This is a genomic window from Paenibacillus sp. 01T442 (genome assembly GCF_056398345.1).
Genome location: NZ_JBFTPF010000005.1, coordinates 173,015 through 230,685, shown reverse-complemented (window position 1 = coordinate 230,685; position 57,671 = coordinate 173,015). Strand labels below are relative to the sequence as shown.

The window sequence follows — 57,671 nt, the reverse complement described above, 5'->3', positions numbered from 1 at the left end:
TTTAAGTTTCAGCTTGACTTCAATGAATTGGGATACGGATGCCTTGACTCGTTCGCCCTCTCTTTTAGTTTTCACGTAGATGTTGCAGTCGTCCGCATAACGTACGAAGCGGTGTCCACGCTTCTCTAGCTCTTGGTCTAATTCGTCAAGTACAATGTTGGATAACAATGGACTTAACGGACCGCCTTGTGGCGTTCCTTCCGCAGACGGTTTAACCAAACCATCCTCCATTACACCTGCTTGTAGATACTTCCGTATGAGTAGAAGAACTTTCTTGTCCTTTACTCTTGAGGCAAGTTTCATCATGAGCCTGTCGTGATGAACACGATCGAAGAACTTTTCTAGATCAAGATCGACGACGAATCGGTATCCCTCTGTCATATACACTTTAGCCTTCTCCACTGCATCGTGTCCTCGCCTTTTCGGGCGAAACCCGTAACTATGTTCGGAAAACTGTGGATCGAACAACGGTGTTAGTACCTGAGCAATTGCTTGTTGGATCAGTCGGTCTGTCACGGTAGGTATGCCTAACATCCGCGTCCCGCCATTCGGTTTCGGGATTTCGACCCGACGAACAGGACTCGGTAGGTAGGTTTCTATTTCTTGCCGTATTGTCTGCCAGTTTTGTTTGATGTGTTCACGTAAGGATTTTACGGACATTCCATCTACGCCATGGCTTCCCTTATTGCTTTCAACACGCTTTAACGCTTGTAGAAGATTTTCCCGCGACAGTAATTGCTCCAACATTTTTTTTACCTCTCTTTACGTGATTTGCACTTTCCTCTTGTGCCAGAGATGAATTCTGCCCTTCCGAAGCCCCCCACGGATTCACCGTTTCCTTCTTCAGACAAGTCCCTTCGGATTTTCTGCTTTCATTACTCACTCTGAACGCCTTGATGTACAAATACCTACTTCATGTTCAGCCCTTCCGCGAGGCGTTGCAACACCTTACGTACTATGGCTTCTGCTGACTTCTGTACGTTCAGCCTGTATTCACATACAAGTTTACAAAGTTAGCTTTGCGTTCCGTACAGATCTCCCCAGGTAAGAACGCTATCTTCCTCTCCATCTATCTGCTCCATCTACTCTCGTACGCCTTCGGCAGTAAGGGCTTTAACTTGTTCTGCAGTCTCACCCAACATACGCTAGCCTTATATGGAGTTCGTGTTCCTCAGACCGGAGATTTGCCGCCGGCTTCCTTCAGATTCCACCTCACGATGGACACCCTTGCCTTAAGCTATGGCTACTACTGCCTTCACCATTCGGGACTTGAACCCTAGAGATAGCGCCCATGCTGGGCGCACAGAAAAAGCCTCCCCGATACCCTATCGGAGAAGGCTTGTTTTGCCCATGCGGACCTTTAGTGTACCTCTTCAAGCTCCCTAGCTGGGACGAGCCGAGCATCTGCGGGATTGCCTTCCGCATGTACTTTGACTAGGCCTTTCCCCGAGTCTACACTGTCAATCCAGACAGCCAGACCGTTCAGATCCACTTCAATTTTCTCATCTGCAGCTAAAATTTCCTGAGCACGGTGAACATTCATGGTTCATCCAGTACGGATTCCGGATAATCCATCGTATCCGTGGTTGAGTGTTCAATTAAGCCACCCTGCATGGTGACGTTACCGCCTCCAAGCCCCTCATTAATCATTCGATCAATGTCCATATAACAATCGTCCCTATCTTCATTGTTCGTGTCTTGCGACAGATTTGATTCTGATGCCATCCGTAATCCCTCCTTAGGTTCGCTATTTGGGTTATCATGTTGCATTTATAAACTCTCCAAACTCCCCTCTAACCATTCTCTTAACTACCTGCCGTATAAAGGTAACGTATCAAGAGAATACTAGTACAATTATGTATGTTGGGGAGGAATTACATCGATGCATACCGTGTGGAAAGGCGCGATCAGCTTCGGGCTTGTTCATGTTCCTGTTAAAATGTTCTCAGCCACAGAGGATAAAGATATCTCTATGCGCTATATTCACAAAACGTGTATTACCCCGCTATCCTATGTCCGAAAGTGCCAGACTTGCGAGAAGGAAGTAGAGTGGGAGGAAATTTCGAAAGGGTACGAGTTTGAACCCGGGCGTTTTATTCTTTTTGAAAAAGATGAGCTGGAGGAAATCTCCGGCGAGGCGAACAAGGAAATTAAGATTTTGGACTTCGTAAATTTAACGGATATTGACCCTGTGTATTTTCAAAAGACTTACTACCTCGGCCCCGGTGATACAGGCGCTGGTGCCTATATGCTGCTGCTTGATTCCATGCGCCAGACGGGGAAAATCGGTATCGCCAAGGTGTCCATCCGCTCCAAAAGCTCGCTAGCCGCCATCCGCGTCATTGAAAATTGCCTTGCCATGGAAACCATCTTCTATCCGGATGAAATTCGTCCGATTTCGCAAGTGCCTAACCTTCCCGAGAAGGTTACCGTGAATGAGCGGGAGATGGAGATGGCGAAAATGCTGATCAATCAGCTCTCCACCCCTTTCGAACCCGAGAAGTATAAGGATGAGTACCGCGCCCGCCTACTCGACGCGATTGAGCACAAAGTGGCGGGTGAAGAAATCCAAACCGCACCGCAGATGCAGAAAACAAGCGTCATCGATCTTATGTCTGCACTTCAAGCCAGCTTGAACGCGACGAAACCGTCCGATGGCAAAATAACGCTTGGCGCGGATGCCTCCGTAACCGAGTTCTGAGGGGGTTGAGAGTTGAGTTGAGTTGAGTTGAGTTGAGTTGAGTTGAGTTGAGTTGAGTTGACTGTAAAAACTACAGCTAATTTCGAACAAATCCGCCCGATTTTTCAATTAGCTGGATTTCCTGATGTTAATTCTTGCTGGTTGGATCAATTCCTTACATTTCTCCGAAATTAGCTGTAGGAAACCCAGTTATGTTGATAAATTCATCATTTTCGATCAAATTAACATCAGAAAATCCAGTTAAATTCTTAACTACCCCTCATTCCCTACTCCAATCAATTCCCATCTACACTTCTCCGCTCACCAAACAACTCATCCCCGAGAAGCCATTTTCAGCCTCCTACTCCTCATCAGCGCCAGCATAAGCAGAACCACAGGCAATATGACCATAAAAATAGGAAAAATGAAATGAGCAGCTATTTCCTTAGGGAATATAATCGTTATCTCCTCATAATTCAAAGGTATGAAGGTTAATAGCATCACAACGATAGCGGTAATCCAGGTGACGATCTTCCAATTCCTGATGCCGAGCAGTTGTGACGTTCCATAACTCGCTACAAATAAATACAGCGCCAATTTGGTGAATATACTCATGATCCAGATCGTAACGACAATCGCATCCAGATTTTCAATAATACCGCCAATGGATATGGAACGGACGATCATAAGCATAGGATAGGGATAACCAGCAGCGACATGAGGACCGAACATCAGGATGCTGACGATTATCGATAGCACCGTAAGTACACCTGTGAGCATAACCCCGCTTATCGCATATCTAACGGTATTCTTCCGCTTATCCACAAAAGCGATCAACATCATAATCATAATGCAATCTCCTAAGAACGCAGCTGTCGGAAGCGCTCCTTTCATCAGGATCATCATGTCATTATCTAAGTAAATCGGAAGCAGCCGATCCCACTTCAATTGATTAATACTTAGAAACATTGGGCCCAACACGCAAAGTAAGATAATCGGCCCTGTAACTTCACAAATACGTGCCAACACACCAACACCATGCAAGGTAGGGTACAAGACGACAAGAAGCATCGATATTTGGATGACATAGAGAGGAGTCTTCGGCATAATGGTCCCTGTAATGAATAAGCTGAATTGTCTCAAAATCACGGTAAGTATGACAAGCCACACTAGGATGAAGAGGGCTGAAATTAAGCCCCCCAACCATTTACCAAGCAGAATGCGATTATACTCGACTATGGTCAACCCAGGGAACATCGTACTAAGTTTGCCACATATATAAGCAATGAGCGTCCCTGCTACTGTCGCGAGTAGAATGGAAATCCACGCATCCTGTTTAGCAATTTGTGCTGCAGGAGCAATCGTGAGTAGGATCGTCATAATAATTTGCATGCTAACCATCATCCAGAATATTTGCCGATTTGATAATGCCATATCACTCATTGATGACCCCACCTATCTATCTCTGCTGACCGGTCATGGAAGGAAAATTCGATATACCTGGTCTCTGTATGGTACTTTTCACTTCCAGCTGAACGTCCATCGTTGGAAAGATGGTGCTCCAATTCGCCTTGGCTTGCTTCCATTCCCGTGGATATTTTTTATGAAAAGCCCTTGCAAAGCCGAGTACGTCCGCCTTTTGATCATGTTGTAACTGTTGCAACGTATCTCTCAAAATTCCCTTGATCTTCTTATCGAATGGCTCTTCTAACTTTCTCATATTGTCAGAGCCGTTAGCGAGGAGCAGCGCGGTCGAGTTTTGAACGACATCCGCTTCTAATTTCAATTGTACGGTCATTTTCCAAATACCGTTCTCAATCGAAGGATGCAAATGAAGATCCGTGTTAATGATCTTGATCACGACTTTCCCACCCGCTTCATGTTCAGTGAGCGTTATATTACGACCAAGATCTTCATGAATCAACAATCGAATCCCCATTTGTTCATCTCGGGTTAGGAAACAAGCTAGTTTCCCCTCTTTAATCACCGACATTCCTTCTACGGTCAGGATCGTTTTTTTAACTTGATTCGTGATCATTTTACTCTTATTCGCAACCGGCAGTAGGAAGGCACCGGATTCCCCACTCAACAAGTCCTCGATATCATGCATGGTAGCAGACTGAATCAATGGCTTCTGCGAAAGTTTAATTAAGGTTTCATAGGTATTCGGATCATTCTGCGCATCTAACATTTCCTTAGCTGTTCCTCTGCTTACAAAGAAATTAGCCTGTTCCCGTGGTTGAATATCCCTGAATAAGAAATCGAAATCATCAAACATCCYGCTCCGTGCCAATTCTTCTCCAAAGAAGTAAGCTTTGGCATGACTCCAAGAGAAATAACGTGGAAATTTCTTTTGCAATTCCGATAACGCATCAGGCATGGAGCTTCCTTTGGACGAAATCGTGTACACATTGCCTTGCCCGGTCCCTCCTTCTCCCGAAGAAGCAGCCGGATTGGGTATGAACACTTGAACGGTCACTTCAATTTCATCCTCCGTGAGCTTGTCGATTCCAGCGGCTATGATAAAAGCCATATCGTTCACCTCAACACGATCCCAACAACCAGATAAGAGAAGGACGCACAGTGAAATGACTGGAACAGATACAAATAACCTCATAGCTAGCCACTCCTAACCGCTTAATTCTCATTCCGTTCATCCGGATGCTCACGCTGCCTTTTCAGATTATTTTTGTCAGCATAAAAGGCAGGACGTGTATTCATTTTGCTAGTGGGAGCTCGAAACAAAACATCTTTGATTCCTTTGGGATAAATCGGGGCAAATGGAGCCAAATAAGGTACACCGAAAGAACGGAGAATACACAGATGACTAATGATTAGAAGCAACCCCAGAATAAGACCAAACAAGCCTAAGATGCCGGATAAAATCATAATTGGAAAACGAAGAATGCGTAAGGAGATACCTGCGGAGTATTGCGGCATCATAAACGAGGAAATGCCCGTAATCGCTACCACCATAACCATAGGTGCAGATACTAATCCTGCTTGGATAGCCGCTTGTCCAATGACGAGTGCACCAACAATACTGACAGCAGAACCAACTTGCCTAGGCAGACGAACTCCCGCTTCACGCAAAGCTTCGAAGGTAACTTCCATAATCAACGCTTCGACCAATGCAGGGAAAGGGATTTCCTCCCGAGATTTAGCAACACGAAGCAGCAGCGTTGTAGGCACCATTTCATGATGAAACGTTAATACAGCCACATAGATCGCCGGAGCCAACATGGCAATCAGGAAAAATGTATAACGTAGCCAACGAATGAGGCTTCCAATCAGGAAACGCTGATAATAATCTTCAGGGGACTGCATAAGGGACCAGAATGTAGTTGGAGCAATGAGAGCAATTGGCGTATTATCTGTAATAATGACAACGCGGCCTTCTAACAGGCCTGATACGGCCACATCTGGACGTTCCGTTGTTTGTAATTGGGGAAAAGGTGAATAGATATTGTTCTCGATCATTTCTTCGATGTAGCCGCTCTCAAGTACCCCATCCAGCTGAATTTGAGAGATTCGCTCCGAAACTTTACTAATGATCTCTGGTTTGGCAATCCCCTGAATGTAGGCCATTGTGACATTTGTCTTCGAATAATTGCCAAGCGTATAGGAAACGAATTTTAACGCGGGTGTCTTTAACCTTTTTCGAATTAATGACGTATTTACGATTAAAGATTCTACAAAGCCTTCGCGTGGACCACGGACGACAGACTCTGCTAATGGCTCTTCTACCGCCCTGCCCTCAAATTGCGAAACCTCAATGGATAATGCCCCTTGGACCGTGTCTAACAGTAAAACTGCCTTACCTCCAAGCACGTCATTGATAACTTCACCAATGATACGCAGTTCTTTATACTGGGATATCGATATACAGTTCATCACGTTGTCCATCGATGTCACGGTTTCTGAGCTTGCTTTCTTAAGTGGTTCAAGGACATGACCATCAAGCAGTTCTACATTCACCATTCCGCGCAAGTATAGGACAGATGCTTGTAGGCCACACGCCATATGCATGGACGCGAAAACAACATCATCACAATCTGTAAATAAGGTTTGCAAATGAAGGATATTCGAGGAGAGTTCCGTCGACACCAAGGTATGGAATACTTCCTTGTCTATACTCGGGTCCTCAGGAAAAGGTTGATTCATTCAAAACTCCCCTTTCATTCTCACAGTCATTTAGGTATTGTTATGCTCTCAAAATCACACGGCTATTCAGTGACTGCCAATGCAGGGGCATTTTAACAGACCGCCCATGTCATCTTGCTTGAAAGAACCTAAATTGGTGAAGAATGGTAGGATAACGACAATGTAAAGGGGTTATGACCGATGGATTTTAAACCAATCCTCCCATTTGAGCCAGTTAGCACGAATGATTGGCCAGTTGGCACTCATTTTACGAGTCAAATCAAGTGGGATGGGTAAGAATGCTGCTGTACTTCGACGGCTGTGCGACAAAGCAAATAATCTCGGCTTAATACGTCTGTTATCTAACGACTTGAAAAGACTTTTATCCGTAGCACGAAGAAGAGGTTTTTACACTGGAAGTTGGACCACAGCAACTGTCTACTTCCGTTTGACTGACCTCAATAACATTTTGTTTTCCAAAGTAACTGGTGCTGCATACGCCGGTCTCAGGCAACTCCAATTCCACCTTCTCCGCAGCCTCCCAGTCCCCTGTAAGAGCTGCGACAATGGACCTGACCTGCTCATAGCCCGTAGTCATCAGAAATGTCGGTGCGCGACCATAGCTCTTGGAGCCCGCAATGTAAAAATTGGGTTCGGGCTGGCGCAGTTCTTTTTCTCCATGAGGTTTTACCGTACCACAGCTGTGAATGTTCGGATCAATAAGTGGAGCCAGCGCACTCACACTTTCAATGGCGCTATCGATATCGGTTCTGACCTCGCGGAGAAAACTCAGATCAGGACGAGACCCTGTATTGCTAATAACCTCATCGATCGAATGAATTTGAACCGACTCTCCATTACAACTGCCGTTAACAACGATTTTCTCACCGGATATTTCAAAGTTTTCAACCAAGAAGGATGAGTATACTTCTACATCGCCTGATGTAACTAGGTTTTTCAATCGAGTACCGAGTGTTCCACGTTCGGGAAGACCGTCATTTTCCTGTCCACCATACACCTCATTAACAATGGATTTCCGAATAACCCAATATAGGTTCGTCTGCGGTTCTTGGTCCTTAAGCTTTCCCAGATCCAACAAGGCATTAATGGCAGAATGACCGCTGCCAACCACCAATACGTTCTTGCCCGCGTAACGATCTCGATCCTTGCCGATTACTTCCGGAATCCCGTACGCAATTTTATTTTGGATCTTCAGCTCGCTCTCCGTCCAGATTCCTTCCGATACCGAAGGGTTAGGCGAGGACCAGGTGCCTGAAGCATCGATGACTGCTTTTGCTTCATAAACTTTCTGTTCGCCATTCTCAAGAACGTGCAGCACGAATGGGACCTTTTCACGATTCGCTGTTTTGATTTTGCTGAGCCCTTTGCGGCTGACTGCGATAACTTTCGTTTGAAGATGGATGAATGGTTTCATCTCGGGCAATTCGGCTAACGGTGCAAGATACTGTTCGATTATTTGCCCACCGGTCGGAAGCCCACCCTTATCTGGTGCTGTCCATCCGCTTGCTTCAAGTAGCTGCTTGGCTGCTTTATCGATATTATATTGCCAAGGGGAAAAGACACGCACATGACTCCAAGTAGAGATATTACCAGCAATATGTTCAGCTGATTCAAAGAGAATAAATGACTCCCCTTTGGTGACCAAATGAGAAGCTGCGGCTAAACCCACAGGTCCTCCTCCGATGATGGCAACGGGTAATTTCCTTTGATCACTAAAAGGAGCTTTTGTCGGCTTAGCTGAAAATTCTACCGGGATTGAAGTTGCACAACATTCACTCATCTAACCTACCTCCAACATTTAATCAATTTATTTTGATTAATCCTTTAAAAATAAAAGCGATTATCAACAACCGCTTGATTTAACCTCATCTGTACGAAAAATGCAGCAGAGCTCAGGCGAAAGAAGATTGTTCACTTCCGCCGAATTCAATTCGTAATAGCTCCAAGTGCCTCTCGTCTCTCGTCGGATCAGCCCGGCGTCCATCAATATCTTTAAATGATACGACAATTTGGACTGTTGCATTTCAACAATGTCGGTAAGGTCACATACGCAGGTGTTTCCTCGTTGTGTAAGCTCATACATGATCTGAAGCCTTTTCTGATCAGCTAATGCTTTGAATTTAGCTTCATATTTTGAGAAATCAACAGTCGCTGACCGTTGATCAACGTCTGGAAGCTCTTTAATCATTTTCTCCCCTCCTTAAATCAATTTTATTTGATTAATCGATCTTAACACATAATATTCGGGGAATTCAAGGATTAAATCAATTTATTTTGATTTAATTAATTCAATTGTGATTTACAAAACCTTAACTTTTATATATAACTGAATAATTATATAATAATTTACAAATGATAATGGAGCTGAGATAATCATGAAGAAACCAGTTCGTATTTACTTTTTATGTATTCAAAATCGCTGCCGAAGTCAAATAGCAGAAGCATTTGCTAAATATTACGGTGGGGAACACATTATTGTCGAGAGTGCAGGGCTAGAGCCGCATGATATTCATCCTTTAACTCTAGAAGTCATGAGGGAAGTCGGGATTGAGTTATCAGGAAATACTTCTAAGAAAATTGATATGAAATATTTCATCGCATCGAATGTGATTGTAAAGCTCTGCCAGCAAGTTGCAGAACGTTGTCCCATTGTACCCTTTGGTATCACGAGTGTCGATTGGGATATTGAGGATCCATTACTTTCAAATGACATCCAGTCAGTTCGACGTACACGTGACACAATACAAAAGAAAGTGATTGAACTCTTAAAAGGATTGAATGTGCCAATTTAAAGGAGCGTGTAATTTTGCCCGATATTGAACAATTATCTGACGTGTGTAAGCTGCTTGGGGACAAAATGAGATTGACGATTCTCTCTCTGCTCAAAGAACGTGAGCTATGTGTATATGAGCTTGTTGAACTCTTACAAACAAGTCAGCCCAATGTGAGTCAGCATATGCGAAAACTGAAAGCCGGCGGTTTAGTAAAAGAAGCGAAAAAGGGCCAATGGGTTTTTTATTCTTTACATATTGAGGATAAACCCTTTCTGAGCGAGTTTTTTCAGCACCTGCCATCCCAAAAAGAAAAAGTGGATGCCACATCTTGTGAAGATCTAAATTGTTGTGATTAGGAGGAACCATGACTTACATTGCGGTGCTTATTTTTCTTATTACGTTAACTTTTGTTATTTGGCAGCCTAAGGGCCTCAACATCGGATGGTCATCTTCTGCTGGCGCTATCCTAGCTCTTATCTTCCAAGTCGTGTCTCTCCACGATGTACTGACGGTTACATCCATCGTTTGGAATGCGACGCTAGCTTTTGTCGCAATTATTCTCATTTCCTTAATCTTAGACAATATTGGATTTTTTGAATGGGCTGCCTTGCATATGGCGAGGATTGCAAAAGGAAACGGACGGCTCATGTTTGTGTACGTCATTTTATTAGGCGCGGCAGTTGCTGCATTTTTTGCAAATGATGGCGCAGCGTTAATTCTAACGCCAATTGTATTAGCGATGGTCCGAGCGTTGAAGCTGCCAGATAAAATGATTTTGCCTTTCATCATGGCAAGTGGGTTTATTGCGGATACAACTTCATTGCCTCTTGTCGTCAGCAACTTAGTGAACATCGTATCAGCGGACTTCTTCGGTATCGATTTTGTCACCTATGCGAGCCGCATGATAGTCCCAAGCTTATTTTCTTTAGCGGCAAGTTTGGTTGTCTTGTTCGTTTTCTTCAGAAAGGACATACCAACGAATTACGATATAAAGCAATTAAAACCGCCTTCAGATGCCATTAAAGATCATAAGCTTTTCCGAATGTCATGGGTTATCCTTGGAATCCTTCTCGTCGCATATGTAAGCAGCGGATTTATTAAAATTCCTGTTTCCATCATCGCAGGAGTCGTAGCACTGATCTTCATTTTAATGGCTAGATCCAGTAAAGTGATCGAAACAAAACGAGTGATTAAAGATGCTCCGTGGGCTGTAGTCATATTCTCTATCGGCATGTATGTAGTCGTTTATGGCCTTAAAAACGTCGGTCTCACGGATGCCCTAGGAACGGTAGTTGAGAACTTAGCAGGACAAGGATTATTTGTCGCAACAGTAGGAATGGGCTTCTTGTCGGCTATTTTGTCCTCCATCATGAATAACATGCCGACGGTTATGATTGATGCACTTGCTATCAAAGGTACAAATACAGACGGTATTATACGAGAAGCACTGATTTACGCCAATGTTGTTGGAAGCGATCTTGGACCTAAGATAACACCGATCGGGTCACTCGCAACCCTTTTATGGCTTCATGTTCTATCTACGAAAGGTGTAAAAATCACATGGGGCAATTATTTTAAGACAGGCATCATCCTTACTGTCCCAACGCTCTTAATTACCCTTACTGGACTTTATTTATGGCTTCACGTTATTAATACAACAAGCGTGAATATTTGGTTGTTAATTGTTGCGATTGCAGTAATTCTGGTAGTCGCCGCGCTGATCATAAAAACTTTTTTTGGTGCAAAACAAATTAAGGAGGGCAAAAAGGCGCTTAAGCCTAGATGATCCCATACAAAAAGGAGAAATGAAACCATGGAAAACAAAAAACCATTCGTATATTTTCTTTGTACAGGAAACTCTTGCCGCAGCCAAATCGCCGATGGCTATTTGAAAGCTTTGGGTGGGGACAAATATGAAGTGAAAAGTGCCGGCTTGGAAGCCCACGGATTAAACCCACGTGCAGTGGCAACGATGAAAGAAGCTGGAATCGACATCTCAAACAATACCTCTGATGTTATTGATACCGAGATTCTATCCAGCGCTGATTACATTATTACATTGTGTGGTCACGCTGACGAACACTGTCCTGTAGTGCGTAATGACAAGGCGCAAAGATGGCACTGGGGGTTTGAAGACCCTGCCAAAGCAACTGGGACGGAAGAAGAAATTACAGCTAAATTCCGTGAAGTTCGTGATTCTATTAAAAGCCGGATCGAACAATTCGTGAAAGAAGGCAAGTAATATGATCAAAAGAATGCACGTTGCGGTTAACTGTTCTGAGCTTCAGAAGTCGCTTGATTTTTACCGTGCTTTCTTTGGTACAGAGCCTACCAAAGTAAAAGACAACTACGCTAAGTTTGAATTGGATGATCCTGCCCTTCACTTTTCCCTTAATGTTCGCCCTTTTGAGAAAAAAGGAGTCCTTAATCATTTGGGATTTCAAGTGGATAACACGGAAGACGTTCTGGCTATGGGCGAACGTTTAAGACAAAGCGGACTTCTTCTCATTGATGAAATGAACACAACATGCTGTTATGCAGTTCAGGATAAAGTCTGGGTTTATGATCCGGACGGTAATGCTTGGGAAATTTTTTACACCAAAGAGGATTCGGAGTTTGAATCTGCAGGGGATTTGCAAGATATGTCTCTATGTTGTGCTCCTCCTTCTGCACCGTCCACGCCTGTAACAATTGAATTCACACCCTTTAAGAAAAAGTAAGGAGATCATTATGGAGAAAAATTATCAAGCACTTGTTGATGACAAAATATTTTTTGGCGGAGCAGCAGACGTCGAGGCTATGGTTAAAAACGAGAACGTTGAGGTTGTAGTCGATTTGCGTGGTGAAGCTACAGAGTGTGCCTATCCTACAGATGGCGTAGAATGGMTTCAGGTGCCGCTTGGTGACAATGCAGAAGATCCACAAGACGAACTATTCCAACAAGCTATAAATTACGTTGTAGAGGCGTATAAGAGCGGTAAAAAGGTTGGATTCCATTGCGGTGGTGGGAAAGGACGTACTGGTGCAGTAGCAATTGGCACCATGATTACTTTAGGTAAAAGCGACAACATCAAAGATGCAGAAAAATTAGTGAAAAGCATTCGCACGGTAATTAATATTAAACAACCTCAGCGTGAGGCACTTGAGAAATTATTTAACAAATAATTTGATGGGTCCCCTGGCATTTTCTTTGCTAACGAGGCCTGCAAGTAATCCATCAGCTAAGGAGGAATAACATATCGCGTGCAAAAAAATGAAGTCGCAATACAACATGAACCCATAAGCAAATGGAAGGCCCTACTGGAAGTATTAGTTGTATCGACAAAACTCGGGCTTACTTCCTTCGGAGGACCGATCGCTCATCTTGGTTATTTTCATCAAGAATATATAAGCCGCCGTAAGTGGTTGGACGAACGAAGCTATGCGGATTTGGTCGCACTATGCCAGTTTTTGCCCGGTCCTGCCAGCAGTCAGGTCGGCATTGGAATCGGCGTTATCCGTGCTGGATTGCTCGGGGGATTGATCGCTTGGCTTGGATTTACGCTGCCATCAATCATTGCGCTGGTTTCGTTCGCCTTCCTATTTCAGGGATTTGATATCGGTAACGCTGGATGGATTCACGGTCTTAAGATAGTCGCTGTAGCCATTGTTGCTCAGGCCATACTTGGCATGGGACAAAAACTTGCTCCTGACCGCAACAGGGTAACAATCGCAATCATTGCTTCGTCCGCTACCCTCTTATGGCAGACTGCTTTTAGCCAAGTCTTGCTTATTGTTATTGCGGGCTTTGTTGGTATGATGTTATATAGAAAAACGGTTATTCCTGAATCAACAAACCTAACTGTTCCCATAAGCCGCAGCTTTGCAGTCCTATGCTTAGCAGTCTTCTTTGGACTTCTGATACTGCTGCCGTTGCTTCGCCAATTTGTTGTCGCGGACTGGCTGTCCTTATTCGATAGCTTCTATCGGTCGGGGTCTCTTGTTTTTGGCGGTGGGCATGTCGTTCTTCCGTTGCTTGAAAGGGAAGTTGTGCCGACAGGGTGGATCAGCAAGGCGGACTTTTTAGCGGGATATGGCGCGGCCCAAGCCGTACCCGGACCGTTATTTACCTTTGCCGGTTACTTGGGAGCGATGATTAGTGGAGTTACAGGTGCTTTTATCGCAACAGTGGCTATTTTTCTTCCAGCCTTTCTTCTGATCGTAGGGGCGCTGCCCTTCTGGAATTCCTTGCGGAGAAGCTCTAAAGTTCAAGGAGCATTATTCGGGATTAACGCAGCAGTTGTCGGCATCTTGTTGGCGGCACTTTATAATCCGCTTTGGACGACGGCGATTCTGGCTCCTGTTGATTTTGCCTTGGCTTCGATATTGTTTTTGATGCTCGTCTTTTGGAAATTGCCGCCTTGGGTTGTTGTTATCTCAGGAGCGATTGGCGGGACGTTGATCTCACTTGTTTGGTGAAAGCGGAAAAATCATAAAATTACATTTCCAGAAAATAACAAGCCTGTTTAAATAAATTTTAATGAAAGGAATTTATGAAAAACACGCTTACGAAAAGGTCGTTGCTTCTATTCTTTTTCATTATTATTTTGTCTCCAATTTCTGGGCATCACGTCGAAGCTGCTGAAATTTGAAAATGGTCGATTGGAGCAGATAAAAAGAAAAGGTCAATAAATGGTGAGAAGAACCATTTATTGACCTTTTCTTATTTAGGCTTATCTTAATCGACAGGTTTCCTTTTTATTTTTCCCAAAATCCACAAAGTCGCAATGCCTATGGAAAAAAGTAATATACCTAAGAATAGTATCATCCCAACAAGAGGAATGTTCATGAGTGAAACCAATAAGATCAAACCAGTTAATGAAATAATCCAGTTTGAACGACCAAACGTACCTTGAATCTTTTCACCCACTACAATGCTTAAAGCAGCCATACCGATTATGAAAGCTAACAATACTAAAACGAATAATACAATTGCAAAAGGGATTCCTATGATTGTAACAAGTAAAAGTACGGTTAGTGCTATCAAAATGAGACTACTGAAAAAACCTATATACAATAGGTGACCAGGTGACTGCCGCGCATGAGTCATAAATGGTTGTATCCGCTGTTTGAGTATCAGTATTGTTAATAAGGGCAGTAATATCAAAATGATACTGACTGTTAATTGCAACAACCATGTCCCAATGACTAGCCCTCCACCTATCAACAGACTATTTTGGGTAGCTTTATCAAAAGATAAATTGATGATCTCATCTGATATGAATGCTCCTTGCTCTTGATGTATTTTTCCACCTACAACTAAAACAAAACCATTTACCTTTGCTGATGCTTTTAAATTTAGGTCTCCGTTAAAAACAATAACTGAATCGTTCACAGTTCCCCAAATGGTCGTATCTGCACCGACAACCACGACATCATCAACCACCTGATTCGCAGGCACAACCGTATCTTGATGTTCAAAAATCCCTTTTGCCATAGCATTCGTCGGTATTGTAAATAAAAGGGCACAGAATATCAGTGCAATGAACATCAACCTTTTCTTTTTCACCAATTAGCCCCCTTAAACCCACTTGCTTTTAACAAGTGTTTTATTGAAATACTCGATGCCACTATGAGAATAATAGAAAGCCCGATTAGCCCAGCAATGATATAAGTGTGCGAGCCTAAGATGTCTCCGAATACATGAAGTAAATTATAAGCAACTTTAAGCATGATCGAACCAAATTTAAATAGGTATGATCCCATAACTACCAAAACGATCGTAATGAAACACAAAACACTAATTAGCAGTAACAATAGCCAATTGCTCCCTGTAGAAACATTTTCGTGTGTAACATTCAAACCAATTGCGTTTATTACCTTGTCTTCGAATCCTTCTGGTGCCTCAATCGAATGGTAGGCAGTAAATACTTGCGTTTTTATTCCCGCTAAATCGCTGAGCAATTCACTACATTCCGGGCATGTATCCAAATGTTCTTCGACTTGTCGTCGTTCAGCCTCAGACAATTCGTTATCCATGTAGGCAGATAGCTGATCCTCTATATGGTTTGACATCTTAATCCTCCAATTCACGAATCATTTCTTTACGTAACAATAGTCGCGCTGCACTAATACGTGATTTTACAGTACCGAGAGGAATGTTTAGCATCCCCGAAATCTCATCATAAGAATAACCTTCAATTTCCCTAAGGACAATGGCTTCTCTGTGTTCAGGACTCAATTTTCCCATCGCTTCTTCAATCGTCATTTGGAGATCTCTTCGTTCCATATCGTTATTTGAAATCTGTGTTTCGATCAATTCGCCCCATACTGAATTTGTTTTCTTTTGCTTTTGAATTCGGTCATAGCATAAATTGGATACAATTCGTTTTAACCACGATGCAAAAGCATATATATTATCTAATTTAGAAAGTGAATAAAAGGCTTTAACAAATGCTTCTTGAGCAACATCCTCCGCGTCCATACGATCTGCGAGCATCCCATAGGAATAACGAAAAACGATATCTTTATAACGTTTGACGAGTAAGGCGAATGCTTCTTTGTCACCGCTTTTCGCCTTAGCAATTAAGTCATATAATTCTTGATCCACGCATATTCTTCCCCCCGCAGTACCATCCATTGATTCGATAAATTTCCAACATTAACATATTCAGACTCAGCCAAACCCCACACCTTAAGATTGATCGATTTTGGCCTTAGGATTCTTTTTTACCAACCACTMATAAAACGTAGGAATGACAAGGAAACTATTTAAAGTTGAAGTAATCATCCCACCGATCACGACGATACCAAGTGTTTGCGAAATAACGGTATCTGAACTATGGGTCAATGCCAGTGGCAACAGCGTTAAGATGGTTGTGCCTGCAGTCATGAAGATCGGTCTTACCCGCGAGAGACTGCCTTGCATAATCGCATCTTTAATAGCCAACCCTTCTTTACGGTTTCTCTCAATTTTATCAATCAATACAATGCCATTCGTGACGACGATACCGGTTAACATCAAGACACCGATAAGCGCAGCTAAGTTCAATTCCCCTCCAAAGAGCATAAGGGCCAGCACAACACCACTTAGAGCTAGTGGAATGCTTAACAGTACGGCTAGAGGGGCTCTCCACCCCTTAAAGACTCCACTAGTAATCAGCAATACGAGTAAGATGGAAAAAGCAACGGCAATGGACATATCCACAATCATTTGTTTAACTTGCTCAGTGATACCACCTGTTGAGTACGTTACTCCACTTGGTAGTGCGATGCTTTTCAGTTTCTGGTCAATAGCGTTTGAAACTTTACTGATATCTGTTGAAGTGATTTGTAAGGTCACTGTTGAGAAGGATTGCCCATCTCGTTCTTGAATGGATGAGGGAGCTTGATTAGGCGCGATTGTGGCCAATTGATCGATTCTGATTTTTTGCCCATTTGCACCACTTACTGTTTCAGCGGCAAGCGCTGCAAGCACATCAGTTGACGTAGCATTTGCTTTGGGTACACGAGTGATGTACATATCCACCGGAATCAACTTATGGTCTACCTGGATATCAAAGTCTTTACCGCCAATCATGTACTGCCCAATTACTTTTGTAACGTCCTGAACGTTCACTCCAGCTTGCTGGATTTTCGCTCGATCGAGTGTAATTGCATATTTAGGTGTTCCGTTTGTTAGATCAGTTGCCCCTTGTACGCTAAGACCTTGTACTTCAACTAACTTGCTTCTAACGAGTTGTGCTGCGTCATCAAGTAGTTTCTGGTCTGCTCCGGAAAGCATAATTTTCATCTGCTTATCATCACCAGCAATACTTTGATTCGATACGGTATAAACTACTTTTTGATTTAATTGGGGTAACGTTTTTTGTAAATCGGAAATGACAGCATCTACATTATTTTTATCCTTTAATGCAACAGTCATATTGGCTATGTTCGGCAGTTGAATAAATCCGCCCCCAGCATCAAATACATCATCGGCTTGTGGCATCATCGTTGATCCGAAATTGGCTGAATACGAAGCGACATTCGGATTTACCTTCAGCACGTCTTCAACTTTTTGGACTTCTATATCCACTTCAGGAAGTGCGCTTCCTTTCGGGAGTTCAATTTGAATCGCTACATCGCCCGAATTTGCCGTAGGCAGCAGGCTCACTGGAAGTGTAGTTGCAAATATCGCAGCAACGATGAAAATTATTAATGAAATCGAAGTAATCCATTTTTTATGACTAAATGCAAAACGCAGAACTGGTTTCATCATGGGCTCAAGTGTTACGGATTTCGAAGTGTCATTTCTCCAGCCCATAAATGCAAAAGTTGGAACGACTAACATCGCAACAAAGAAAGATACAATAAGTGCAATGACGACAGACCATGCAAAGCCAGAGTAAGATGCGCTAATGACACCGCCAACCATGGCAATAGGTACATAGACAGCGATCGTTGTTGCGGTAGAAGCAAAAATAGCTGGCAGCATTTCTTTTACAGCAGATGAAAGCACATGTAAAGTGGATTGGTCCTTATTCTCCTGATATTTGCGATACATATTATCAAGAACAACAATGGAATCATCAACAATTCTCCCCATTGCAACAATCAAACCGGACACGGTCAAAATGTTAAGCGTAATTCCCATCGATTTCAAAACTGCCGTCGTGGCAAGCAGTGAAATTGGCAGCGATACAGCAATGAGCAGTGTTGAACGTACATTCCGGAAGAAGAAGAAAACGCACAACATAGAGAACAGGCAACCCAAAAGTCCTTCGCGCACAAGTCCTAATAGGGAAGCATTTAATTCATGTTCACGATCGAGCATCACAGTTAACGAAACATCGTTATTTTTAATCGGCGCTATTTGTGCAACGCGTTCTTTGACTAGTTTTGCTACGTCCGTAATATTCGATGACGGTGTTTTCAGAACATCTAAAAGGATGCTTGCTTTTCCGTTAGTGCGGGATACAGTTTTAATGTCAGTCAGAGAGTGAGATAGATCAGCCACGCTAGATAGTGGGACGTTAGTGCCTTGCTTGTTTTTTATCGGAATATTGCTTAACTCTTGGTCTGTTAAGTTCCAACATTTCACGGTTAATGGAAACGAGTCTTTATTGTTAGACACTTTACCAGTGGACCAATTCGGCAGCGCGGCGGCTAGTGACTGATTCAAATCATCCATGGTTAAACCACTCTTTGTTAAATCCTGCATCCTAACATTTAAAACATAACCATTGTTTGCTGCTCCAGTGACACGCACATCTGCGACGCCCGGAACGGATTTCAGTTGTTTAGCTATATCAGCCTCGACCGAAGAACGAAGTGTAGTTTCGTCAATGTTTGTACTGTTTGAAGTTAAGCTATAGCTCAAAATTGGAAATGTACTAGTCGTTACACGAGTGATAACCGGAGCCCCTACGTCAGTTGGCAGAACTGCGCTTGATATCGCTTGTTTGATGTCACTCTCTGCTTGTTTCATATCAAAATCCATTGGATAGTACAGATTCATTAAAAGTCCGCCGTCATAGGAATTCGTTTCTACATCCATTAAGCCATCAGATGATCGAATGGCATCTTCTAGTTTTGGTGTTACATTTAGTTTGACTTGATCTGCCTGGTAAGATGATGCACGTACGGAAACAAGCAGTGTTGTATTATTAATGCCTGGTAGATAATCACGCTGCATTTGAAAGGCAGAGACACCTMCCCATGCCAGAATAAGCAGCATACTGACTACAACTAGAATCGCCCTTTGCATCGAACCTTCAATTATTCTTTTCATTGCTCAAACCCCATTTCGTTTTTTCTTTTATCGAGTAAAGCATGGAAATACCGCTGAAACATTTTAGTAACGTATTTACAGAGAACACTCCTTAGTAGAGACATGTTTATTTATATGGCCTTCTTTCTTGTTTTCTCTTGTTACAACATGAAAGGACTGGGCTCATCCTGCTAAAGTTCAGAATGGATCAAAATAATTAATTGGTAAATTTTCCATATATTCTTTCGACAAAAAAGAGGATCTGACGAGTAGCAGATCCTGATCAATCGTTTTTCCTAACGCACTAGAAAAGTATTTTTTATTTTAGTACTAAAGGGAGTTACTTTTGAACAATAAGGGATATTCGCACATAAAATGAATCTCATCACGGGGTCATTGGAGAATTAAAATGTATTGGATATATCCAAATGAATATCGTTCCACATTTCAACCAATTTGGAATATAAATTTACAACAAGCTTTAGAATTAGTGAAATCATCCGTACAGGGTGAACAAAACGATGAGTTGTTCTACGATGAACTTATTAAGATTGCACCAACATCCGAACAGTCTGCCATTATAGCTTCCATACGAGATGATGAACGAGGTCATAATCAGATGTTTCGCGGTATCTACAGAGATTTTACTGGGCACGAGATACATGGTGTTAGTAATGAACTCTACCCAAAAGTACATTCTAATACAGATGGATTACAACAAGCTATTCAAGGTGAATGGTCTGCAGTTGAGAAATATCGGCTTATATGGTTTGGTCTCCCCCCTGGTATTTATCGCGATACATTGTATGGCATTATATTAGATGAGCAAAAACATGCAAGTAAATACAACTATTTGCTTACATTGAATCGGAAATGATTATCTTATGCATATAAAAAGCCAATTCGAATGCCTACGGCTGACGATATTGGCTTTTTTATATTAAGATTATACAGGCCTTTGTACCATTGGTGTTTCTTTTGGATTCGACCATAAGAAAACCGCCTTTTTAAAAAGGCGGTTTTTTCAGTAATACTATTTTCTCCTAGATCTAACCAAGTGGTAGGCATTACTAATGAGCAGCCCGATAAATAAGTACATTAAGCCGCCAAAAAAACCATAAATAACAACACCTACTATTGCGCTCAGCAAACCAAAAATCACTTGATCTTTATTGGAGACTGGTGAGGTTGGTGGGTCAGTCAACATAAATAGAGCAAAGAACAGTGAAGCATTAATAAAAGGAGGTCGAAATGCATCGGCAGCTTCTCCGACATGTATGAACCCCATTAGGAGTAATAACAAAAAATACGCAAAAAGAAATGCAAACACTTGTGGGAATTTGTTCACACGATTGGTAACCAAGTAACCCCCTAGTAAAAGGAATCCAATTGTCCAAGCTGGAAGATCTCCAAATGCGCCCCACCAGCTCTGTCCAGTTTGAAAAAAAAGAATAGATAAGAGTAAGCCGAAGGCTGCTGGATTAAATACTGGTTTCTTTTTATATACAAGAAGATGCTTAGATAAAATAGCCATGGTTACAGTAATAGCCGCAATATACCAAGAGGTTGCTGTGCTTAAAATTAAGGCGATAATAAGCCCTGTGATCACTGCACCATCCGGAAGCCATTTTTTTCTTTTACCCAAACGAAAACAAATCAAATCAATCCCTACTGCTGTAACTATAGYGATAATTGAATTATAAATTCCTTTTATATCTAATGAAAATATAGCGGCAATAATTAGAAGGCCAACCAAGGAAATGATGACATAGCTCTTCGGTTTTTTATGCCATGGATGGGTTGACACCTTATATCACTCCTACTCTTTCCACATGTAACTTCGACGTAATCAAGATCCCCTTAAATTGCAAGTCGTTTATCAAACTTTTGCCTTGATCCAAGCCATATAAACATACGACAGTTGAGAAGGCATCCGCCATCATCGCATATGGGGCCACAATACTGCAACTAATCAACTCATGGGGAGACTGTTTACTTTTCGGGTAAATAATATGATGGATGTCTTCACTTATTTTACTTTTGCGCTCGTAGCTGCCAGAAGTACATACTGCTTCATTCGATACTTCAATGACGTCAATAATATGATCCTTGTAGACCGGATGCTGAATTCCGATGCGCCAAGCATGACCTGTTTCATCTAGCCCTCCAGCATAAAGGTCTCCACCAGCATTAATAACAAAACCTTGAAATTTAGATAATATCTGGGATGAAAGGTCAATAGCAAACCCTTTCGCAACCGCACCTAAATCAATTACCAGTGGCTTATGCAAGTACATCGTTCGGTCATATTCGTTTAAGACAATATCTCGATAGGATGCATTATCTGCAGCAAGGTTTGAATAGGTTTCTCCTGTTAGATAATGTCGATTGAAGCCATACGCTTCCATTGTTTTTCCTATTGTGGGGTCAAATATCCCTTGTGTCCATTCCGCCACTTCCAAAGCAAACTTCAATGGCTGAAATAACCAGGAGCTGATCTGAACAGGGGTCCTTATCTGAAGACAAGCTCTCATTAATTCACTATCCGGAGTGAAACGGCTGCAAGCTTGTTCTATGTTCCGAAATGCATCAAAAGCCTGCTCTATTACAGGTTCAACCTCAGACATTGCAAGGGAAGTAACGACCTTAATCTCTATAACAGTATCGATCATTAACTTGGACTTTTTCACAATATGGATCATTATACATTCCGCGCTTGCATAAGTGCGTCTTCAATTGCATCTTGGAAGGCTTGTGTACTATACGTTGCTCCTGAAACATTCTGCACTTGAGCACTTTGCTTTTGTATCACTTCTTGAGGTAATCCAACAACATCGTTTTTGGAATAATGCATAGCAAAATGACTAATTTCCACATCGGTTATTTTATCATTGGTAATGCTCACTTTAACTCCAATGGACCCGCGTCGATTACTTCCACTTCCATCGAAGGTGCCATTCTTATATTGACTTTTGATCTGCTTGCTTACTGGCTGATTATTGGCTTGTATTTGCTGCTGAGGCTTCTGTAACGTAGCTTGTGTTTCTGTTGTCAAATACCCAGCGCTATACATGACGCCTATGGCTGTAGTACAAAGTACTATCCACTTTTTATCCATTTTGGCCATTTTGCATTCCTCCAACTTACAGTACTTATATGTAATTCACCTATCATCTACTTGATTAATGATACATCAAGTAAATGAAATTAAACTGAAATCAGCTATGCATTGAATTCAATTTCGAATATACTCCCCTTCCCTTCTTCACTCGTAACATGAATGTAAGCACGATGATTGCTTAAGATATCTGCGGCAATAGAAAGCCCTAATCCGGCCCCACCTAATTCACGTGAACGCGCCTTATCCACTCTGTAGAAACGCTCAAATATGCGTTCGAGCTCATCCTTTGGTATGCCAATACCTGTATCAGCAATTTGCAACATGGTTCTACCGTTCTGTTTAACGCCATATGTGATCGTCACTTGTCCGCCAGGCGGCGTATACTTAATCGCATTATCAAGTAAAATATAAATGAGTTGTTTTAATTGATCTACGTTTCCTTGGATTAAGACAAATTCCTTTTCCAGCAGTGGTGAATCTAAATTTAAAATAATCCCCTTCGCAAGGGCCAGCGGTTGTATAGCTTGAAACATTTGATAGGAAACTTGCCCTAAATTAATCTTTTCCAGCTTGATATTCAACGTTTTCGAATCACTGCGGGCTAACGTTAGTAATGACTCTACAAGCCGGATCATCCTTTTCACTTCATCTTGCAAACTATCCAGGATATGCTGTTCAAATTCAGGTAATGTATCCTTACTCTCCTCTAATAGTTCTACGGAAGAATGAATAACACTCAGCGGTGTCCTTAGCTCATGGGATGCATTCGTTGTGAACTCAACCTGACGATAATAGGATTTTTTGATAGGAACCATGGCTTTGCCTGCAAAAAAGTAGGCTAACCAGATGGCAATCGACAATAAAACAAGGGTAGAAAGCAAGAGGATTAGCCTAATTGTATGCAAGAGTGATACATTTGAAGATATATCAATGGCCATCCAACATCCCCCGCCAGCATCTTTCAAAATTTGAGAACTAACCAGAAAAGTCTGTTTTTCTCCCCCTTCTTCCACATAGAAGCGTTCACCACGCTCACTTTTCATTTCGTTTCGTTGGGACAAGTTAAAGAGCCGATTGGACATTTCTGTGTAACGGCTTGGAGAGACCTGAGTTTTCCCATCTGGACTCACCCAAACAATCAATTCATCTGAAAGCAGGAAGATCCATTCAACATTCTTGATTTCATGCTCCATGGTTCGCTTTCCCTTTATTTGCTCCTCTATGCGATGCTCCCATTGTTGTGACATTTTATTCTTTAGATCATCTAATTTTTGAATTTCATTGTGCTGAAGCGTTTCCTGTAAAACCAGATAAAAAAAAGCCGTTATGAGAATGATAACAATACCAAGGATACTGCCGAAAAATATCGTTAGCTGTTTTCTTGTTCGTTCGAACATCATTCTCCCCCTTCTACTACTAAGCGATAGCCAAGTCCACGTACATTTTGTATGATCTTATCGGAAAATGGATCGTCGAGTTTCTTGCGTAGCAATTTAATGGTGGCATCGACTGTATTGAGTGTAATTTCAGCATCTATGCCCCATACACGGTCAATTAGTTGCTCTCGACTTAATATTTGTTTGGGATGTTGTGACATGAACGATAGCAACTGAAATTCGCGGCGTGAAAGAGGAATAGATACTCCGTTTCGACTCACTTCATATGTACTATGGTCAATGACAAGCGTATCGCCAAATATTTTGGTATCCGCTTCCCAGTTTGTTTCTTTTCTACGATATAAGGCATGGAGACGAGCTATCAATTCCTCGAAAGCAAATGGCTTCACCAAATAATCATCTGCTCCTGCATTCAAACCCTGAACACGGTCAGTAATGGAGTCTCTTGCAGTTAGCATAAGGATCGGCGTCCGATTCTTCTTCATTCGGATTTCTTTGCATAACTCAATTCCAGTTTTATGAGGAATCATCCAGTCTAATATATAAATATCAAAGGTAGTTCTTTCAATGAATGCCAGCGCACTCTCTGCATCTAATGCCCATTCCACTTGGTACAGTTGTTTTCTAAGCTTATATTGAATCAACTCGCCAAGCTTCACATCATCCTCAACCAGTAAGATATGCATCCCCCATCACCTCCTCCTCAGATTTACTGCTATAGAAATGCGTGAATCAAAAATAATACAGCAAATGCTAGTCCACATCTTAAATGCCACTTCTTATCAAGCCTTCTGTATCGAAATAAACCCGAAATCGGCACTGGTAACAGGACTATTAATGCAAGAAGCCCGCTAATATTGTTGAAATCCCATTTAAAACCATACATAAAAACGGCAACCGCATGGAGTGTAATAAGTGCGATAGCGAGAATGGCAATTGAGGTGTGATATTTTTTCACAATACGAAGTAGCATAACCAAACCTTTTTTTAGAATAGCTAATTTCCCCCAAATGCGCTGTTTAATAATAAATGCTAAAACATAATTGGCTAACACTACGAATAAAGCAATTCGGGCATTGGAGCCATAATCTTTGAACGTATGCTCAAAACGACGATTGTGCAATGTTGTTGATGGTAAATGAAAAAGACTCCAAAGCTGCCAAATCACATAGATTGTGGCTACTGCCATCGCACCAAATACCCAAATGCGTTCTTTCTTAGGAATCCATGGTTGTTTTTCTTCTAGATTTCGCTGTGAACTCATCTTAACTCCTCCAACTCATAATCTTAGTTGTAATATACCCCAACTTTCTGAAAATGAAATGAAAAGCACAAAAACAGAAGTCACGTATTAGATTGTTATTTAAATTTGCTTGAGTTAGCTACTGTACTTTATCAAAAAATCAACACTCGTCTATAATGTTTTGTTTTTTTTGATAATGGAGAGAATAAGGGAATAAAAATACTGGAGAATTTAATGAACCTTAATCCAATAGTACCCTTCGAGCCAATAAGTACAGAAACTATACCAACATCAAGTGACTGGATTACACAAATAAAATGGGATGGAGTAAGGATATTAACGTATTTTGACGGTCATGAGGTTCGCCTAATGAATCGTAAACAAAATGATCGTACGAGCCAATATCCTGAGTTATTAGATATAAAAAGATATTGCTCCGCCACTTCCTGCATATTAGATGGGGAAATAATTGCGTTCGACCAAAAGAGGCCTGCGTTTCAAGAGGTAATGAAGAGGGAGTCGTTACGAAATAGACAAAGTATTGAACTTGCAGTTAGTCGTACACCAATTACCTATATGATTTTTGATATCTTAATGTACAATGACATATGGCTTGTAGATCGACCACTGTTAGATAGACAAAAGGTACTAGAAGAGGTCATTATTCCTAATTCTAATCTGCAAATAGTGCAGAATTTTAATGACGGGAATAAGCTTTTTGATGTTATGAAGGAGCACAATATGGAAGGCGTTATAAGTAAGGACCTCCGAGGTACTTATGCTATTGGGGGGAAAGATAAACGGTGGCAGAAAAAAAAGATCTTCCACGATTTATATGCAGTTATTGGTGGAGTAACGATGAGGAATGGAATTGTTAATTCATTACTACTGGGTTTGTTTGAAAACGGGAATTTGTACTACATTGGTCATGCTGGCACTGGTAAGTTAAGTAACAATGATTGGCGAAATATTACTCAATTAGTTCAATCAAAAATTATTTTGAATAGACCATTTTTAAATGAACCAGCAAGGAATAAAGAAGCAATTTGGATTATGCCAGTTCACACAGTAAAAGTGCAATTTTTAGAATGGACTACAAACCGAACTATGAGGCACCCTAGTATTCAAGCGTTGGTCGATATGCAGGTTACAGCATGCTCCTTTCAGCAGAACGAATAACATAAGCTTGACACGCTTTAAAAACCAGTATAAATTTAAGGCACTACGGTCTACAGTTGTGCACTTAGTCATATTTATAAACTAATCTTATATTGGTTGCGTTATGGAGGAGCCTGTCACCAAGGGCTCCTTATGTTCTTTTTCGACATAAGGAGTCCTTGGTAGGGCTCTTTTTTCATGCCCAAAAACAAACACACATTCGATATTCAGGAGGCTCTAAACTATGGAACAGCAAGCAATCTTGGCAATTGGCATTTTTTTACTTACGTATGGCATGATCATCACCGAAAAAATACATCGCACCATCGTGGCTATGATTGGTGGTGTCCTTATGGTCGTTCTTGGTGTTGTTGATCAAGGTTCCGCTTTGCATCATATTGATTTCAATACACTCGGACTCTTAATTGGCATGATGATTATGGTAAGTATTACGGCAGAAACAGGATTATTTACGTATATCGCATTAGTAGCAGCAAAGAAAGCAAAGGGTGATCCTGTCAGAATTCTGGTATCACTCGTACTTATTACAGCTATTGGCTCTGCATTTCTTGATAATGTGACAACCGTATTGCTCATGGTACCGGTCACCTTCAGTATCACACGCCAGCTGCGTGTTAATCCCGTGCCGTACCTCATTACGCAAATTCTGGCATCTAATATCGGCGGTACGGCAACGTTAATCGGGGACCCACCCAACATCATGATTGGAAGTGCTGTTAAAGAGTTAACTTTCATGGCCTTTATAAATAATCTTGCACCTGTTGTTGTCATCATCATGGCGGTCACAATTCCGATCTTCGTTATCATTTTCCGCAAGCACATACAAACTACTCCTGAGCTAAAGATGAGTATCATGCAAATTGACGAAAAAGAAGTAATTACAGACCGTAAACTGCTAACCAAAAGTCTTTCCATTCTAGGAATTACGATCATCGGTTTTTTTCTTCACCAGCTGCTGCACCTTGAATCCGCAACAGTAGCCTTAGCAGGGGCATTTCTGTTACTGCTACTGACTGGGGAACATTCGATGGAAGAAGCTTTCAACAAAGTTGAATGGTCAACGATTTTTTTCTTTGTTGGACTTTTCGTCTTGGTATCTGGTTTGGTAGAAACAGGCGTAATTTCTAAATTAGCTGCTGGGGCCGTAGAATTGACGGGAGGTAATCCTATTGCAACGTCTATGTTAATCTTATGGCTCAGTGCAATCGCCTCAGCATTTCTAGACAACATCCCTTTTGTGGCAACTATGATTCCTATGATTCAGGAAATGGGTACGATGGGCGTGGAAAATTTAGAACCGCTTTGGTGGAGTTTGGCATTAGGCGCTTGTCTTGGAGGTAATGGAACACTTATCGGAGCAAGTGCTAACTTGATCGTCGCTGGCTTGGCTGCAAAAGAAGGACACCCCATCAAATTTATTGCTTTTATGAAATATGGTTTCCCACTTATGCTAGTCTCAGTTGGGTTAGCCAATATTTATATGTATGTTAGATATTTTATGTAAGGAAGAAGAACCCCCTCAATAGGGAGTTCCTCGGTTCCTCGACTTCATTCTATTGGATAATTCGCCCAGTCATGGAGTGAATCATGATGGTAATTAGCTGGCCATCCTTCTCATAGGTAAGCTTATGAACAAGAGGAATTCCATTCCTAGATGGCAGATAGCAGGAAACTTCACTAATAGGTTTAAAAGGCATAAGCGATGTATCGTAAGCGACAGCGGTCCTTTTCGCATCCTCGACAGATACCGCCGGGTACATGGGTCTGCCAAGGCGTTTCTCTTCTAACCCAGGATGAACAGTGCCGCTGATACGTTGCACAACTCCTGTTTGATCTAGTTCGACGACCAATTGATCTCCGCATACGGTATGCTTAAATAGCTTTCTCTGCAAGGTAACCTTTGTAGAAGCAGTACCCTGATCTATTGCCACTATGTTCAAATCTCGTTCAACATGCTTGAGGCCATAAAGGGATTTAATTCTTTCCAAATACCTAAAGGTAATCCAACTAGGTGAATGTGCGGAAGGCTTGGTTAAATGACCCACAAGTAACAATGGTGTTTGAGTGACTGTATTCCACTTCATTTGCAGTGTATTGTCACTCTCGGTTCGAATGCTTTCCAGGATTCTCGCAGACCGTTTGGATATCTCCATGTTTTCTGTATTTGGTACTGAAGTAGACACTGAAAGCGACACGAATAATAGTAGTTTCCAAGTAAACAAGCAATCACCCCTTATTTACATTTTTGATCCATTTAAGAGATTTTATTCAATATCTAATTTTCATCTATACAGACATCCAGAAATTTGAGATATTAACATCGTCGTTTATTTAACAGTCGATCTGGAGGCTCTCATGATTTATTTAGCTATTATCATCTTTTTACTTACAATTACCTTCGTCATTTGGCAGCCGAAAGGCTTAAGCATTGGTTGGTCGGCATCAGCAGGAGCTTTGCTTGCCCTCGCTTTCCAAGTCGTTTCATTGCAAGATGTCGCCACAGTTACAGGCATCGTGTGGAACGCGACACTCGCTTTTGTCGGCATTATTGTGATCTCCATTATCTTAGATGGGATCGGCTTCTTTGAATGGTCCGCGCTCCACATGGCGCGCTTAGCCAATGGGAATGGAAAGCGCATGTTCGTCTACGTGATCCTGCTCGGGGCGGCAGTTTCCGCCTTTTTTGCAAACGATGGTGCGGCCCTGATCCTTACGCCCATCGTATTGGCTATGGTTAGAGCTATGAAATTGCCGGATGCCGCTATTCTCCCTTATATTATGGCAAGCGGCTTTATCGCGGACACCACGTCACTTCCGTTTGTCATTAGCAATTTAGTAAATATTCTTTCTGCGGATTTTTTCGGGATCGATTTTGTCACTTATGCCAGTCGAATGTTCGTAACGAGTCTGTTCTCGTTAGGCGCAAGCTTGCTGGTTCTCTATCTGTTTTATCGCAAACAAATCCCTGAAAGTTATGATATCACGGAGCTGAGACGCCCCTCGGAAGCGATTAAGGATATGAATCTGTTCCGATTATCTTGGTGGATTCTTGGCATCCTATTAGTAACTTATATCTGTAGTGGATTTATCCAAGTGCCTGTTTCCATACTCGTTGGGACTGCCGCTCTTGCCTTCCTCCTCATTGCCAGAACGAGCGAAGCGGTGAATACGAGAAAGATTTTGAGAGAAGCTCCATGGGCAGTTGTCATCTTCTCCATCGGGATGTATGTGGTCGTCTATGGACTTAAAAATGTCGGACTTACGGATGCGCTCGGGGAGCTGATCGACATCATTTCTGGTGAGGGTCTGTTCGCAGCCACGATAGGCATGGGATTCCTTGCAGCGATCCTTTCTTCGATCATGAACAATTTGCCGACTGTGCTGATCGATGCTTTAGCCATTCAAGGTACACAAACTGAGGGCATCCTCCGAGAAGCCCTGATTTATGCCAATGTCATCGGGACCGATCTGGGGCCCAAAATGACACCTATCGGCTCCCTAGCCACTCTGATCTGGCTCCATGTGCTTGCCAAAAAAGGAGTGAAAATTACGTGGGGCGGTTATATGAAAGCTGGCGTAATCCTGACGATCCCCACCTTACTCATCACGTTAATCGGTTTGTACCTGTGGTTGCAGGTTATATCCTAATTTGCTGTCCGGCTTTTGTGTGACTCCGTTTGAGAACCACCCTCCTAGGAAATAATTGTGAATAAAAGCTCAGAAGGGGCGGTTTCAAGCCTATGGCGTTAAAAGCAGAGAAAGCTAAGCTTCTCGTGGAGGGCAACGAGTTGACAATTACGAATCCGAATAAGCCGCTATGGCCTGATTTAGGCATCACGAAGGCGGATTACCTGACGACATTAAGTGAACTCTCGCCCTACCTCCTACGTTACTGCCGTAATCGCCATCTAACGACGATTCGATTTCCACATGGGTATGATGATAAGTCCTTTTATCAGAAAAATGCCCCCGATCCAGTGCCTAGCTTCGTTAAGCTAGCACCGCTAGATGGCATCAACTATGTGAATTTGGACTCGTTATCTACGCTCATTTGGCTCGGGAATCTGACTTGCTTGGAATTTCATCCTTCCTTCCATTACATCGGGAAGACGAATCCTGCAGAATGGCTCATTGATATCGACCCAACCTTGGAGGAAGAACCTCGCATCATGGAGGCTGCTCTTATCATCGGCGAAGTGCTTGATTCGCTGCGAATTCAGTCGGTTCCCAAGACCTCTGGAGCAACAGGCGTACAAATTTACATTCCAATTCAACCTGGCTATACGTTCGAAGAGCTCCGAAGAGTTGGACATTTCATCGCAACCTACACGGTTAACATGTACCCGAAGCTGTTTACCATTGAGCGCTTCAAGAAAAATCGCGGTGATAAGATCTATATCGATTACCTCCAGCATTGGTATGGAAAAACACTATCTGCTCCTTATACGCCGCGGGCCAGAAAGGATGCAACAATTTCAACTCCTTTGCTTTGGAAAGAAGTAGAACTTCGTCCAAGCATTAGCGAGTTCAATCAACTAACCATCATGAATCGACTACGAACCTACGGGGACCTGATTGACCGTGTTCCACCTCAAAATTTGAACGCTATACTAGCTAAATTAAAAGAGTAGTTCTAATTAGAACTACTCTTTTTCATCAAAATAAAGGGGATAACAATCGCGCAATTCTCTCTTTTCTTTTTTCACCAGGCGACCTCATCTCAAATTCAGATCGTATAACTTCCGTAGATGACTCCAAATCCATCACGAAATCTCTCTCCAAACGGGAAATTACCTTCACATCAAACATCACGGCATTCAATTCGAAGTTACTGAAAAAGCTGCGCATATCCACGTTCGCCGTACCTACCGTTGCCATGATGTCGTCCACGATAATCACTTTGGCATGAATAAACCCTTTCCGATACAAATAGAATCGAACGCCTACCTGTAATAATTCCTGTAAATAGGACTTTGACGCATATTGGACAATTGCGGAATCCGCCTCAAATGGAAGAATGATACATACATCAACACCACTGATTGCGGCAGATTTAAGGGCCATTATGATGCTCGGATCGGGAATGAAATAAGGCGTTGTAATCCAAATTCGGTTCTTCGCTGCAATCAATCCCGCAAAATACATTTCTTGAATGGCATCCCATCTGGCGTCAGGACCACTAGAAATGACTTGAACGATCGAAGGCTCCTGTACAGAGTGAACTGGATAATAACGCTTTTCCCCCAAGCTTTCCCCACTAACGAAATACCAGTCCGTCAGAAAGGTGCGCTGTAAATCATATACCGAGTCCCCATGCAGCATGAGGTGCGTATCTCGCCAGAAACCAAGTTTAGGGTCCCCGCCAACGTACTCATTCCCAATATTAATTCCTCCAACGAAACCAACCAAGCCATCGACAACCACAATTTTGCGATGGTTCCGATAATTCAACCGTTTATCAAAAAATGCTATCAATGGCTTTAGGAAAGGTTCCACAGCAATCCCCGCACGCTTCAATGAAGAAATGTAAGCCTTAGAAAGCGCTTGACTCCCAACACCATCGTAAATGACCCTTACAGCTACCCCTGCCTTCGCTTTCGTTATTAATGCTTCTTGAAATCTCATCCCAATCGCATCATCACGAATCGTATAAAATTCGAAGTGAATATGATCCTGGGCCTTCCCTATCTCTTCAAGCATCGCTTCGTAAGTCACGTCGGCATTCGTCAGTACGTCAACCCGATTCATTCCTCTTATTGGTGCATGAGGCACATGACGCAGCCAATCTCGCAGACGCTGTTCCCTCGGTAAGAAGCTGTCTTCGCCTTTTTTGGCATCTATGCTGACATTGTACGGAACGTGCTGGAGCTCTTGTATCAAGAGATTCTCGCTGCTATGATCATGAACTTTCTTCCGCCGCGCATATTCCCTTGCGATGAAATAATACATAAAGAACCCAATAATTGGGAAAATAAACAGAATACTAAGCCATGCTATTGACTTGGCTGGCCTTTTATATTCACAAATTAAAATTGTAGCTGCCTGAAAGATAAATAACAACAGTAATAAAATGATCCATACCAACAACACCAGCTCCTATCCCTACATCTGCATGCTGAGATAGCTTTTGCCATGCCCTTCGGAGTTATACCTTTTTCTTCTAACTAAACCTGTATAAATAAATTTTTCCAACTTTCGTAATAAAATCCTGCCCTTTCGCAGAACATAATCTACGCATTCTTATTTCTTGAACTTGATCATGGCAGGAGGTGCCTCTCGCTTGGCCAAAACACCTAAATATTTGATGAAAAGCATCCTGCAAAGTCGCAAAGCGATACCAACCAGCGAAGGGGATCCTCCTTCTAATTTAGATCAAGCTCTCGATATTCCGTTTATTGAKGATCTTAAACAGACTAAACTCTCGCTGCTACTCGATGAGAATCATAATTTTATTAAAGAAATGTTTCAGGAATGCTCTGATGTCGTTGTTAGAGAATTCGAAATTGACCCCCATATCCCAGCACTGCTGCTTTTCGTAGATGGTCTAACCAATACACAACTTCTGAACGATACGATGAAGTCACTCATGCTGATCGGAGGCGGGGAAACCTCAATCGAGCGAATTGCTAATGTCATTCTGCCAGTGTCACAAACGCAGATTTCCGACAATTATGGTGACTTGCTGACTTCCGTTCTCGGCGGTGATGCTGCACTGCTCGTTGAGGGGAACGCGAAAGCCATTCTGCTCGGCATCCGTGGGACAGAGAAGCGAACTGTTGGTGAACCAGAGACAGAAACGGTCGTTCGCGGCCCAAAGGAAGGCTTCGTAGAGAGTATTCGTACGAACACTTCTATGATTCGGCGTAAGCTCAAGACACCTCGACTCAAGATGAAATCCATGTGTGTAGGCAAAGAGAGCAATACCAACCTGGTTATCTGCTATTTGGATAACTTAGCAATGCCTTCGTTAGTCGAAGAGGTCGTCAAACGACTTGAACAAATCAAAATTGATGCCATTTTGGAATCAGGCATGATTGAAGAACTTATCCAGGACGATGCCTATTCGCCATTCCCGCAAATGCAATATACAGAACGTCCTGACGTAGTCGCCTCCGCCTTGCTCCAAGGAAGAGTTGCGATTCTTACAGACGGCACGCCCTTCGCTCTCATCGTGCCCTTTGTATTCATTCAGATTATGCAAACGAGCGAAGACTACTATGAGCGATTTCAGATCAGCTCACTCTTACGCATGCTTCGTTATGCCTTCATGTTTCTGTCGTTAACAACGCCTGCACTCTATGTCGCGATAACGACGTACCATCAAGCACTACTACCAACAACGTTAATGCTTAGTGTCGCTGCATCGCGAGAGGCTATCCCATTCCCGGCGGTCGTTGAAGCCTTCATCATGGAAATCACCTTTGAAGCCTTGCGCGAAGCTGGTATCCGACTCCCTAAGGCTGTTGGCTCCGCCGTATCGATTTTAGGTGCTCTTGTAGTCGGCCAAGCTGCTGTACAAGCTGGAATCGTTTCAGCACCCATGGTTATTGTTGTCTCGATTACAGGTATAGCTTCCTTTACCATTCCACGATTTAACGGTGCGATTGCTATTCGGATGCTGCGCTTCCCTATTCTCATTGCTGCAGCCGTATTTGGATTCTTTGGTATTTTTTTCTCATTGATGATTCTGATTGGGCACATGGCGAATCTCCGTTCATTCGGAGTACCTTATCTGTCTCCTGTTGGCCCTTTATCTGCTACAGATATGAAGGATGTCCTGATCCGTGCACCATGGTGGCAATTGAGAAAGCGTCCGGAGTTTATGGCTATTCAAGATAACACCAGTCAAGATGATACTCTTGCGAAGCAAATCAAGAAAKCTGGAGGTTTAGACGGCAGCAGTATCGACCACGTACACAAAGCCAATAAGGAGGAACAGTCCAATGATTCATCCTAAACAGCGTGTTAGGCTAGTGGCAACTTTACTACTATCCACGACTCTTCTTACTGGTTGTTGGGATCGTACAGAGACCAATGACCTCGCGTTTGTCCTTACTTCATCGGCTGATTTAGAGGATGACGGCAGATATCGTGTTACTTATATGTTCCCTCTCCMCGGTTCCATGGGTGGAGCTAGCGGTGGAGGTGGCGGCACCGCTGGGGGGAAAAGCTATTACATTGATTCCGAGGTCGGGCTCACCTTCCGCGATGCAGTCAGCAAGCTTCAAAAACGTATGGCAAGACGCATCTTTCTCTCACACCGCAGAACGATCGTCATTGGTGAAAAGCTAGCGGAAGCAGGCATCAATTCCTTGTTCGATGTTCTTCCGCGTTCACCAGAGAATCGGATGACAAGCTACCTGATCGTAACCAAAGGCAAGGGCTATGACCTCCTTAATACAGAGCCGAAATTCGAGCGCTTTCCCGCTGAAGTCCTTCGTGAATTAGCGAAGTCTCGCAGTTCTATGCCTACAACAATGAAGGATGTTGGGATGTCCTTAAGCTTTAACAGTGATCCAATCATGAGTTATATGGAACCTCGAGATGGACAAGTCTCTAAAGAGCCATCCCATGAAATCCAATTCGTTGGTTATGGGCAGTTCAAAGGGGATAAGATGGTTGGCATTTATAAGAAGAAAGAAGCATCGGGGCTTTTGTGGCTTCGAAATCAAGCAAAAGAGCAACAGCTCACCTTCCCCTTGGAGGAAGGCAAAAATATTTCCATCTCCATTGTTGGCGGCAAGACAGAGATCTCACCTAAGCTTCTGGAAGACAAAGTCATGTTTGACATCATCGTAGAAGCTCGTGGTGCTGTGAGGGAAGACCTCACTGATGAGGATTTGTATAATTCCAATACCCTCCATAACGTAGAAACAAAGTTCGCAGAGCAAATCAAATTATCAGTACTCGCAACGATTAAACAGATGCAAAAGGAAGGCACGGATTCGGCTCAACTTGGTCTCATTATTTGGCGAACACATCCTCAGAAGTGGAACGAGCAATTCGGGAAGGATTGGGAGCGTTATTTTAAAGATGCTGAGTTTAATATTGTTGTGAAAGCCTCCATTCCCGATACAGGTGTGATTAGCCGCAATGTGACTAAGGGAGGGATTTAGACGATGGATGGGATCTTTGTTATCAGCTTTCTTATCATTTTGGTCGGATCTTTCATGATCGATCGCAAGATGCTGCGGACGACGGGAACTGGGAATCAAATAACCTATGGTCTTTCCATTGGTTTAATCCTACTTTTTCTCATCATGAAATATCTCCATGTGAGTATTCCAATGCCCTCCTATTTTTTCGTGCAAGTGGTTTCTCCTTGGTTCATACGAGTTCTTGRCATTTAAGATGAAAGGTGGTGTTCCTCATCGATAGTAAGCGGGTCATTAACCAACGGCAGCTCTCTTGGCTAGCTTCTTCCATTGTCACCAGCGGAGGCGTTCTCACGTTGCAAAACGAATTGATACGCATCAATCAAATGGATGCTTGGTTTAGCTATTTACTTTCTATTCTCTATGTCTTTCTAATCGCTGGCTTCTTTAGCTATTTGGTTAAGCTCTATCCCTATAAGAACATTTTTGAAATTTCCAAAGAAATATTAGGTCCTTGGCTGGGCACAGTTATGAATCTACTCATTTTGTTTCATTTCTGGCAAATTGTCGTTCGTGATATTTCCTCTGTATCCAGATTTAGTTCTACCCTTTTACTGAATACAACGCCACTTGAAATTATAATCTTACTAAACTGTTTGCTGCTTTTGTATTTCGGTAAAACGAGTGTAGAGGTTATCGCACGCGTCAATGACCTGTTCTACCCACTCTTCGTCGTGACAATTACCATTATGCCGCTGCTCTTATCGAACGAATTTTTTTTGAGGCTAACAACGCCTGTACTGACAATGCCGCTTCAGCACTGGACAGCTAGTTCCGTTCTAACACTCGGGAGCGCGGGTGATGTTTTCATTCTGGGCGCATTCCTACATATGCTGTCCAATGCAAATCATGTTCGTTCGGCTATTCGCCATGGCTCCCTGCTAGGTTTTTTTCTACTCACACTCATTTTATTTGCCATCATTGCCGTACTCGGTCCTAAGATGCCTGCAAACTTCTCCTATCCTAGCTTTAATCTAGTTCAAACGATTCATATCACTGATTTTCTAGATCGCCTTGATCTCATCATGCTCATGATCTGGTATCCAACCGTTGCGTGTAAAATGATCGCCATTTATTTAGCGCTTCTGCTCGGCATTAGCTCCATTTTCAATGATCGAAATTACCCGATGATTAACAAACCTATCGCCCTGTTAATAGGATTGTGTACTTGTCTTTCCTTTAAAAGCACCACCGAGTTGCTCAGTTTCTCCAATTTCAGCTCACCCGTCATTGTCTTGGCTTACCAACCTATCGTCATGGTCGTCCTCCTTATCGCGGGGCATAGAAAAAAAAGGAAGTATCCGGATGCTTTTCCCACTCCCACTGGAGGAACGCATGTAAAGGAGGATCCCGAACAAAATTCAGGCAAACTTAGCCAACGAATGTCCTATACACAATGGTTATGGGGAGGAAATCTAGTTTTGGTCCTTTGCGTAGCATTTGTTCTAATTGGCCTGATGTTCGGCGAAAGATCTACGATGATTGGTGAGATTTGTGCAATAGGCTTTGGCAGTTCTCTATTGTTGACGACCTTGACCACCTATATGGAGCTTACCAAGCTGAAACAAGCTGAAAGCAGTAACTAAGTGAAGTTGCAGCCGTGAATTGATTTATGGAGGAATGCTTATCGTCAATTAAAAAAGCACCCGCCTAAGCGAGTGCCTCGTAAAAATAATAAGTTAAACAGGAACTGATTGATTCAAACGGCTTTTCGCGACCTTTAAGTAGCCATGCACATTTAAGTATTCACTATCATTGGTGAAACGCAATTTCATTGCTCCTGCCGCGTCTTGGATATACGGCTTCAGTGCAGTCGCACCGCCGCCAATCACGTAGAAGCATTGAATATCTGGGCATTTGCGCCAGCGCTTCTTAATCATTTCGACCATGCGTACCGCAGCACGTCGGAAATGCAGATCTACGATTGGCCGAATATCTACTTGGCCTTCGCCGGGAAGCTGAATCGTAAATTGACGATTCTTCACGCGCTGCGCCAGCTTCGCTCGGCTTGGGAACAAGTGGCCATAGGCATCTTCAACGTCACGAATAATTGCATCCAAATACGTAGCAATCCCGATCTGCTCGCCATGGCTAAAATGGTTATCAATCGCCATGCGTTTGATGACAGGGAAATCTGTCGTCAAGGCACCGATCTCGCAAACGCCTATACAGCCGTTGTATATTTCTTCGTCCTTGACCTGCAAGCTATCGTGTGTTGCCATATGGAACATGGCCGCAGCACCTTCAATAGAGACAGCTACTTTGCGGATCGAAACTTTAATTTTACGATTATGGAACTGTGGTGTGGAAAGGAATGTCACTTCATGCTCACCTAGAAGTCGATGTTCAAATGTCTGACTATATTTAGGGAAAGAACGAACAGGCAAACCCGTACCCAATGTGTATTCTACTTCGTCAACATTGCCGTAACCAGGGCCCGCTGCTTGATTCGTGAGACCCTGATAAGCAAGTGCAGTCAGTGCTACAATGAGGGATTGATCCGATAGCGCTTTATTATCCGTGTCTTCTAGCTCTAGGTTATCCTCGTGCTCTAAGGCCAGTTGCCCTACGAAATAACGTTGATTCCGCTGTGAAAGGCTTGGACTATAAATAACGACATCCAATGCTTTCCAAGGTGAATCTTCTTCTTGCAAAATGTGTCTTTCGTAGCCCGGCGCTATGATATTTGGAATTACTAGTGGTTCTCTAGACCCATCTAGCACCAGCTTAATACTATCGTTCCCTATGTCAATACCTGCAAGCTTAATCATGTGTGCCTCCACTCCAAATCTACAGCTTTCTGTAATTGTATTAGTAAATTCGATCATATACGACAGGATTCCTTCCTACTTTAGACTCATTTTCCTAGGACTAGTAGGTAGGAAGGCAGGTTTTTAGCAAAATATGACGAATGATGTACAGAACTTCACTTTACCAAATTCAACCATGACAGGAGACAACTTAGTCCTTATGAAGCTTAAGTGGAAACCCAAAAAACTGACGCTGGTTATCATTCCAGATGCTACGCAATCGGTTGTCAGATTTCGCATTTCCCATTTATCTGCCTATATCGCTGCAGCATGCTTTACCTTGCTAATGCTGATTTCCATAACGATTTACTTTATGCATGCACATACCGTGAAACAGGCAAGTGACCTGCAATCGAAGCTAAGCGGTGCCCACCAGCAATGGAGCGCAACCCTAACTTCTAAGAATGAGGCCATCGAACAATTGCAAAACGAAGTCATTCAACTGTCCCAGCAAGCTGAACAGATGAAAACCCAAGTGGAGGAAGTAAAAAAGTTAGAGAGTGATCTCAAAACCATTGCTGGCATTGATCACGAACCAAGTAACGTCGCCGTTGCAAGCAATTCATCTGAAGGCAAGGCGAAGAAAGATGCCAATCAGCCGACAATCGGCGAGTCTCCCCCTTCAACAGGTGTAGGTGGCAGCCCCAATCCTGTCTCACAAGATATCATTCTTAAGCTAGGTCAAGATACACTTGCCTCCTTCACTGCGCTGAATGGCGAAGTACAAGAGTTGCAAACGAATTTAGTACAAACGAAACAGAAAGTGGCCGACAAGCAGGAGCAACTTCGCATCACACCGACGTTATGGCCAACGAGCACGAAGGTTGTTACTTCTCCTTTTGGCTATCGATCCGATCCATTTACCAAAATACCTAGCTATCATTCCGGCATTGATTTCGGTGCTCATGAGAATGATCCCGTCTATGCAACGGCTGCTGGTAAAGTCGTCAGTACAGGTAAGGACATTTACCATGGCAACAACATTGTGATTGAGCATTCCAAGGGCTTACGCACCTGGTACATGCATTTAAATAAAATTCTAGTTAACAAAGGTGACTCTGTAGAAAAAGGCGGTACGATCGGATTAGTCGGATCTACGGGCCGAAGCACAGGAGCGCATCTCCACTATGAAGTACTCAAAAACGGCGAAAGCGTCGATCCCAAGCCTTACCTTAAATCGATTCGAAAGGATGATAACTAACATGTTCAAAAAAACAAAAAACCTCATGAATCCAAATACAACCGATACTCTGATAGGTGAGGGAACAAGCTTTGAAGGCCGTATTAAATCAGAGGCAAGCATTCGTATTGAAGGCGGAATTACGGGTGATATCGACTGCGCAGGCGATGTCATTATTGGCGAGCACGGCGTCGTGAAATCCAATATCTCTGCGCGAGATGTGGTTCTGGCTGGCAGCGTTCAAGGGAATATTACAACCAAAGGCAAGCTGACCATTACCTCTACAGGCTCCCTTCATGGCAATATTAGCGCAGCTTCTTTCATTATTGAGGAAGGTGGCGTCTTCCAAGGCAGCAGTAAAATGGAAACGAAATCGGACGTGCCTGTTCCTGTGCCAAACAATGAGTCTGAAACTGGGAATCGACCTGTTGCTGCTCCTGACAATTTGTATAGAGGCAACACCGTGGCCATGTAATTCCTTACTGCTAGGATAGAAGCTTTCCACATGATATACTAGTTGGAAATTCATTTCTAACTGATGTAGGAGACACGGAAACTATGAGAGAACAAGCCATCCTATTTGACCTAGATGACACGTTGGTTCATTGCAATAAATACTTTGACTTTGTCATTGACCAATTCGTAGATTTGATGCTTACTTGGTATTCAGGACATGGTCTAACTAAGCAGGACATTAGGCAAAAACAGTTGCAAATCGACCTTGCTGGTATCCAAATTCACGGCTTTATGCCGGAACGGTTTCCGCAATCGTTCGTTGAGACGTATCAATGGTTCGCGCAGCACTACAACCGTCCTGTAAGTCCCAAAGAGGTGGACTGGCTCATGCAGCTAGGTCACACGGTCTACAGTTACACCGTGGAGCCATACCCACTGATGAATGAAACCCTTCACAACCTACAACAAGCTGGACACAACTTGTTTCTGTATACAGGCGGAGATGTTTCCATTCAAATGAAGAAAATCAAGGATGTCGGTCTTGACCAATTTTTTCAGGATCGTATCTTCGTAACCGTCCATAAGACACGTGAGTTTATGAATACATTGATGCAGGAAAAGCAATTCGACCGACAGCACACGTGGATGATCGGCAATTCCATCACAACAGATGTGCTGCCAGCGCTCCATGCGGGTATCCATGCGATTCATATCCCCGTTGCTGATGATTGGGTATTTAATAATGGGACGATCGACGTCACGCCGCAGGGCGCGTTTTACCAATTGCCCTCGCTACTGGAAGTGCCTGAGGCCATCCAATCGTATATTAAGAAATGAAAGAACGATCCCCCGGTGAAAGCTGAACCGGAAGGATCGTTCTTTTTCATTAAGCCGCGACGTCACGTCTGCGAAATATTTCCCAGGAAAGTACGTTGAATAACAAAAAGTAGCACACAAGCATGGTGATGGAGAATCCTAACGTCATTCCCTCTGCTAGTGGCCGTCCCTCTAGATACGGAGTGAGATCCGTATTCGCGAATAGGAAGTATTTGCCCCACGTATACCGCAAGAACAATAAGGTAATCACTTGGCCAGCGAACATAATGAAAATGCTAAGGCCGATCGCAAGTGAAGCACTGCGAAACACAGTGGAAATCATAAAGGCCAGTGTAACGATCATCACGAGCTCAATTAATTTAAGTCCATAGGTCGCAAACACATAGAATAACATGTTTTTCTCCTGTACCTGCCCTGCGGCATTCACAATTAAATGAGGGAGACTCAGCCGCCCAAACCCATAGTAGAAGCCGTTGACAATCAAAGCAGTAATGAACAAAACGACCAGTAACGTAGCTGCAAAAATAAGTGTTGTCAGATACTTCGACAATAAGATCTTCGATCGGCTAGCCGGACGAATGAGCAGCAGCTTGATGGTTCCCCAAGTAAACTCCCCAGCTACCATATCTCCAGCAATAATGACTGTGAAAAGCGTAACCACAATAATCAAGCCAGAAGCAGTGAGCATTCCTTCCCAAATCGTGTTATCAATCGGTGGGTAGTTGTGATCCAGCATGTATTGCTGAAGCGCACTTTGTTCTCGCATCTGCTTCTTGAAATTCTCTGGAATATCTGGATTGGCAAGCTCTGTCTTATTGTGTTCAATTGTTTCGGAAGCCCTTAATTTCCAGCTGTCATCATTTTTGTTCGTATCGGAATGCGATAACACACCAGTGAGCACGACGATGACAATTAGCAAAACCACTAGAATCCATGTTCGAAGTCGACTATAAATCTTCATATGCTCATTCTTGATGAGATTAAGCAATAGGATCACTTCCCGTCATTTCTAAAAATTGATCTTCCAGCGACTTCGATGTTTTGCGGATGCCATATACGGAAATCCCCGCCTCTACGAACCGCTTAGTCCACAAAGCTATCTCTTGTTTGTCGAGATCCATAACAAGCTCGGCATCCATAACTTCTACTGGATACCCTTGAGCAGAAGCTAACTTCACGGCTTGTTCAATCGCGTCCACCTCATAGACGACCCGCTGTTTACCGTCCTCCTGAACATATTCCTTGATAAGTCTAACATCAACTAATTTCCCATTTTGAATAATGGCTACACGGTCACACATCAGTTCCATTTCCGCTAACAGATGCGAAGAAACAATAACTGAAATTCCTTCCTCGCGGGTAAGCTTACGCAAATGATCTCGAAGCTCCCGTATGCCAGCTGGGTCCAACCCGTTAGTCGGCTCGTCCAAAATAAGAACCGACGGCTTATGCAGAAGCGCTTGCGCAATGCCTAATCGTTGCCGCATGCCCAGCGAATAGGTTTTCACCTTGTCATGAATGCGATTCGTCATCCCGACAAGATCGATCACCTCCCCAATTCGCTCCTCGCCAATACCTGGAATCATCCTGGCATAATGAACCAAATTCTTATAGCCGCTTAAAAATTTATACATTTCCGGATTTTCTACAATCGCGCCAATATGACGAATCGCTTGCTCAAAATGTGTGCGAATCGAGTACCCGCCAACACGGATATCCCCCTCCGAAATCGACATCAGTCCTACCATCATCCGGATGGTAGTCGTTTTACCCGCGCCATTAGGCCCGAGAAATCCGAACACCTCGCCACGCGGCACATCGAAACTGAGCTTATCAATGATGGTCTTAGAACCAATTCGTTTGGAAATATGATCCACCTGTACGATGGGCGTACCAACCTCTTGTGAAGCTGACATTCGACATCTCCTCTCTTTTTTAACCAATATAATCCAATCCTAGCTTACTTCGGCTGTCATGCCTAGAGATTTTTCAGTCATATGACTGTGCTCACTATGGCTTTTCCCTAATTTTATGTACAATGGTAAGATACGAACCGTTAGTAAAAGGAGCTCATCTATGATCCAAAGAAGACCGTGGCACGGTGTGGAGTGGTCACTGTTTATCGTCTTGACCGGCGCTGCACTGCTTGGTTTACTGTATAGCTGCCTTCACATCTATGAACAACCATTTTCCCACATCCTGTTGACTATATTGGCCATAATACTCTCTTATGGGGCTCCTTTTATATTCTGGCGACCCCACTATATCAATCCGACATGCTATCCAATTGCTGTTCTACTAACCGGTATTCCCCTGCAAATTTATTTGGCTTGGATGAAGCAGGACGCCTTACTTACCATTAATTGCCCAATTATGGTCATTGGATTCCTCACCGACCGAAAAAATGCTTGGTGGACCGCTCCTATTTTCATGTTAGGCATGCCGATGACTTACTTTTTCCTTCTACATAGCGGCATGGGAGTCGGACAATTATTTAGTTTTATCCTGAATGCTGTTCTCTTCTTCGCCATTGGATTAAGCTTACAACGCGCCGTTACTTCTAACGAGAAGACCGAGAAGCTGCTAGGTGAGAACCAACGTCAATACCATTTGATCCATGAGCAAAATAACGTCCTTGAGCAGTACGCGAATCAAATTGAGCAGCTTACTTTAGTTGAAGAGCGCAATCGGATGGCCCGTGAGCTGCATGATACCGTAGGACATACGTTCACATCCGTCATTATGGGCATGGACGCCGTCTCGTATTTGATCGAGGTTTCGCCCGAGAAAGCCAAGGAGAAGCTCGACGTCCTGCGCAATGTAACTAGAGGTGGTCTAGAAGAAGTGCGCCGCAGCATTCATCAGATGGTCCCCCAAGAGGGCGATCTGCTGCTATCTCAGCAACTGTCACGACTTGCCAATGAATTTGCTTTGCACACAGGCACACAGATTCACTTCACGACGGTTAGTGACGAGTTCGAAATTCCCAAACAAACCAAGCTCTCTTTAATTCGCTGTCTACAGGAATCACTGACAAATGCCAAGCGTCATGGTAAAGCAGCTTCTATTGAAATTGTGCTAACCTACGCCGATGACCAAATCTCCCTACGCATTGAAGATGATGGTGTTGGCTCCGAACAATTGAAAATGGGCTTCGGTATTGCCGCGATGCAAGAACGGATAACGGCGCTGCAAGGCACTTTGCAAGTACGCTCCCTGCCTGAACAAGGGACCGTTGTCCATTGCTTTATTCCTGTCAAACGTTTTCCAACGTTTTAATCGTTTTAACCTTTTTAAACCTTATAAACCATAGAAACCATAGAAACCGTAAACCCTATAACCCCTTTTAATAGCTGCGAGGAGGATTTGCTATGACTGTAAACCAAGCTCCGCTCAAACTGCTCCTGGTCGATGATCAGGATTTGATACGTGAAAGCTTACACATTGTACTGGGCATGGACCCCGATATTGAGGTTGTCGGCTTAGCTGAAAACGGGCATGTCGCTGTAAAACTAAGTGAAGAAATGCAACCCGATGTCGTTCTAATGGATATTCATATGCCGGTTATGGATGGAGTTGAGGCTACACGTCAGATTAAAGCTACATGGCCGCATATTCGTGTCATTATTTTGACCACATTCCAGGAAATTGGCTACGTTGTAGATGCACTTAGTGCAGGAGCTGAAGGCTACTTGCTCAAAGCCATTCATCCCAAAGATCTTGCCGCAGGAATTAAATGGGTCCATCAGGGCGGCACCTTAATTCCGCATGATATTGCCAAAATGCTCGTCCAGCAAGCACGTGACGGTGGAAGCGGGGCTTCCTCAGAAGATAAGGAAGAGAGCAGCGTTCGTATTGAGACGTATGGCCTCAGCGAACGTGAGCTGCAGGTACTTCACAGCATCGCCGACGGCCTCAATAATCGTGAGATCGCCGAGAAGCTATTCTTGTCCGAGGGGACTGTGAAAAACTATATCTCCAACATCTACTCGAAAATGGACGTTCGAGACCGTGTTCAAGCATCGAAAAAAGCGCATGATGAGGGGATTCTCTAATCGAGGGGAATTTCATGAGAAATGCCTTAACCTGTGCTTCAGGTGAATAGATGGATTTTATGTAGTTAAATTTTGGTATTCCCTGATCAAATGTAGAATTGATGGATAATGTACAGTTAATTTAAACAAATTCTCCCAATTTAAACAAAACAGGCAGTTTTACCTACCTGTTCTACAGTTAAATCGAATTTCCGAGGAAATTCATCCTAAATAGCTGTACCTTTTCCAGTTAAAGCAAATTGGAAGAGTATCCATATTGGCGTGCAAAAAAAGACCGCTCTCCTCTAAGAAGAAGCGGTCTTTGCTGTTGATACGACTATTCGAAGAGCTTTTCGAGAAAACCCTTTTTTCTTTTACGAATCTTACTATAGCTCTTTACTCTTGAAAAAGGTAGGGACGTATCTTCCGTTGACGAATCATGGACTGGACCAGCGCTGAGACTGACTTCCTCCGATATCACTGGCGTATGTTGAAGCTCCATCTTATCTTCTTGATTCGCCGCATGCTGATGGACAACAATCGTGTTGACCAATTGCTCATGCAGTTTGTTCTCAAGCTGGTGCCTGCATAGTCGCAGAAATTGCTCTTGCTGTCTATTCTGGAGTTCAAACTGCTCATGAAGTTGCGCTTGGAGCTCTTCTACCTGCTTGGAAAGTAGCATGACGGTCTTTTGCAAAGAATGCAGATCCTGTGCCCTGACTGGCTCATCGCTCCCAACCTCATCAGAATACTCCTGATTCCCGACCATTAATGCTTGTAGCTCCTCAGCTGTAAGAAGATCTTCTTTCCTCATGCGCTTCCCTCCATTTCCGTACAACTTGCAGCCTATGCTTGGACTGCTCCTTCTTCTATTGTACATGAGTTTACGGAAATGTTCACGTTTATTAGTCTAATGAGGCGAACCAATTGATGTGCAGCATCTCGCAGTATCCACTAGATGAGAAAAACTTCTATCGAAGTCCTTCGAGGATGAGCGACCGCGTTTTAAATGTTGTTTTTATCGCCAATAAGAATTTGTTCTTCCGAGTATCGGAAACTTATAAATTCTTATGTGGTAACAAAAAACTGCTTACAGGTAACTCTCAACCTGCAAGCAGTCTAACAAATCTTATGGCAAATTCGATGATCCCATCAAGAAGCGATCCACTTCACGCGCTGCAGCACGACCTTCGTTGATCGCCCATACCACGAGACTTTGCCCGCGACGCATGTCGCCAGCAGCGAAAACGCCGTCTACGTTCGTAGCGAACTTCCCGTAATCCGCTTTCGCGTTGGAGCGCTCGTCTTTGGCTACGCCGAGCTGATCCAACACAGTGTTTTCTGGTCCCGTGAAGCCCATCGCAATCAACACCAGCTGCGCCGGGTAAACCTTCTCGCTGCCAGGCACTTCAACAGGTACGAACGCGCCCTTCTCGTTCTTCTGCCACTCGATCAGAACCGTGTGCAGCTCTTTCAAGTTGCCGTTCTCATCCCCCACGAATTTCTTCGTGTTGATTAAGTACGTCCGCGGGTCTTCGCCCTGAAGCGCAGCCGCCTCTTGCTGACCATAATCCACTTTCAACACCTTCGGCCATTCCGGCCAAGGGTTGTTCGCTGGACGTGTCTCCGGTGACTTCGGCATGATCTCAAACTGCGTCACGCTCTTACATTTGTGACGAATGGAAGTTCCTACGCAGTCGGTTCCCGTATCACCACCACCGATAACGATCACGTCTTTGCCTTCGGCGGAAATGAATTCACGATCCGCATGCTCGGAATCGAGCAAGCTCTTCGTGTTCTTGCTCAGGAATTCCATCGCCAGATGAACACCGCCGAGTTCGCGACCCTCGATCGGTAGATCGCGGCCCTTCGTAGCTCCGCCGCACAGGACGATCGCATCGAATTCCTCTTGCAGCTTTTCGATCGGGTAGTTCACCCCGACGTGAGCACCCGTTACGAAGGCAATTCCTTCGGCTTCAAGCAGATCTACACGACGCTGGACATACTTTTTGTCCAGCTTCATGTTCGGGATACCGTACATCAGCAAGCCGCCAACGCGGTCTGCCCGTTCGAATACGGTAACCCAATGTCCAGCTTTGTTCAACTGCGCTGCTGCCGCAAGTCCGGAAGGACCTGAACCCACAACCGCAACCTTCTTCCCAGTGCGCGTTTCCGGCGGTTCAGGCTTGATCCATCCTTCATCGAAGCCTTTATCGATGATCGCTTTTTCAATGCTTTTGATCGCAACCGGCGTATCCTTCAAGCCTACTGTACAAGAGCCTTCACAAGGCGCTGGACAAACACGGCCCGTAAATTCCGGGAAATTATTCGTCTTGTGCAGACGATCCAAGGCTTCGCGCCATTGACCGCGATACACGAGATCATTCCATTCCGGAATGAGGTTGTTCACTGGGCAACCAGCGGCCATGCCGCTGATCAATGCCCCTGTATGACAGAAAGGAATCCCACAATCCATACAACGGGAGCCTTGTACCTGTAATTTATCTTGCGTTAGTGGTGTCGCAAACTCTTTCCAATGGCCAATTCGGACCAGCGGAGAAGCTTCGGATGCCACTTCACGAGCGTGTTCTATAAAACCGGTTGGTTTACCCATTTACGTTTAATCCCTCCTGAGTTTCGTTAATTTCCACCGACACGGGAAACATCTCTCATATTCGCCTCGAAAGCAACCATGACCGCTTCTTGTTGGCTTAGACCGGAGCGTTTCACTTTCTCGATAGCATCAAACATCCGTTTGTAGTCCTTCGGTATAACCTTCACGAACTTCCAAACGTACTCATCCCAGTGCTGAATAACCTGGTGGGCAACGCTGCTATCCGTAAATGTGGCATGATGCTGGATCATCGTTTTCAATTCATTCATCTCATACGTTTCTTCCAGCTGCTCGAGGTAAACCATCTCTTTATTCACTTTGCTTTGGAAGTCACCATTCACATCCAATACGTAGGCAATACCGCCTGACATACCCGCTGCGAAGTTACGCCCTGTTGAACCAAGAACAACGACTCGACCACCTGTCATGTACTCACAACCATGATCGCCTACACCCTCAACGACGGCACGCACACCACTGTTTCTTACGCAGAAGCGTTCGCCCGCGATACCACGGATGTAAACATCCCCATCTGTAGCACCATATAAGGCGGTATTGCCGATAATCACGTTTTCTTCTGGTACAAAAGTCGACTTACTCGACGGGAAAATCGCCAGCTTACCGCCGGACAATCCTTTCCCTACATAGTCATTGGCATCTCCTTCGAGGGAGAGTGTGATCCCTTTCGGTACGAAAGCACCAAAGCTTTGACCCGCTGATCCTTCAAAATGTAGACGAATCGTATCGTGCGGCAAGCCATCTACGCCATGACGGCGTGTAACTTCACTGCCCACGATCGTTCCGACAACGCGATTAACGTTCGTAATAGGCAGAATCGCATGAACATGCTCTTTGCGCTCAATCGCTGGCTCACAAATATCAAGCAGCTTCGTCATATCCAAAGAGCGATCCAAGCCGTGATCTTGCTGCATTTGGCAGAAGCGACCGACTTCTTCGCCCATATCTGGTTGGTGCAGCAGCGGCGTAAGATCGACGCCTTTGGCTTTCCAATGCTCGACCGCTGGCTTGGACTCCAAGATATCGGTACGTCCAACCATCTCTTCAATTGTGCGGAAGCCAAGCTCCGCCATCATCTCACGCACATCATTGGCGATGAAGGTCATGAAGTTCACAACATGCTGCGGCTCTCCAGCAAATTTCTTGCGAAGCTCCGGATTTTGCGTAGCAACCCCAACCGGACAAGTGTCCAAGTGGCAGACGCGCATCATCACGCAGCCTATTGTAATTAGTGGAGTCGTTGCGAAGCCGAACTCCTCGGCACCGAGCAAAGCAGCTACGACCACGTCGCGCCCAGTCATCAGCTTGCCATCCGTCTCAACGACGATACGGCTGCGCAGGTTGTTCAGCACGAGTGTCTGATGCGTCTCCGCCAGACCGAGCTCCCACGGCAGTCCCGCGTGACGAATACTCGTCTGCGGTGACGCGCCTGTGCCTCCGTCGTAGCCGGAGATGAGGACTACGTCCGCTTTCCCTTTGGCTACGCCGGCAGCGATCGTGCCAACACCGACTTCGGATACCAGCTTAACGCTGATCCGTGCCCGCGGGTTGGCATTCTTGAGATCGTGGATCAGCTCAGCGAGATCCTCGATCGAATAAATATCATGATGCGGCGGCGGCGAAATCAAGCCTACGCCTGGCGTAACTCCGCGAACCTCGGCTACCCAAGGGTATACCTTGGTTCCCGGGAGTTGGCCGCCCTCGCCGGGCTTCGCGCCCTGCGCCATCTTGATCTGAATCTCGTCAGCGTTGACGAGATAGTGGCTCGTGACGCCGAAGCGGCCGGACGCCACCTGCTTAATGGCACTGCGGCGAAGATCGCCGTTCGCATCTGGCGTGAAACGCTCCGGATGCTCGCCGCCTTCGCCGGTGTTGCTCTTGCCGCCGATGCGGTTCATCGCGATCGCGATCGTTTCATGCGCTTCTTTGGAGATGGAGCCGTAGGACATGGCTCCTGTCTTGAAGCGCTTGAAGATCGACTCGATCGGTTCCACCTCTTCGATCGGAATCGGTGTGCGTCCTGCTTTGAAGCTCAGCAGTCCGCGTAGAGCCATATATTTCTCGTCTTCACGTTTGACGAGTTTGGAGAAATTTTTATACTGAGCATAGTTGTTCGTGCGAACAGCAGATTGCAAAGCATGCACAGTTTCTGGCGTATAGATGTGATCTTCCCCATCTCTGCGCCATTGCAAGTCGCCACCTGTATCCAGCACGCGATCGCGTCCTTCTTGTTCAGAGAACGCACGGCTGTGACGCATCAAGGCTTCCTTCGCAACCATTTCGATACCAATACCACCCACTGGGGTATACGTCCAAGTGAAGTAGCTATCTACCAACTCTTGGCTCAAGCCAATCGCTTCGAAAATTTGCGCCCCGCGATAGCTCTGAATGGTGGAAATACCCATTTTCGCTAACACTTTGACTACACCTTTCGTCACCGCTTTGATGTAGTTATAGATCGCCTTCTCATGATCAACACCAACTAGCTGCTTACGCTGAATCATGTCATCTAGCGTTTCTAACGCCAGATAAGGGTTGATCGCGCCTGCGCCATAGCCGAGCAATAGGGCAAAATGGTGCACTTCACGCGGCTCACCAGACTCGACAAGCAAGCTGACTTTCGTCCGAGTGCCTTGACGGATCAAATGGTGATGTAAGCCCGACGTTGCCAAAAGTGCTGGAATCGGCGCGTTTACGCTATCTACACCACGGTCGGACAGAATGAGCAGCGTTGCTCCATCGACAATGGCTTGATCTGCTGCCGTGTACAAGGACTGCATAGCACTCTCGAGGCCCGCTGTGCCTGCTGATGCTTCGAAAAGCGTCGGCAAGGTGACCGTTTTGAAACCATCACGCTGAATATGACGCAGCTTCGCCAACTCATCGTTGGAGAGGAACGGCGACTTCAAACGAATTTGACGACAGCTCTCTGGCTCCGGCTTAATCAGGTTGCGCTCTGGCCCAATCGTGGTGCCCTGCGCCGTAATAATTTCTTCAAAGTTCGCATCAATTGGCGGGTTCGTTACTTGTGCGAATAATTGTTTAAAATAGTTATAAAGCAGCTGCGGACGATCCGAAAGCACTGCCAATGGCGCATCCGTACCCATGGAACCGATCGGATCCACACCTGTTTTGCCCATAGGCTCAAGGGTCTTACGCAATTGTTCGAAGGTATAGCCAAAAGCTTGCTGGCGCTGCAGAATCGTATCATGGTCAGAGCTAAGTACAATTGGGGCCTCTTCCAGATCCTCTAAAGAAACGAGATGCTCATTCAACCAATCGCGATACGGCTGCTCGCTAGCGATGCTTCTCTTGATTTCTTCATCCGTCACGATACGACCTTCTACCGTATCGACAAGCAGCATACGTCCCGGCCTCAGACGGTCTTTGTACAAAATACGCTCAGGCTCGATATCCAACACACCAACCTCAGAAGCAAGCACGATGAAATCGTCCGTCGTTACATAATAACGAGAAGGACGCAAACCGTTACGATCAAGAATCGCTCCGATTTGACTGCCATCTGTGAAAGCAATCGCTGCAGGACCATCCCACGGCTCCATCAAGGTGCTGTGATACTCGTAGAACGCCTTTTTATCATCATCCATACCTTCATGTTTGGACCAAGGCTCGGGTACCATCATCATGGCGGCATGCGGCAATGAACGACCTGAAAGCATCAGGAACTCTAGGGTATTATCAAACATTTGGGAATCGGAACCATCGGTATCAATAACAGGAAGAATGCGCCCAAAATCTTCACCAAATAATTCAGAGTCACACATCGCTTGACGTGCATGCATCCAGTTGACGTTACCACGAAGTGTATTGATCTCACCATTATGAATCAAATAACGGTACGGATGCGCACGTTCCCAGCTTGGAAACGTGTTGGTGCTGAAACGGGAGTGAACAAGCGCTAAGGCAGATTCTACCTTCTCATCTTGCAACTCCACGTAATACGCATCCACCTGCTCAGGTGTTAACATCCCTTTATATACAATCGTCCTGCTAGACAAGCTAGAATAGTAAAATTGCGATCCCGGATGGGATATTTTGATAGCGTTTTCAGATAATTTACGAATAATGTATAGCTTGCGCTCAAAATCAAGATTTGTCGCAGTATCCGCGCTTTGACCAATAAACACCTGACGAACATACGGTTCAGCGGATATTGCAGAATCGCCTAACGAACTGTTATTGGTTGGAACGGTTCTCCATCCTAGAAATTGTTGCCCTTCTTGTTTGACTATTCGCTCAATGGTACTTTCGCAAGCTTGACGTGCCTCTAATTCTTGCGGTAAATACACCATACCTACGCCATAACTGCCGGAAATTGGAAGTTTAATGTTCTCTTGTTCACATGCGGATTGAAAATACGCGTCTGGAATTTGCATTAAAATGCCTGCGCCATCTCCCGTATTCTGTTCACAACCTTGCCCGCCGCGATGATCCAAATTACAAAGTACACGAAGCGCTTGCTTGACGATGGCATGAGATTTGACACCCTTGATATTGGCAACAAAGCCTATACCACAAGCATCATGCTCATTCCTCGGATCGTACAATCCCTGTTTGGGAGGTAATCCATTAATAGTCATGTTGTGCAACCTTTCTTCCCTCGTTTTCGCTGGACTTTGTTAAACGCATGCTGCTTTAAAGTACTAAAAAGTAAAAATTCAATGCTTCATATTTCGACTACATCCGCAATAAGTAGAGGAAATATTCTCAATATTTTTTCTATTATATTAACACTTGGTTTCCTATAGTTCAATTTAAAAATATTTAAATTGAAAAGGTTTTCATTTTAATAGAATCACCAGTTGGATCATAGTGTATAGGCACGATAAATGTTCGCATTTCCTATATAAATACGACTGGGTGTGCATGTGATAGCAAACTTTCTATGTTTCATGCTATGATAGCTAATACCGCTAGAACATACATCCAGATCCCACATCTTAGGAGGAGCTCTGTTTGAGTATACAGCATACTTTTGGGGACGGCATGATTACTGAGCCTCTTTATCAATGGCAGCTAGAAGCTCATCCGGTTGAAATTGAGCTTTTCCGCTCAAAGCCGGTACGCCGCCTGAAGTTTTTACATCATTTCGGAGCCTCGGCTCTATTTTCACCACTTACACATTCACGATTCGAACATACGGTTGGCGTTTGGTCACTCATGGCTCACTTTTGCCCAGAAGATCCTCATCTGCGCATTGCGGCACTGCTCCATGATATCGGGCACCTGCCTTTCTCCCATGCGGTTGAGCGGACACTTGGGTATAATCATCACCGTCAGACCGAACAGTTAATCGGGCAAGGCATCATCGCCGATATTCTGATCAAGCACGGCATTTCGCCGCGGGCCATTATTGATCTTTTGAAACAAGAAACACCGCTAACGAACAAATCCACGGTTCTTGGACTCGACCACTTGGATAGCTTCCTGCGCGATACTTACTATGCGGGTCGTCAGACGCTGCCGCCTTCGGAAATAGTGAAAGGACTTCGCTTACGCGGACCCTACATAGAAGCGAATGAGGCTTCAGCCACGGCACTTATTGATGCGATTGTTGAAGAACATCGACTTATCCTGCACCCACAGTTTCTAGCTATGGATGCGCTGCTGGCGAAAGCAACGGCACATCATTGCGAGGCAAATCCAGGCATGAAGGATCGAATCCCCGCACTCATGGATCATGAGTTGATTCAGGAGCTGCTGCAGAGCAATAATGAAACGGCTCGCGAAACGATCCATGTGCTCATGTATGAGCCTCATCGCATTCAAATTACACAAGAACCCGTACGAGGCAGCATCGAGGTCAAGATCGGGAAGGTTTACAGAAAACAACCGCTAATTGGCGAAAAACTCGCCTCTGAAGTTAGCTTTCAAGCTGCTGTGAAGCTGGCTGAACTGGATAGCATGGCCGCAACTTATTTTTTCACCATATAAACATCCGCAGAAGGGACTGTCCCAGCTTGGCAAAATTGTACTTTCGTTATGGCACAATGAATAGCGGTAAATCGATTGAAGTCTTACGCGTAGCTCATAATTATGAGGAACAGGGCAAAAAAGTACTTCTCCTCACTTCCGTTATGGATGATCGCTTCGGTGTTGGTAAAGTCGCTTCCCGCATCGGTATGCAAAAAGGAGCTATCGTCGTAGACGAACATTTGGATATGGTCGCTTTAGCGCAGACCGAGCGTCCGAATTGCATTTTGGTCGACGAGGCTCAGTTCTTGAACAAAGCCCAAGTCTCTCAGTTGATTGAAGTCGTCGATGAACTGGATATTCCCGTTATCGCTTACGGGCTTCGCGCTGATTTCATGGGACAATTATTTGAAGGCAGCAATGCACTTTTGGCTGTGGCGGATACGATCGAAGAAATTAAAACCGTTTGTTGGTATTGTGATAAAAAGGCAATCATGAACATGCGTTGCAAAGACGGCGTTCCTATCTTCCATGGTGAGCAGATCCAGATCGGCGGGAATGAAAGCTACGTTCCAGTATGTCGTAAATGCTATGCATCTAAGAAAAAAACAGATCGCACCTAGGATAGATATGATTTATAAAGAAAGGTGAGTTCCTTGCGTAAAAAACGGATTTTGCTATTATCTGAGGGCTTTGGGAAAGGACATACACAAGCTGCTCATGCGCTGGCCGGCGAGCTTCGGCAATCCTCGTCAGACATGATTACCCGCGTGATTGAGCTTGGCGCTTTTTTGCATCCTACCTTAGCACCCTGGGTCTTCTCGGCATACCGCCGCACGGTAACATCACAACCCAGACTGTACGGTATGCTCTATCGACATCACTATGATAAAAGGCCGAGTCGTGTAGCCAGTCTCGTGTTGCATCGCATCTTTTATTCACGAACGAGAGCCGTTATCAAGCAGTTGAAACCTGATTTAATCGTCTGTACACATCCATTCCCAAGCATCATTGTCTCTAGGTTAAAGCGCGAGGGACTGGATATCCCTCTCTTCACTGTAATCACCGATTACGATGTTCATGGAACGTGGATAGACTCAGCAGTAGACAAATATTTGGTATCCACGCCTCTTGTGAGAGAGCGTCTCATGCATTGTGGCGTTCAGGACAAGCGCATTGAGGTGACTGGTATTCCGGTTCATCCTAATTTCCGCAAGGCCCATAGCAAAGAACATATTCGTCAAGAATTTGGTCTCAAAGCTATGCCTACCGTCATGGTCATGGGTGGTGGCTGGGGTGTTTTTAAGAAAGAGGAAAAAGAAGAGATGCTGACTTATTTAGCGAGCTGGAGTAAGGATATTCAGCTGCTGATCTGTCTAGGCACGAATGAGAAAGCACGACTCCAGCTGCTGGAGGAGGATGTCTTCCGTCAGCCGAACATCCATCTGATTGGCTATACCACCGAAATTAGCAAACTTATGGATATCGCCGATCTGTTGATTACGAAGCCAGGCGGGATGACCTGCACAGAGGCAATGGCCAAGGGTATTCCCATGCTGTTCTACAGCCCGATTCCAGGGCAAGAAGAGAAAAATTGCACCTATTTCCAGGAAAATGGCTACGGACAGCGCATCACATCGGTCGCGATGATTGACCACTGGTTTAAACTGCTGCTCGAGCAATATCCCGAGCTTGCAAAGCGGAGAACGGACATCCGTGAAGAACAGAATGAGGAAAATCAAAGCTGTGCAACAGCGATCATTGCGTACCTGGAGCAGTCGGATAAGCGTTCCTATATTCAGGCATCATCAAAAACACCGCTCATACAATGGTAGTATCCATTGTAAGGGCGGTGTTTTGTTATGAATCCCATTCACCGATTCGGCAAGCAAGCTATTTTTGCTTATTTAATGATCTGGTTTGTTGGCAGCCTGTGGATGATGGCCGTGCTTGGCAGCAGTTCTTTTGAACGCAAAATACTGGGCGTTGATTTCGTCCTCTTTCATGAGTATGCTTGCTTCGGCTTTGCAGGAGCGCTTGGTGGTGCGCTATATGGTTTGCGCATGTTTCATGAGCATTATCAAGAGCTCACCACGCAGTGGATCTACTGGTACCTCATGCGGCCTATTCTGTGCTTCGGCTCTGCCATTATCACGATTATCCTATTCGCGAGCGGCATTATGCTGCTGGAAGTTGGCGACTCGATGTCAGCGCGTATCAGCATAGCCTTTCTGACTGGTTACGGCTACGGAAAGTTCATGGAGAAGCTGCGTGATTTAACATCGACGTTCTTCAACGGGAAAAATACGAATGGAACGAACGGGAATGGGAATGGAAACGGGAGTGATACGCCTACGAAGTGAGTGGGTTTGTGTTGAGTGAGTGAATGAGTGAGTGAATGAATGGCAGACCTAACTTTCGTTGCGGAGTGCTGGCTGGCGGGAAGTCACGATCTTCACCCGACGCGAATAACTGGAAAACCTCCATCTATTTTCTTCAAAATTCATTCGGAATTGGATTTAGATGGAAAAACTACATCTAATTTCATCGAATTCGAGCATTCCCACTACTTCCGGCTCATTTAGCTGTAGGAAATCCATCTAATCGCTGAAAACACGGAAATTCGACTGAAATAGATGGAGGAAATCCATCTAATCTGCTGCCGCGGTGAGTTTGGGTTGGCGTATGCTGACGGTGAAGGTKGTGCGTGTTACGGCAAATGGTGCGGTGTGTGATGGCGTGGAGAGTAGCTGGGTGTGGTCCGGGGTGCGATATGTGTGCGTCTTACGGCGGCAATTTGTGCAAAGTGTGATTAGTATGGTGAGTGGATAAGTGTGGTCCAGGGTGCGATAGTTGTGTGCGTCTTACAGCAATTGGTGCGAAGTGTGATAGGTATGGCGAGTAGCTGGTGTGGTTCGTGTGCTGTGTCGTGCAAGTAGCTAGCTGCATGAAAAAAATGCCACCGCGCGAAGACAGCCGCGGTGGCATTTCGTTTAAGGTGCATCGAAGGTATGCACCTTGTTCCAGTTCACACCACCGCTGCGGGTGGTGTACATGACACTCGGCTGCTCATTATCATTCGTGATGAGCCAGCCGCTATTCGCGTCTGCCATACCGAGCAGCAGATCGCCGTACCCCGTGAACGACTCCGTGCCGTTCACCCAGGTCTTGCCGCCGTCCTTCGTCCAGCCGACGGAGTTCGGCTTGTCGCATGCCGGGCAGCTGCCGCCCATGAAGGCTACGTCGGTGTTCACGACGTAGAGAGGGCCGGGCTTCGAGCCCGTGTTCTTCGGCCCCGTCGTATCCCCCATAGGGAATCCAGGGGCCGGTCCTCCACCTGCCGTGCTGTTCACCAGCACGGTCTGCCAGGTCTTCCCGCCGTCTTTGGTGTGAAACAGCGAATACGAGGTTTGTGTCATCCCCGATTCCCCAATCAGCTCGATCCACGCGTCATCCACGCCAGCGGAGCGAATGACGGTTCCTGTTAATGTCGCGACGGTTGGACGTGACATCACAGATTTCCAATTTTGCCCGCCATCCTGCGTGCGCAGCACTTCGATTTTATCCTGAGCTTGTCGAACAGCCCAGCCATTCTTATTATCATGAAAATAGGCATCCCCTTTGATACCTTCAGGAACTGGAAGCTTCGCCCATTTGACACCACCATCTACGGTATGTGCATTGCCGCTAAAAGCTTCCTGCTTCGACACGAAATGGAGGAACCCTTGATTGGGAACGGTACCGACTGTCGACCATTTGGTTCCGCCATCCTGCGTACTAAACAGCTTCCCCGTTTCTTTCTCTGTTGCCCACGCATCCTGATCATTCAAGGCAAATAGCTGCCCTACCTCACCAATGCCCGTGTACTGCACCTTCCACTTCCCGCCACCGTCATCGGTATGAGCGATCCACCCTTTGCCGCCAATCCAGCCCTTTTGAGCATCAGCCAGCCTTAGGGCAGTTACCCCTTTCATAAGAGCCGTTGAGCCCTCACTGCCTTTGGTCGGTACGGTTGTCGGTTCTGCGCTAGGAGTCGCAGGAGTTGCCGTTGGCTCCACCTTCGCCACTGTACTCGATATCGGTGATTCTGAAACCGTTACTTGACCACTCGCCTGTCCGGAAGATTTACACCCTGTTAAGGCAAGACTTGTTATCGCTAACAGCAGCAGCGTTCTTTTTAACATCATACATCATGCTCCCTTCACTTACTTGTGTAGTTGATATTTCATAGACGTTACTTAGGAGAGAAAAGTTGATCTACATCCTTACCATCTTCCCCCATTTTCGAGAAATTAGGCATGACTCACCCCTCTGAGGAATACAATCGTAAACAAGAAGGGGGACA

At 44.4% G+C, this 57,671-nt stretch carries 53 protein-coding genes (1 of these 53 cut by a window edge); 26 read left to right on the top strand and 27 right to left on the bottom strand.

Annotated elements, in window-relative coordinates; genetic code table 11:
* The 3 genes from ltrA to AC1DLM_RS07555 form a co-directional block, all read right to left on the bottom strand.
* Positions 1-747, bottom strand: the 5' portion of a protein-coding gene (gene ltrA, locus AC1DLM_RS07565) for a group II intron reverse transcriptase/maturase (RefSeq protein ID WP_441988419.1). 507 nt of this gene lie to the left of the window's left edge; only the first 747 of its 1,254 coding nucleotides appear in the window; its start codon is at positions 745-747; its stop codon lies beyond the left edge, outside the window.
* Between the two features lie 613 nt (positions 748-1,360).
* A complete protein-coding gene (locus tag AC1DLM_RS07560) occupies positions 1,361-1,543 on the bottom strand; it encodes a small, acid-soluble spore protein, H family (protein WP_441988333.1) in 183 nt (60 codons plus the stop codon).
* Positions 1,540-1,725 carry a hypothetical protein gene (locus AC1DLM_RS07555; RefSeq protein ID WP_056608512.1) on the bottom strand — a complete coding sequence of 62 codons (186 nt, stop codon included), beginning with the start codon at positions 1,723-1,725 and terminating at the stop codon, positions 1,540-1,542. The genes AC1DLM_RS07560 and AC1DLM_RS07555 overlap by 4 nt, the downstream gene beginning before the upstream one ends.
* A 157-nt stretch (positions 1,726-1,882) precedes the next feature.
* Here AC1DLM_RS07555 and ku point away from each other — a divergent pair, with 157 nt between their 5' ends.
* Positions 1,883-2,701 (top strand): non-homologous end joining protein Ku, encoded by an 819-nt coding sequence (gene ku, locus AC1DLM_RS07550; RefSeq protein ID WP_477569593.1) that lies wholly within the window; start codon positions 1,883-1,885, stop codon positions 2,699-2,701.
* A 312-nt stretch (positions 2,702-3,013) separates the two neighbouring features.
* Here ku and AC1DLM_RS07545 read toward each other — a convergent pair whose 3' ends face one another.
* From AC1DLM_RS07545 to AC1DLM_RS07525, 5 genes are all read right to left on the bottom strand, one after another.
* Positions 3,014-4,123: a GerAB/ArcD/ProY family transporter gene (locus tag AC1DLM_RS07545; protein WP_477569592.1), complete on the bottom strand. Its 1,110-nt coding sequence runs from the start codon at positions 4,121-4,123 to the stop codon at positions 3,014-3,016.
* Positions 4,124-4,139: 16 nt separating this feature from the next.
* Positions 4,140-5,297, bottom strand: a complete 1,158-nt coding sequence (locus tag AC1DLM_RS07540; protein ID WP_477569591.1) for a Ger(x)C family spore germination protein — start codon at positions 5,295-5,297, stop codon at positions 4,140-4,142.
* A 20-nt stretch (positions 5,298-5,317) separates the two neighbouring features.
* Positions 5,318-6,844 carry a spore germination protein gene (locus AC1DLM_RS07535; RefSeq protein WP_477569590.1) on the bottom strand — a complete coding sequence of 509 codons (1,527 nt, stop codon included), beginning with the start codon at positions 6,842-6,844 and terminating at the stop codon, positions 5,318-5,320.
* Between the two features lie 361 nt (positions 6,845-7,205).
* Positions 7,206-8,624, bottom strand: coding sequence for an NAD(P)-binding domain-containing protein (locus tag AC1DLM_RS07530; protein ID WP_477569589.1), 1,419 nt, complete (start codon positions 8,622-8,624; stop codon positions 7,206-7,208).
* A 63-nt stretch (positions 8,625-8,687) separates the two neighbouring features.
* Positions 8,688-9,032, bottom strand: coding sequence for an ArsR/SmtB family transcription factor (locus AC1DLM_RS07525; RefSeq protein ID WP_477569588.1), 345 nt, complete (start codon positions 9,030-9,032; stop codon positions 8,688-8,690).
* 187 nt (positions 9,033-9,219) lie between these two features.
* Here AC1DLM_RS07525 and AC1DLM_RS07520 point away from each other — a divergent pair, with 187 nt between their 5' ends.
* The 7 genes from AC1DLM_RS07520 to AC1DLM_RS07490 all read left to right on the top strand — a co-directional run bounded on the left by AC1DLM_RS07520 (position 9,220) and on the right by AC1DLM_RS07490 (position 14,076).
* Entirely contained in the window at positions 9,220-9,636 is a 417-nt protein-coding gene (locus AC1DLM_RS07520; RefSeq protein WP_477569587.1) for an arsenate reductase ArsC, read from the top strand.
* Between the two features lie 14 nt (positions 9,637-9,650).
* Entirely contained in the window at positions 9,651-9,974 is a 324-nt protein-coding gene (locus AC1DLM_RS07515) for an ArsR/SmtB family transcription factor (RefSeq protein ID WP_477569586.1), read from the top strand.
* Between the two features lie 8 nt (positions 9,975-9,982).
* Positions 9,983-11,404 (top strand): arsenic transporter, encoded by a 1,422-nt coding sequence (locus tag AC1DLM_RS07510; protein WP_477569585.1) that lies wholly within the window; start codon positions 9,983-9,985, stop codon positions 11,402-11,404.
* A gap of 27 nt (positions 11,405-11,431) precedes the next feature.
* Positions 11,432-11,860: an arsenate reductase (thioredoxin) gene (gene arsC / locus AC1DLM_RS07505; protein WP_441988321.1), complete on the top strand. Its 429-nt coding sequence runs from the start codon at positions 11,432-11,434 to the stop codon at positions 11,858-11,860.
* A gap of 1 nt (position 11,861) precedes the next feature.
* Positions 11,862-12,338: an ArsI/CadI family heavy metal resistance metalloenzyme gene (locus AC1DLM_RS07500; RefSeq protein WP_441988320.1), complete on the top strand. Its 477-nt coding sequence runs from the start codon at positions 11,862-11,864 to the stop codon at positions 12,336-12,338.
* Positions 12,339-12,348: 10 nt separating this feature from the next.
* Positions 12,349-12,783, top strand: coding sequence for a protein-tyrosine phosphatase family protein (locus AC1DLM_RS07495; protein ID WP_477569584.1), 435 nt, complete (start codon positions 12,349-12,351; stop codon positions 12,781-12,783).
* Between the two features lie 78 nt (positions 12,784-12,861).
* On the top strand, positions 12,862-14,076 hold the full coding sequence (locus tag AC1DLM_RS07490; protein ID WP_477569583.1) for a chromate transporter: 1,215 nt from the start codon (positions 12,862-12,864) through the stop codon (positions 14,074-14,076).
* Positions 14,077-14,335: 259 nt separating this feature from the next.
* On the opposite strand, the gene AC1DLM_RS07485 is transcribed toward AC1DLM_RS07490, so the two are convergent.
* From AC1DLM_RS07485 to AC1DLM_RS07470, 4 genes are all read right to left on the bottom strand, one after another.
* Positions 14,336-15,166, bottom strand: coding sequence for a hypothetical protein (locus tag AC1DLM_RS07485; RefSeq protein WP_477569582.1), 831 nt, complete (start codon positions 15,164-15,166; stop codon positions 14,336-14,338).
* On the bottom strand, positions 15,163-15,672 hold the full coding sequence (locus AC1DLM_RS07480) for an anti-sigma factor family protein (protein ID WP_477569581.1): 510 nt from the start codon (positions 15,670-15,672) through the stop codon (positions 15,163-15,165). Before AC1DLM_RS07480 ends, AC1DLM_RS07485 begins: the two co-directional genes overlap by 4 nt.
* A gap of 1 nt (position 15,673) precedes the next feature.
* Entirely contained in the window at positions 15,674-16,207 is a 534-nt protein-coding gene (locus AC1DLM_RS07475) for an RNA polymerase sigma factor (RefSeq protein ID WP_441988316.1), read from the bottom strand.
* Between the two features lie 84 nt (positions 16,208-16,291).
* Entirely contained in the window at positions 16,292-19,369 is a 3,078-nt protein-coding gene (locus tag AC1DLM_RS07470) for an efflux RND transporter permease subunit (RefSeq protein ID WP_477569580.1), read from the bottom strand.
* A 388-nt stretch (positions 19,370-19,757) separates the two neighbouring features.
* On the opposite strand from AC1DLM_RS07470, the gene AC1DLM_RS07465 reads away from it, so the two are divergent.
* A complete protein-coding gene (locus tag AC1DLM_RS07465) occupies positions 19,758-20,225 on the top strand; it encodes a ferritin-like domain-containing protein (RefSeq protein ID WP_477569579.1) in 468 nt (155 codons plus the stop codon).
* A 156-nt stretch (positions 20,226-20,381) separates the two neighbouring features.
* Here AC1DLM_RS07465 and AC1DLM_RS07460 read toward each other — a convergent pair whose 3' ends face one another.
* The 6 genes from AC1DLM_RS07460 to AC1DLM_RS07435 all read right to left on the bottom strand — a co-directional run bounded on the left by AC1DLM_RS07460 (position 20,382) and on the right by AC1DLM_RS07435 (position 25,130).
* Positions 20,382-21,155, bottom strand: a complete 774-nt coding sequence (locus tag AC1DLM_RS07460; protein ID WP_477569578.1) for an RnfABCDGE type electron transport complex subunit D — start codon at positions 21,153-21,155, stop codon at positions 20,382-20,384.
* Position 21,156: 1 nt separating this feature from the next.
* Positions 21,157-22,050, bottom strand: coding sequence for an FAD:protein FMN transferase (locus tag AC1DLM_RS07455; protein WP_477569577.1), 894 nt, complete (start codon positions 22,048-22,050; stop codon positions 21,157-21,159).
* Positions 22,050-22,475: an FMN-binding protein gene (locus AC1DLM_RS07450; protein WP_477569576.1), complete on the bottom strand. Its 426-nt coding sequence runs from the start codon at positions 22,473-22,475 to the stop codon at positions 22,050-22,052. The genes AC1DLM_RS07455 and AC1DLM_RS07450 overlap by 1 nt, the downstream gene beginning before the upstream one ends.
* Before the next feature lie 95 nt (positions 22,476-22,570).
* Positions 22,571-23,869, bottom strand: coding sequence for a sensor histidine kinase (locus AC1DLM_RS07445; RefSeq protein ID WP_441988310.1), 1,299 nt, complete (start codon positions 23,867-23,869; stop codon positions 22,571-22,573).
* Positions 23,866-24,552 (bottom strand): response regulator transcription factor, encoded by a 687-nt coding sequence (locus AC1DLM_RS07440; protein WP_477569575.1) that lies wholly within the window; start codon positions 24,550-24,552, stop codon positions 23,866-23,868. Before AC1DLM_RS07440 ends, AC1DLM_RS07445 begins: the two co-directional genes overlap by 4 nt.
* A gap of 29 nt (positions 24,553-24,581) precedes the next feature.
* Positions 24,582-25,130: a hypothetical protein gene (locus AC1DLM_RS07435; RefSeq protein ID WP_477569574.1), complete on the bottom strand. Its 549-nt coding sequence runs from the start codon at positions 25,128-25,130 to the stop codon at positions 24,582-24,584.
* A 213-nt stretch (positions 25,131-25,343) separates the two neighbouring features.
* Here AC1DLM_RS07435 and AC1DLM_RS07430 point away from each other — a divergent pair, with 213 nt between their 5' ends.
* Both AC1DLM_RS07430 and AC1DLM_RS07425 read left to right on the top strand, forming a co-directional pair.
* Positions 25,344-26,288 carry an ATP-dependent DNA ligase gene (locus AC1DLM_RS07430; RefSeq protein WP_441988307.1) on the top strand — a complete coding sequence of 315 codons (945 nt, stop codon included), beginning with the start codon at positions 25,344-25,346 and terminating at the stop codon, positions 26,286-26,288.
* A 223-nt stretch (positions 26,289-26,511) separates the two neighbouring features.
* A complete protein-coding gene (locus AC1DLM_RS07425) occupies positions 26,512-27,792 on the top strand; it encodes an ArsB/NhaD family transporter (RefSeq protein WP_477569573.1) in 1,281 nt (426 codons plus the stop codon).
* Positions 27,793-27,841: 49 nt separating this feature from the next.
* Here AC1DLM_RS07425 and AC1DLM_RS07420 read toward each other — a convergent pair whose 3' ends face one another.
* Positions 27,842-28,219: a hypothetical protein gene (locus AC1DLM_RS07420; protein WP_441988305.1), complete on the bottom strand. Its 378-nt coding sequence runs from the start codon at positions 28,217-28,219 to the stop codon at positions 27,842-27,844.
* 424 nt (positions 28,220-28,643) lie between these two features.
* Here AC1DLM_RS07420 and AC1DLM_RS07415 point away from each other — a divergent pair, with 424 nt between their 5' ends.
* Together AC1DLM_RS07415 and ligD are read left to right on the top strand one after the other, a co-directional pair.
* Positions 28,644-29,936 (top strand): arsenic transporter, encoded by a 1,293-nt coding sequence (locus AC1DLM_RS07415; RefSeq protein WP_441988304.1) that lies wholly within the window; start codon positions 28,644-28,646, stop codon positions 29,934-29,936.
* 92 nt (positions 29,937-30,028) lie between these two features.
* Positions 30,029-30,919: a non-homologous end-joining DNA ligase gene (gene ligD / locus AC1DLM_RS07410; RefSeq protein ID WP_477569572.1), complete on the top strand. Its 891-nt coding sequence runs from the start codon at positions 30,029-30,031 to the stop codon at positions 30,917-30,919.
* A 25-nt stretch (positions 30,920-30,944) separates the two neighbouring features.
* Here ligD and cls read toward each other — a convergent pair whose 3' ends face one another.
* The gene (cls, locus tag AC1DLM_RS07405; RefSeq protein ID WP_477569571.1) at positions 30,945-32,372 is read right to left on the bottom strand and encodes a cardiolipin synthase; all 1,428 of its coding nucleotides are present in this window, start codon (positions 32,370-32,372) and stop codon (positions 30,945-30,947) included.
* Between the two features lie 220 nt (positions 32,373-32,592).
* On the opposite strand from cls, the gene AC1DLM_RS07400 reads away from it, so the two are divergent.
* Genes AC1DLM_RS07400 through AC1DLM_RS07385 form a run of 4 tightly spaced genes read left to right on the top strand, consistent with a single transcriptional unit; the run spans position 32,593 to position 37,029 of the window.
* A complete protein-coding gene (locus tag AC1DLM_RS07400) occupies positions 32,593-34,245 on the top strand; it encodes a spore germination protein (protein WP_477569606.1) in 1,653 nt (550 codons plus the stop codon).
* The gene (locus tag AC1DLM_RS07395; RefSeq protein ID WP_477569570.1) at positions 34,232-35,404 is read left to right on the top strand and encodes a Ger(x)C family spore germination protein; all 1,173 of its coding nucleotides are present in this window, start codon (positions 34,232-34,234) and stop codon (positions 35,402-35,404) included. Before AC1DLM_RS07400 ends, AC1DLM_RS07395 begins: the two co-directional genes overlap by 14 nt.
* Before the next feature lie 3 nt (positions 35,405-35,407).
* The gene (locus AC1DLM_RS07390; RefSeq protein WP_477569569.1) at positions 35,408-35,638 is read left to right on the top strand and encodes a hypothetical protein; all 231 of its coding nucleotides are present in this window, start codon (positions 35,408-35,410) and stop codon (positions 35,636-35,638) included.
* 11 nt (positions 35,639-35,649) lie between these two features.
* Positions 35,650-37,029: a GerAB/ArcD/ProY family transporter gene (locus AC1DLM_RS07385; RefSeq protein WP_477569568.1), complete on the top strand. Its 1,380-nt coding sequence runs from the start codon at positions 35,650-35,652 to the stop codon at positions 37,027-37,029.
* 93 nt (positions 37,030-37,122) lie between these two features.
* Here AC1DLM_RS07385 and AC1DLM_RS07380 read toward each other — a convergent pair whose 3' ends face one another.
* The gene (locus tag AC1DLM_RS07380; protein WP_056608471.1) at positions 37,123-38,214 is read right to left on the bottom strand and encodes a ParM/StbA family protein; all 1,092 of its coding nucleotides are present in this window, start codon (positions 38,212-38,214) and stop codon (positions 37,123-37,125) included.
* A 199-nt stretch (positions 38,215-38,413) separates the two neighbouring features.
* On the opposite strand from AC1DLM_RS07380, the gene AC1DLM_RS07375 reads away from it, so the two are divergent.
* The 3 genes from AC1DLM_RS07375 (at position 38,414) to AC1DLM_RS07365 (ending at position 40,726) form a co-directional block, all read left to right on the top strand.
* Entirely contained in the window at positions 38,414-39,454 is a 1,041-nt protein-coding gene (locus tag AC1DLM_RS07375; protein ID WP_477569567.1) for a M23 family metallopeptidase, read from the top strand.
* 1 nt (position 39,455) lies between these two features.
* Positions 39,456-39,908: a bactofilin family protein gene (locus AC1DLM_RS07370; protein ID WP_441988297.1), complete on the top strand. Its 453-nt coding sequence runs from the start codon at positions 39,456-39,458 to the stop codon at positions 39,906-39,908.
* A gap of 83 nt (positions 39,909-39,991) precedes the next feature.
* Entirely contained in the window at positions 39,992-40,726 is a 735-nt protein-coding gene (locus AC1DLM_RS07365) for an HAD family hydrolase (protein WP_477569566.1), read from the top strand.
* 49 nt (positions 40,727-40,775) lie between these two features.
* Here AC1DLM_RS07365 and AC1DLM_RS07360 read toward each other — a convergent pair whose 3' ends face one another.
* A complete protein-coding gene (locus tag AC1DLM_RS07360) occupies positions 40,776-41,714 on the bottom strand; it encodes an ABC transporter permease (RefSeq protein ID WP_477569565.1) in 939 nt (312 codons plus the stop codon).
* The gene (locus AC1DLM_RS07355; protein ID WP_477569564.1) at positions 41,707-42,642 is read right to left on the bottom strand and encodes an ABC transporter ATP-binding protein; all 936 of its coding nucleotides are present in this window, start codon (positions 42,640-42,642) and stop codon (positions 41,707-41,709) included. Before AC1DLM_RS07355 ends, AC1DLM_RS07360 begins: the two co-directional genes overlap by 8 nt.
* Before the next feature lie 160 nt (positions 42,643-42,802).
* Between AC1DLM_RS07355 and AC1DLM_RS07350 the strand changes: the two genes are divergently transcribed.
* Positions 42,803-44,005: a sensor histidine kinase gene (locus AC1DLM_RS07350; RefSeq protein WP_477569563.1), complete on the top strand. Its 1,203-nt coding sequence runs from the start codon at positions 42,803-42,805 to the stop codon at positions 44,003-44,005.
* A 92-nt stretch (positions 44,006-44,097) separates the two neighbouring features.
* Positions 44,098-44,781, top strand: a complete 684-nt coding sequence (locus AC1DLM_RS07345; RefSeq protein ID WP_441988292.1) for a response regulator — start codon at positions 44,098-44,100, stop codon at positions 44,779-44,781.
* 316 nt (positions 44,782-45,097) lie between these two features.
* On the opposite strand, the gene AC1DLM_RS07340 is transcribed toward AC1DLM_RS07345, so the two are convergent.
* The 3 genes from AC1DLM_RS07340 to gltB form a co-directional block, all read right to left on the bottom strand.
* Positions 45,098-45,574 (bottom strand): hypothetical protein, encoded by a 477-nt coding sequence (locus AC1DLM_RS07340; protein ID WP_441988291.1) that lies wholly within the window; start codon positions 45,572-45,574, stop codon positions 45,098-45,100.
* Positions 45,575-45,889: 315 nt separating this feature from the next.
* Positions 45,890-47,374: a glutamate synthase subunit beta gene (locus AC1DLM_RS07335; RefSeq protein WP_441988290.1), complete on the bottom strand. Its 1,485-nt coding sequence runs from the start codon at positions 47,372-47,374 to the stop codon at positions 45,890-45,892.
* 26 nt (positions 47,375-47,400) lie between these two features.
* Complete coding sequence (gene gltB, locus AC1DLM_RS07330) at positions 47,401-51,993, bottom strand: glutamate synthase large subunit (protein WP_477569562.1); 4,593 nt, start codon at positions 51,991-51,993, stop codon at positions 47,401-47,403.
* A gap of 376 nt (positions 51,994-52,369) precedes the next feature.
* On the opposite strand from gltB, the gene AC1DLM_RS07325 reads away from it, so the two are divergent.
* The 4 genes from AC1DLM_RS07325 to AC1DLM_RS07310 are packed head-to-tail and all read left to right on the top strand — an operon-like array spanning position 52,370 to position 55,689.
* A complete protein-coding gene (locus AC1DLM_RS07325; protein ID WP_477569561.1) occupies positions 52,370-53,347 on the top strand; it encodes an HD domain-containing protein in 978 nt (325 codons plus the stop codon).
* Positions 53,348-53,373: 26 nt separating this feature from the next.
* On the top strand, positions 53,374-53,949 hold the full coding sequence (locus AC1DLM_RS07320) for a thymidine kinase (protein WP_441988287.1): 576 nt from the start codon (positions 53,374-53,376) through the stop codon (positions 53,947-53,949).
* A 33-nt stretch (positions 53,950-53,982) separates the two neighbouring features.
* Complete coding sequence (locus tag AC1DLM_RS07315) at positions 53,983-55,161, top strand: MGDG synthase family glycosyltransferase (protein ID WP_477569560.1); 1,179 nt, start codon at positions 53,983-53,985, stop codon at positions 55,159-55,161.
* Between the two features lie 27 nt (positions 55,162-55,188).
* Positions 55,189-55,689: a hypothetical protein gene (locus AC1DLM_RS07310; RefSeq protein ID WP_477569559.1), complete on the top strand. Its 501-nt coding sequence runs from the start codon at positions 55,189-55,191 to the stop codon at positions 55,687-55,689.
* A gap of 630 nt (positions 55,690-56,319) precedes the next feature.
* Here the strand turns inward: AC1DLM_RS07310 and AC1DLM_RS07305 are convergent.
* The gene (locus AC1DLM_RS07305) at positions 56,320-57,513 is read right to left on the bottom strand and encodes a hypothetical protein (RefSeq protein ID WP_477569558.1); all 1,194 of its coding nucleotides are present in this window, start codon (positions 57,511-57,513) and stop codon (positions 56,320-56,322) included.
* Between the last annotated feature and the right edge of the window lie 158 nt (positions 57,514-57,671).

Coding starts and splice junctions, on each gene's coding strand:
- AC1DLM_RS07500 (WP_441988320.1), top strand. CDS start 11,862: ATGATCAAAAGAATGCACGTTGCGGTTAACTGTTCTGAGCTTCAGAAG.
- AC1DLM_RS07535 (WP_477569590.1), bottom strand. CDS start 6,844: ATGAATCAACCTTTTCCTGAGGACCCGAGTATAGACAAGGAAGTATTC.
- AC1DLM_RS07365 (WP_477569566.1), top strand. CDS start 39,992: ATGAGAGAACAAGCCATCCTATTTGACCTAGATGACACGTTGGTTCAT.
- AC1DLM_RS07310 (WP_477569559.1), top strand. CDS start 55,189: ATGAATCCCATTCACCGATTCGGCAAGCAAGCTATTTTTGCTTATTTA.
- AC1DLM_RS07430 (WP_441988307.1), top strand. CDS start 25,344: ATGAACCTTAATCCAATAGTACCCTTCGAGCCAATAAGTACAGAAACT.
- AC1DLM_RS07340 (WP_441988291.1), bottom strand. CDS start 45,574: ATGAGGAAAGAAGATCTTCTTACAGCTGAGGAGCTACAAGCATTAATG.
- AC1DLM_RS07450 (WP_477569576.1), bottom strand. CDS start 22,475: ATGGCCAAAATGGATAAAAAGTGGATAGTACTTTGTACTACAGCCATA.
- arsC (WP_441988321.1), top strand. CDS start 11,432: ATGGAAAACAAAAAACCATTCGTATATTTTCTTTGTACAGGAAACTCT.
- ku (WP_477569593.1), top strand. CDS start 1,883: ATGCATACCGTGTGGAAAGGCGCGATCAGCTTCGGGCTTGTTCATGTT.
- AC1DLM_RS07555 (WP_056608512.1), bottom strand. CDS start 1,725: ATGGCATCAGAATCAAATCTGTCGCAAGACACGAACAATGAAGATAGG.
- AC1DLM_RS07530 (WP_477569589.1), bottom strand. CDS start 8,624: ATGAGTGAATGTTGTGCAACTTCAATCCCGGTAGAATTTTCAGCTAAG.
- AC1DLM_RS07520 (WP_477569587.1), top strand. CDS start 9,220: ATGAAGAAACCAGTTCGTATTTACTTTTTATGTATTCAAAATCGCTGC.
- AC1DLM_RS07375 (WP_477569567.1), top strand. CDS start 38,414: ATGAAGCTTAAGTGGAAACCCAAAAAACTGACGCTGGTTATCATTCCA.
- AC1DLM_RS07440 (WP_477569575.1), bottom strand. CDS start 24,552: ATGCATATCTTACTGGTTGAGGATGATGTGAAGCTTGGCGAGTTGATT.
- gltB (WP_477569562.1), bottom strand. CDS start 51,993: ATGACTATTAATGGATTACCTCCCAAACAGGGATTGTACGATCCGAGG.
- AC1DLM_RS07345 (WP_441988292.1), top strand. CDS start 44,098: ATGACTGTAAACCAAGCTCCGCTCAAACTGCTCCTGGTCGATGATCAG.
- AC1DLM_RS07445 (WP_441988310.1), bottom strand. CDS start 23,869: ATGATGTTCGAACGAACAAGAAAACAGCTAACGATATTTTTCGGCAGT.
- AC1DLM_RS07435 (WP_477569574.1), bottom strand. CDS start 25,130: ATGAGTTCACAGCGAAATCTAGAAGAAAAACAACCATGGATTCCTAAG.
- AC1DLM_RS07305 (WP_477569558.1), bottom strand. CDS start 57,513: ATGATGTTAAAAAGAACGCTGCTGCTGTTAGCGATAACAAGTCTTGCC.
- AC1DLM_RS07350 (WP_477569563.1), top strand. CDS start 42,803: ATGATCCAAAGAAGACCGTGGCACGGTGTGGAGTGGTCACTGTTTATC.
- AC1DLM_RS07465 (WP_477569579.1), top strand. CDS start 19,758: ATGTATTGGATATATCCAAATGAATATCGTTCCACATTTCAACCAATT.
- AC1DLM_RS07480 (WP_477569581.1), bottom strand. CDS start 15,672: ATGTCAAACCATATAGAGGATCAGCTATCTGCCTACATGGATAACGAA.
- AC1DLM_RS07355 (WP_477569564.1), bottom strand. CDS start 42,642: ATGTCAGCTTCACAAGAGGTTGGTACGCCCATCGTACAGGTGGATCAT.
- AC1DLM_RS07380 (WP_056608471.1), bottom strand. CDS start 38,214: ATGATTAAGCTTGCAGGTATTGACATAGGGAACGATAGTATTAAGCTG.
- AC1DLM_RS07560 (WP_441988333.1), bottom strand. CDS start 1,543: ATGAATGTTCACCGTGCTCAGGAAATTTTAGCTGCAGATGAGAAAATT.
- AC1DLM_RS07425 (WP_477569573.1), top strand. CDS start 26,512: ATGGAACAGCAAGCAATCTTGGCAATTGGCATTTTTTTACTTACGTAT.
- AC1DLM_RS07370 (WP_441988297.1), top strand. CDS start 39,456: ATGTTCAAAAAAACAAAAAACCTCATGAATCCAAATACAACCGATACT.
- AC1DLM_RS07415 (WP_441988304.1), top strand. CDS start 28,644: ATGATTTATTTAGCTATTATCATCTTTTTACTTACAATTACCTTCGTC.
- AC1DLM_RS07455 (WP_477569577.1), bottom strand. CDS start 22,050: ATGATCCATATTGTGAAAAAGTCCAAGTTAATGATCGATACTGTTATA.
- AC1DLM_RS07510 (WP_477569585.1), top strand. CDS start 9,983: ATGACTTACATTGCGGTGCTTATTTTTCTTATTACGTTAACTTTTGTT.
- AC1DLM_RS07335 (WP_441988290.1), bottom strand. CDS start 47,374: ATGGGTAAACCAACCGGTTTTATAGAACACGCTCGTGAAGTGGCATCC.
- AC1DLM_RS07525 (WP_477569588.1), bottom strand. CDS start 9,032: ATGATTAAAGAGCTTCCAGACGTTGATCAACGGTCAGCGACTGTTGAT.
- AC1DLM_RS07545 (WP_477569592.1), bottom strand. CDS start 4,123: ATGAGTGATATGGCATTATCAAATCGGCAAATATTCTGGATGATGGTT.
- ligD (WP_477569572.1), top strand. CDS start 30,029: ATGGCGTTAAAAGCAGAGAAAGCTAAGCTTCTCGTGGAGGGCAACGAG.